We start from the raw sequence: 41,299 nt of genomic DNA, 5'->3' as shown, positions 1-41,299 counted from the left end.
GCCACCACCGCCGTGACCACCGGCGACCAGACCTTCCGAGTGGACTGGGAGCCGCTGGCACTGGAGCCCGGCGCGCCGACACCAGACGCCGTCCGGGTCACGACGGCCGAGGACGTCCACACAGTTCCCGCAGGCTACGACGGCCTGCTCCTGCTAGACCTCGCCGACGACCCGGAAACCATCGCGGGCGGCGCGGTCCAGGGCATCGCCGACGCGGCGCGCGTGCGGGCCTCGGTCGGCCGCGTTCTGGACGTGGTCCAGGCGTGGTTGGCCGAGCCGTCCTGGTCCGAGTCGCGCCTGCTCGTGGTGACGAGGTTCGCCGCGGCCGTCGAGCAGGACGCCGAACCGTTGGACGCGGCCGGCTCGGCGGTGTGCGGCCTGCTGCGGTCGGCGCAGGCGGAGCATCCGGGCCGGATCGTGCTCGTGGATACGGATCAGTCCCCTGCTTCGCAAGCGTTGGTCGCGGCGGCCTGCGCGCTGGACGAGCCGCACGTCGCCCTGCGCGACGGAGTGTGCTTCGTCCGCCGCCTGGTTCGGGCCGGTTCGGCCGCGACGCTGGTGCCTCCGGCACAGGCCTCGGCGTGGCGATTGGCCGCCGGCGCCGAACGAACGCTGGCGGGCTTGGAGTTCCGCTCGGCACCGGAGGCCGAGGCCGAACTGGCGGCCGGGCAGATTCGGATCGCGGTGCGTGCCGCGGGTCTGAACTTCCGCGACGTGATGATCGGGCTCGGTATGTATCCGGACCCTGATGCCGAACTCGGCACCGAGGGCGCCGGCGTCGTCACGGAGATCGGCGCGGATATCAGTGGTCTGAAGGTCGGCGACCGGGTCTTCGGGATCTTCCCCGGGGCCGCCGGGCCGGTCGCGGTGGCGGATCGCCGCCTGGTCGCGCGCATGCCCGGCACCTGGACGTTCGAGGAAGCCGCCTCCGTCCCGACCGTCTTCCTCACCGCCTACCACGCCGTGCACGATGTCGCCGGGTTGCAAGCCGGCGAACGGATCCTGGTCCACGCGGCGGCCGGCGGCGTCGGCATGGCCGCCGTCCAGCTCGCCCGGCATCGGGGAGCCGAGGTGTTCGCCACGGCGAGCCCCGGCAAGTGGGACAGCGTCGGTGAACTCGGCGTCCCGGGCGATCGCATGGCCCACTCGCGCACCCTGGACTTCGAGGACCAGTTCCGCACGGCGACCGGCGGCGAGGGTGTGGACGTCGTCCTGAACGCGCTGGCCGGCGACTTCATCGACGCCTCCCTCCGGCTGCTGCCGCGCGGCGGCCGGTTCGTGGAGCTGGGCCGTACCGACGTCCGCGACGCCGCGCAGATCGCCGCGGAGCATCCGGGCGTCGCCTACGACGCGTTCGTGCTCGCGCAGGTCGACAACGGCCGCGTCCAGGAGATGCTGACCGAGCTGATCGAGCTCTTCGAGCAGGGCGCGCTCCAGCTGTCGCCGGTGACGGTCTGGGACGTGCGCCGCGCGCCGGCCGCCTTCCGCTCGATGAGTCAGGGCAGGCACATCGGCAAGAACGTGTTCGTCCTGCCCCGCACCCTGGACCCCGGCGGCACAGCACTGGTCACCGGCGGCACCGGCACGCTCGGCCGCATGGTCGCGCGCCGCCTCGTCGAGCGGCACGGTGTACGCACCCTGATTCTGGCCAGTCGCAACGGCCCGAGCGCTCCCGGTGCGTCCGAGTTCGAGGCGGAGCTGGCCGAACTCGGCGCGCGAGCGCATACCGTGGCCTGCGACCTCGCCGACCGCGCCGCGGTCCGCGAACTGTTCGCGACCGTGCCGGCCGACGCACCGCTGACCGCGGTCGTCCACACCGCCGGCGTGCTCGACGACGGCGTGATCACAGCCCTGGACGCCGGGCGGCTGGACGCGGTGTTCCGGCCGAAGGTGGACGCGGCGCTCAACCTTCAGGAGCTGACTCAGGACCTTGATCTGGCCGCGTTCGTCCTGTTCTCCTCGGCCGCCGGCACCTTCGAATCGCCAGGCCAGGGCAACTACGCCGCGGCCAACGCCTTCCTGGACGCCCTGGCCCGGAACCGCCGCGCCCGCGGCCTGCCCGCGACCTCCCTCGGCTGGGGACTGTGGGCCCAGGCGACAAGCCTGAGCGGACACCTCACGGAGGCCGACCAGAAGCGGATGGCGCGCGGCGGCATGGCTGCGCTGTCGGTCGCCGAGGGCATGGATCTGTTCGATGCCGCGCTCGGAGCGCTCGACCCCGCACTGGTCCTGTTCAAGCCCGCCTTCGCCGGATTGCAGGGCGCGCGGGATCCGGGATCAGTGCCGGCGCTGCTGCGCGGCCTGGTCTCCGCCGGCCGGCGTTCCGCGCATGACGCGGGCACCGGAGGCGACGCCCTGGCCAAGCGCCTGGCCCGCGCCGACGCAGTCGAACGCGACCAGATCCTGCTCGGGCTCGTCCGGCACGAGGTGACCACCATCCTCGGCTACCGCGAGGACGACCAGGCCGAGCCGGACCGGGCGCTGAGCGAGCTCGGCTTCGACTCCCTCACCTCCGTGGAGCTCCGCAACCGGCTGTCCGCCCTCACCGGGCTGCGGTTGCCCGCCACGCTGATCTTCAACTATCCGACGCCGGCCGCGCTGACCGGCTACCTGCGCGAACAGCTGGGTGGAACGCAGCCGGAGCAGGAAGCCGAGTCCGACTCGCGGCGCGAAGGCGAGCTTCGACGTGTTCTGACATCCCTGCCCATGGCCCGCTTCCGCGAGGCCGGAGTGCTCGACGTGCTGCTGGCACTGGCCCGATCCGAATCCGGCGGCTCCGACGCGGCGGCCGCGACGGAACCCGGCAGAGCGTCGTCGGCGCGCGAACAGATGGATCTCATCGACACCCTGAGCGCCGACGACCTCGTCCAGCGCGCGCTGGGCGCCGCAGGCCGATCGTGACGAGGCCGGGGACCAGCCACCGACCAGCCACCCGCAAGCCGAGCCGAGGGAGGAACCGGACACCATGAACGCCCAGAGTGCGGAGCTGGTCGCAGCCCTGCGTGCTTCGCTCAAGGAGAACGCCCGGCTCCAGGATGAGTACGACCGCGTCGTCGCCGCGGGCTCCGAGCCGATCGCGATCGTGGGGATGGCGTGCCGGTTCCCCGGCGGTGTCACCTCGCCGGAGGAGCTGTGGGACCTGGTCGCTTCCGGCGGCGACGGGATCACGGAGTTCCCGGTGAACCGTGGCTGGGATCTGGAGAACCTTTACCACCCCGATCCTGACCACCCGGGGACCAGTTACGTCCGCGAGGGCGGGTTCCTGCATGACGCGGACTTGTTCGACGCTGGCTTCTTCGGTGTCTCGCCGCGTGAGGCGTTGGCGATGGATCCGCAGCAGCGGCTGATGTTGGAGGTGTCCTGGGAGGCGTTGGAGCGCGCGGGCATCGACCCGGCCACCCTGCGCGGCGAATCGGTCGGCGTCTTCGCCGGGGATATCTACCACGACTACGCCGTCGGCCGCTCGCAGGACAAGGGATCTGACCAGGACGACGTCGAGGGCTACGTGATGACCGGTGGTGCGGGCAGCGTCCTGTCCGGCCGGGTGTCGTACTTCTTGGGGTTGGAAGGCCCGGCGGTCACGGTCGACACCGCCTGCTCGTCCTCGCTCGTCACCCTTCACCTGGCGGCCCAGTCCCTGCGCAGCGGGGAATCGACGCTGGCGCTGGCCGGCGGCGTCAGCGTGATGAGCACCTCCGACGTCTTCGTCGACTTCTCCCGCCAGCGCGGTCTGGCCCGCGACGGCCGGTGCAAGGCTTTCGCGGCGTCGGCCGACGGCACGAGCTGGGCCGAGGGCGCCGGGATCCTGCTGTTGGAGCGGTGGTCCGACGCAGTGCGCAACGAGCGCCGGATCTGGGGTCTGCTCCGCGGTTCGGCGGTGAACCAGGACGGCGCGTCGAACGGCCTGACGGCGCCGAACGGTCCGTCGCAGCAGCGCGTGATCCGGGCCGCGCTGGCCGGCGCGGGGTTGGAGGCGGGCGACGTGGACGTCGTCGAGGCGCACGGCACCGGGACCTCGCTCGGCGACCCGATCGAGGCCGAGGCGCTGCTGGCCACCTACGGGCAGCGCCGGCCCGGCGCCGAGCCGTTGTGGCTGGGGTCGGTGAAGTCGAACATCGGGCACACCCAGGCCGCCGCCGGGGTGGCCGGGGTGATCAAGATGGTCATGGCGATGCGGCACGGCGTCCTGCCCCGGACCCTGCACGTCGCGGAACCCAGCGCCCACGTCGACTGGACGGCCGGCGCCGTGGAGTTGCTGACGCGCGTCCGGCCCTGGCCGGCGCTGGACCGGCCGCGCCGGGCGGGGGTGTCGGGGTTCGGGGTCGGCGGCACCAACGCCCACGTGATCCTGGAGCAGGCGCCCGAGCAGGACGCTGACGAAGCCCGGGAGCCGCAGGTCGGGAACGGGGCGCCGGCGGGCCCCGGAGTGTTCCGGGGCATGGTGCCGTTGGTGCTCTCGGCCCGGGGCCGGGCCGGACTGGCGGGTCAGGCGCGCGCGTTGGGCTCGTTTCTGGAGCACGGCCCTGATGGCGGCATTGGCGATGACCCAGGCGCTGCCACCGACCCCGGCGCCGATCTCCCCGCCGTCGCCGCCGCGCTGGTCCGGACCCGCGGCACGCTCCCCGAATCGGCCGTGGTGGTCGCGGCCGACCGGGACGAGGCGCGGGCCGGACTCGCCGCGCTGGCCGACCAGGAACCAGCCGCCGGGGTCGTGACCGGGACCGGCGGCGCTGTGCAGGGCCGGACGGTGTTCGTCTTCCCGGGTCAGGGCGCGCAGTGGGCTGGGATGGCGGCTGATCTGCTGGAAGCCGTGCCGGTGTTCGCCGCTCGCATCCAGGAGTGTGCGCAGGCGCTGGATCCGTTGACCGGTTGGTCGCTGGTGGACGTGCTGCGGCAGGCCCCCGGCGCTCCGTCGCTGGACGCGGTCGATGTCGTGCAGCCCGTCTCGTTCGCGGTCATGGTCTCCCTGGCGGCGGTCTGGCAGGCGGTCGGCGTGATTCCGGACGCGGTCGTGGGACATTCGCAGGGCGAGATCGCCGCCGCCTGCGTCGCCGGCGGGCTGACGCTGCCGGATGCGGCCGCCGTCGTCGTGCGGCGCAGCCGGGTGATCGCCGCGCGCCTGTCCGGCCGCGGCGCGATGGTGTCCGTCGCGGCCTCCGCCGAGCGCGTCGCCGAGCTGGTCGGCCGACACCCGGGACGCCTTGACCTGGCGGCCGTGAACGGCCCCGCGGCGACCGTGGCGGCGGGGGACCCCGACGCAGTGCACGAACTCATGGCCGCCTGCGAGGAATCCGGGATCCGCGCGCGGGAGATCCCCGTGGACTACGCCTCGCATTCCGCGCACGTCGGAGAAATCGAGGCCGAGCTTCGCCAGGTGCTGGCGGGCATCTCGCCCCGGACCGGGACGACGCCCTTCATCTCGACGGTCACCGGCGAGCTGCTGGACACCGCAGGGCTCGACGGCGGGTACTGGTATCGGAATCTGCGCCGGACGGTGCGTTTCGAGCCGGTGATCCGGGCGCTCGCCGACTCCGGCCACCGCGTCTTCGTCGAGATCAGCCCGCATCCCGTGCTGGTGCCGGCGATTGAACAGACGCTGGAGGACGCGGCCGCTCCGACGGTCGTCACCGGCACGCTGCGCCGCGACGAGAACGGTCCGCGCCGGTTCCTGGAAGCCCTCGCCACGGTGCACGTTCGCGGCGTGCCCGTCGATTGGAAGGCGGTCGTCGGCGGCGCCGCGGCCCGACCGGTGGACCTGCCGACCTATGCGTTCCAGCGCACCCGCTACTGGCTGGAGAAGTCTCGCGGCGCGGGCGACCCGGCCGGTCTGGGACTGGCCGCCGCGGGCCATCCGCTGCTCGGGGCGGTCGTGGAGGTCCCCGGATCCACAGGCGTCCTGTTCACGGCGCGGCTGTCGGCGCACGGCCAGCCCTGGCTCGCCGACCACGTGGTGGGCGGCGTGGTCCTGGTCCCGGGCACGGCCTTCGTCGAGCTCGCTGTGCGGGTCGGGGACGAGGTGGGCTGCGCGCGGCTGGCCGAGCTGGTGATCGAGGCCCCGCTGGCGATGCCCGAGGCCGGCGGCGTCCAGCTGCGCGCCGAGGCGGGGGAGGCCGACGAGGACGGCGGCCGGACGCTCCTGATCCATGCGCGGCGCGAGGACACCGGACCCGGTGCGCCCTGGACCCGGCACGCCACCGGACGGCTGGTGCCGGACACCGCCGCAGCCAACCACGCGGACCATAACGACCACGCCGACCACGCCGACCACGCCGACCACGCCGACCAAGGCCTGACCCGGTGGCCGCCGCCGGGAGCCGTGGCGGTCGAAGACGCCGCCTCCACGGTCTACGAAGGGCTGAACGGCACCGGATACGGCTACGGGCCGGCGTTCCGCGGGCTGTGCGCGATGTGGACACGCGGCGACGAGGTCTTCGCCGAAGTGGCCCTGCCGTCGGCGGCGGGATCGGCCGACGGCTACGTGCTGCACCCCGCGCTCCTGGACGCCTGCCTGCACACCGGCCTGCTGCGCGACGCCGACGAGCACCGCGTCGTGCTGCCCTTCGCGTGGAACGACGTGCGGGTGCACGCCGCCGGCGCCACCGCGCTGCGGGTACACGTAGTCCCCGCTGGACCGGACACCGTCGCGCTGCACCTCGCGGACGCCACCGGCGCACCGGTCGCGTCGATCGGCGCGCTTGTCGCCCGGCCGCTGGACACCGCAGCCGTGGCCACGGCTAGAGACGGCGGCCAGGACAGCGCCCGGGACCAGATGTTCACCGTGGTCTGGGACCGGCTGCCGGTGCGGCCGCACGACGATCAGGAGCCTGACATCCCGGTCGTCGGCTCGGCAGCGGACGTCCAGGCGCTGGCCGACAGCGGCGCCGCTCTGCTGCGGCTGGATGTTCCCGCCGGCGATGACGTCCTGGCCGACGCTGCGGGGCTGCGGGCGGTGGTCAGTCGCGTTCTGGACGTGGTCCAGGCGTGGCTGGCGGAGCCGTCCTTGTCCGAGTCGCGGCTAGCCGTGGTGACGCGGTCGGCGGTGGCCGTGGAGCGTGACGCCGACCTGCTCGACGCGGCCGGCTCGGCGGTCTGCGGCCTGCTGCGGTCGGCGCAGGCGGAGCATCCGGGCCGGATCGTGCTGGTCGACGTGGACCAGGCCTCTGGCTCGAAGGCTTTGCTGGCGGCCGCGTGCGCGTTGGATGAGCCGCAGGTGGCGTTGCGCGAAGGGGCGTGCTTCGTCCGGCGTCTGGTGCGGGCCGACTCGGCGCGGCTGCCGCTCCCCGCCGACGGCGCCGCGTGGCGATTGGCGGCCGGTACGGATGGGACGCTTACCGCTTTGACTGTGGTTCCGGCGCCGGAGGCAGAGGCTGAGCTGGCACCGGGGCAGGTACGCATCGCGGTGCGTGCCGCCGGCCTGAACTTCCGCGACGTGATGATCGGGCTGGGGCTGTATCCGGACCCTGACGCGGAGCTGGGGACCGAGGGCGCCGGCGTCGTGACCGAGGTCGGCGCGGATGTCAGTGGTCTGTCGGCGGGGGATCGGGTCTTCGGGATCTTCCCGGGTGCCGCCGGGCCGATAGCGGTCGCCGATCACCGGATGGTCGCGCGCCTGCCCGCCGGGTGGACATATCAGCAAGCTGCTTCGGTCCCGACCGTGTTCCTCACCGCCTACCACGCGCTGCGTGATCTGGCCGGGTTGCAGGCGGGGGATCGGGTCCTGATCCACGCCGCAGCCGGGGGCGTCGGCATGGCCGCAGTCCAGCTCGCCCGGCATTGGGGGGCCGAGGTGTTCGCCACGGCGAGCCCCGGCAAGCGGGACACGGTGGGCCGATCCGGCGTCCCCGCCGACCACATAGCGAACTCCCGCACGCTCGGCTTTGCGGAGCAGTTCCGTGCCGCCACCGGCGGCGACGGTGTCGACGTCGTGCTGAACTCGCTGGCCGGGGACTTCGTGAACGAGTCCTTGGGGTTGTTGCCGCGCGGCGGCCGGTTCGTGGAGTTGGGCCGTACCGATGTCCGTGACGCCGCGCAGATCGCTGAGGCGTATCCAGGTGTCGGCTACCAGGCGTTCGTGCTCGCGCAGGTCGACGGCGATCGCATCCGGCAGATGCTGACCGAGCTGGTCGAGCTCTTCGAGCAGGGCGTGCTGCACGTGCCGCCGGTGACGGTCTGGGACGTGCGCCACGCACCGGCCGCCTTCCGTCACATGAGTCAGGGCAGGCACATCGGCAAGAACGTGTTCGTCCTGCCCCGAGCCCTGGACCCGGACGGCACGGTGCTGGTGACCGGTGGCACGGGCACGCTCGGCCGCATGGTCGCGCGCCGCCTCGTCGAGCGGCACGGAGTACGCACCCTGATCCTCGCCGGTCGGCGCGGGCCGGACTCGGAGGACGTCGCGCGGACCGTGGCGGAGCTCACCGCGCTCGGCGCCCGGGTCGACCTGGTGGCCTGCGATGTCGCCGACCGGACGGCGCTGGCCGGACTGCTCGCGGCGATCCCGCCGGACGCGCCGCTCACCGGCGTCGTCCACGCCGCGGGGGTGCTGGCCGACGACACGATCTCGGCGCTCGTCCCGGAGCGGCTGGACGCGGTGTTCCGGCCCAAGGCCGACGCGGCGCTGAATCTGCACGAGCTGACCCGGGAGCTCGATCTGGCGGCGTTCGTGCTCTTCTCGTCAGCCTCGGGCGTCTTCGAGTCGCCGGGTCAGGGCGGCTACGCCGCGGCCAACGCCTTCGTGGACGCGCTGGCCCGACACCGGCACGCCCGCGGCCTGCCCGCGATCTCGCTGGCCTGGGGACTGTGGGCGCAGGCCACTGCCATGACCGGGGGCATGAGCCAGGCCGACCAGCACCGGATCGCCCGCGGCGGCATGGCCGCACTGTCGGTCACGGAGGGGCTGGCGCTGTTCGACGCCGCGCTCGGGGCGGCGGAGTCCGTGCTCGTGCCGGTGAAGCTGGACCTCGGCGCGATGCGGGCCGCCCAGGCCGGCGGCCGGCCGGTGCCCGCGGTGCTGCGCCGGCTGGTCGCCGGACGGCGCTCGGCCAAGGGCGCCGACCAGGATCCGGACACGCTGGTGAAGCGGCTGGCGCGGCTGTCCCGGGCGCAGCGCGGACTGGCGCTGCTGGAACTCCTCCAGCACGAGATCGCCGCCATCCTCGTCCTGCCGCCCGAGGACCGGGCCGAACCCGACCGGGCCCTGAGCGAGATCGGGTTCGACTCCCTGACCTCGGTGGAGCTGCGCAACCGGCTCGGCGCGCTGACCGGGCTGCGGCTGCCGGCCACGCTCGTCTTCGACCAGCCCACGCCGCTGCGGCTGGCTGCGTACCTGGACGCCGAGCTCGGGCTGCCGGCCGACGACGCCGGGCGGCTGATCGGCGACCTGGACGATCTGGACGCCGCCTTCGACGGGCTCGACGCGGGCGATCCGGCCCGCCGCCGGGTCCTGGCCCGCCTGGAGGCGCTGGCCGTGCGTTGGCGGCAGGCCACCGGGGCCGGGCCGGCGGAGATCGATCTGGACGTGGCGACCGACCAGGAGATGTTCGAGCTCATCGACAGCGAGTTCAGGTCGGCATGAGCGCATCCGGGAGGGCAGGGGAAGTGACGAACGAGGAGCAGCTCCGGGAGTACCTCAAGCGCGTGCTCGCCGACGCGCGCAGGTTGAAGGACCGGGTCCGGGAGCTGGAGGAATCCGGCCGGGAGCCGGTCGCGATCGTCGGGATGGCCTGCCGGCTGCCCGGGGGCGTGGCCACGCCGGAGGACCTGTGGCGGCTCGTCGCCGACGAGACCGACGCGATCTCGGACTTCCCCGACGACCGCGGCTGGGACCTCGACGCGCTCCACGACCCGGACCCCGACCACCCGGGGACCAGCTACGCGCGGGAGGGCGGGTTCCTGCACGACGCAGCCTCCTTCGACGCCGGGTTCTTCGGGATCCCGCCGTTGGAGGCGCTGGCGATGGACCCGCAGCAGCGGCTGCTGCTGGAGACCGGCTGGGAGGCGCTGGAGCGGGCCGGGATCGACCCGGCCACGCTGCGCGGCGCCGACGTCGGGGTGTTCGCCGGCACGGCCGGCGCCGACTACCACGCCGATCCGGAGCAGCTGCCCGAGGGTCTGGAGGGGCACCTGATGACCGGGGTCTCGCTCAGTGTGCTGTCGGGGCGCCTGTCGTACTTCCTCGGGCTGGAGGGGCCCTCGGTCACCCTGGACACCGCGTGCTCGTCGTCCCTGGTGGCGATCCACCTGGCCGTCCGGTCCCTGCGCTCCGGCGAGTCCGCGCTGGCGCTGGCCGCCGGAGTCACGGTGATGGCCACGCCGTTCACCCTCGTCGGATCCGCGCGGCAGCGGGCCCTGTCCCCGGACGCCCGGTGCAAGGCGTTCGCCGGCGCCGCCGACGGCACCGGACTGGCCGAAGGCGCCGGGGTGCTGGTGCTGGAGCGGCTCTCGGACGCGGTCCGCAACGGCCGCCGGATCCTGGGCCTGGTCCGCGGCTCGGCGGTGAACTCCGACGGCGCGTCCAACGGCCTGACCGCACCCAACGGACTGGCCCAGCAGCGGGTGATCCGCGCCGCACTGGCCGACGCCGGCCTCGGCGCGGCCGACGTGGACCTGGTCGAGGCGCACGGCACCGGGACCGCGCTCGGCGACCCGATCGAGGCGCAGGCCGTGCTGGCCACCTACGGCAAGGGCCGGCCGGCCGGGCGCCCGGTGGGGCTGGGATCGCTGAAGTCGAACATCGGTCACGCCCAGGCCGCCGCCGGGGTGGCCGGCGTCATCAAGACACTGATGGCGATGCGGCACGGGGTCCTGCCGCGGACCCTGCACGTGGACGAGCCGACGCCGTATGTGGACTGGGCCGACGGGCAGGTGGAGGTGCTGACCGAGGCCCGGCCCTGGCCCGCGGTGGGGCGTTCGCGCAGGGCGGCGGTCTCCGGGTTCGGAGTGAGTGGGACCAACGCTCATGTCATTGTCGAGCAGGCGCCGGAGTCGGAGCCGGAGCCAGAGCTGGAGCAGGATCCGGGCCCTGCCACCGCGCCTGCCGCACCTACCACACCCACTGCCCTTGCCGCGCTCGCCGGGTCTTCCGCCTCTGCTGGGCTCGCCGCGCCTACTGCGCTGGCCGCGTCTGCCGCTGCCGCTGCCACTGCACTCGCCGCGCTTGCCGGGTCCGCCGTGCCTACTGTGCCCCCTGCACTGCTGGCCACACCAGTGGTGCCACTCCTCCTCTCGGCCCGCGGCTCGTCCGCCGCGCTGGCCGCCCAGGCCGACCGGCTCCATGCGTTCCTCACCGGCGAGCCCGGCGTCGCGCCGGCAGATGTGGCCCGCGACCTCGTCCGCTCCAGGAGCCTGCTGCCCGAGCGCGCCGTCGTCCTGGCCGCAGACCGCGAGCAGGCTCTGGCCGGGCTCGCGGCGCTCGGCGCGGGCGAGGAATCGCCGGCGGTGGTCACCGCCTCCGGCAGCCCGGCCAAGGGTCGGACGGTGTTCGTCTTCCCGGGTCAGGGCGCGCAGTGGGCCGGGATGGCGGCTGATCTGCTGGAGGCGGCGCCGGTGTTCGCTGCTCGCATCGAGGAGTGTGCGCAGGCGCTGGACCCGCTGACCGGTTGGTCGCTGGTAAACGTGCTGCGGCAGGCCCCGGGCGCTCCGTCGCTGGACCCCATCGACGTCGTCCAGCCGGTCTCCTTCGCCGTCATGGTCTCCCTGGCCGCGGTGTGGCAGGCCGCCGGCGTCGTCCCGGACGCGGTCGTCGGCCATTCCCAGGGCGAGATCGCGGCGGCGTGCGTGTCCGGCGGGCTGACGCTGCAGGACGCCGCCACGCTCGTGGTGATGCGCAGCCGCGCCATCGCCGGCATGCCCGGCAAGGGGGCGATGGCCTCCCTGCTGCACAGCGCCGCCGACACCGCGGAGCTGATCGCGCGCTGGCCCGGCCGGCTCGACGTCGCGGCCTTGAACGGCCCGGCTTCGACCGTCGTCAGCGGCGAGCCCGAGGCGGTCGAGGAGCTGATCGCCGCGTGCCAGGCCGCCGGGATCCGGGCTCGCGCCCTGCCGCTGAACACCGCCGCCGGCCACTCCGTGCAGATGGAGGCCGTGGAGGGCGAACTGCGCGCCTCGCTCGCCGGGCTGAAGCCGCGCACCGGCGAGATCCCGTTCTCCTCGACCGTCACCGGCGAGGAGTTCGACACGGCCGGACTCGACGCGGGCTACTGGTACCGCAACGTCCGCGGCACCGTCCGGTTCGACCCGGCGATCCGGGCTCTGGCGGCGGCCGGCCACGCGGTCTTCGTGGAGATCAGCACCCATCCGGTCCTGGTCCCCGCGATCGAGCAGACGCTGGAGCACCTGGCCACGCCGTCGGTCTCGCGGGTCGTCGCCGGCACGCTGCGCCGCGACGAGGACGGGCCCCGCTGCTTCCTGCAGGCGCTCGCCGCGCTGCACGTGTCCGGGGTCGGCGTCGACTGGACCGCGGTGCTCGGCCGGCGGACCGGCCCGGCGGTCGAGCTGCCCACCTACGCCTTCCAGCGTCGGCGGTACTGGCTCGGCCAGGCTTGGGGCGCGAGCGGCGGCACCGTGCCGAGTCAGGGTACTGATCAGGGTGCTGATCCGTTCGCCACCGACGAAGGCGACGGTGGACCGGCACCGGCCCGCCGCCTGTTCGCCCTGCCGCCGGCCGAACGCGACCACGGCCTGCTGACCCTGGTCCGGACCTCGGCCGCGGCCGTCCTGGGCTACGAGTCCGTCGAGGAACTGCCGCCGAGCCGCGCCTTCAGCGAGGCCGGGTTCACCTCGCTCGGCGCGGTGCAGCTGCGCAACCGGCTGTCGGCTCTGTGCGGCCTGCCGCTTCCCAGCACCCTGATCTACGACCACCCCACGCCGTCGGCGCTCATGGAACACCTCCGCGAGGAACTCCTCGCCGCCGACGGGGCCGAGGACCCGCTGCTCACCGAGCTCCAGCGGTTCGAGGAATCCGTCGTCGCCCTGGCCGGTGCGTCCACCGACCACACACCGCTCGTGACCCGGCTGCGCGCGCTGGCGGCCGGCCTGGAAGCGGCTACCGCGACCGGCACCGAAACCGGCACCGAAACCGGCACCGATACCGACGCTGACAGTGACGTAGACGTCGGCGCAGACGTCGCGACCCAGCTCGAAGCCGCCTCGGTGGACGACGTGTTCGCGTTCATCGACGCCGAATTCGGGCAGGCCTAGCCGCCGCCCCGGACCCCTGCCCCAGTTCCGCCCGGATGGAGAAGAGCAAGGTGGAAAGCGAAAGCGAGGGCAAGCTCGTCAGGTATCTCAAGCGGGTGACGGCGGATCTGCACCAGACCCGCCGCCGGCTCGCCGAGCTGACCGAGGCCGCGGCCGAGCCGGTCGCGATCGTCGGCGTGGCCTGCCGCTTCCCGGGCGGCGCGCGGTCCCCGGAGGAGCTGTGGGACGTGGTCGCCGGCGGGATCGACGTCATCGGCGAGTTCCCGCGCGACCGCGGCTGGGACCTGGACTCCCTGTTCGACGACGACCCGGGCCGCTCCGGCACGAGCTACCTGCGCCAGGGCGGGTTCCTCGCCGACGTGGCGGGCTTCGACGCGGGGTTCTTCGGCATCTCCCCGCGCGAGGCGCTGGCGATGGATCCGCAGCAGCGGGTGATGCTGGAGGTGTCCTGGGAGGCGCTGGAGCGCGCGGGCATCGACCCGGCCGTGCTGCGCGGGGAGCCGGTCGGCGTCTTCACCGGCGCCGTCGGCACCGACTACCGCACCGACATCGACACCATCCCCGAGGGCGTCGACAGCTACCTGATGACCGGCGGCCTCGGCGGCGTCCTGTCCGGGCGCGTCGCCTACGTGCTGGGCCTGGAGGGACCGGCGATCTCGGTCGACACGACGTGCTCGTCGTCCCTGGTCGCGCTGCATCTGGCGGTCCGCTCGCTGCGGTCCGGGGAATCCAGCCTGGCGCTGGCCGGCGGCGTGACGGTGATGGCCACGGCGGACGCCTTCGTCGGCTTCTCCCGCCAGCGCGGCCTCGCCGCCGACGGCCGGTGCAAGTCGTTCGCGGCGTCGGCCGACGGTACCGGCTGGTCCGAGGGCGCCGGCGTGCTGGTCCTGGAACGGTTGTCGGACGCGGTCCGCAACGGACGCCGCATCTGGGCCGTGGTCCGTGGTTCGGCGATCAACCAGGACGGCGCGTCCAACGGCCTCACCGCACCGAGCGGCCCCTCCCAACAGCGCGTGATCCGCGCGGCGTTGGCTGACGCGGGCCTGGACCCGGCGGACGTCGACGCGGTCGACGCGCACGGGACCGGCACCAGGTTGGGCGATCCGATCGAGGCGCAGGCGTTGTTGGCGACGTACGGACGTAAGCGCGGTGACGCCGAGCCGTTGTGGCTCGGGTCGGTGAAGTCGAACCTCGGGCACGCACAGGCCGCGGCGGGGGTCGCCGGGGTGATCAAGATGGTCATGGCCCTCCGGCATGGCGTGCTCCCCAGGACGCTGCACGTGGACGAGCCGACGCCGCAGGTGGACTGGGCGTCCGGGGCGGTGGAGCTGCTGACCCAGGCGCGGCCGTGGCCGGAGGCGGACCGTCCGCGGCGGGCCGGGGTATCAGGGTTCGGAGCCAGTGGGACGAACGCGCACGTGATATTGGAGCAGGCTCCTGATTCGGTGCCTGCGCGCGAGCCGGAGCCGGAGCCAACGCCAGCGCCAGCGCCGGAGCTGGCGCCTGCTGGTCTGCCGGTGTCTGCACGCGAGCCGGTGCCTGCTGGTCTGCCGGTCTCGGTCTCGGTCTCGGTGCCGGTGCCGGTGCTGGTGTCGGGGCGAGGCCGGGCTGGTTTGGCAGGACAGGCGGAGGTGCTGGCGGCGTTTATGGCCGAGCACACCGAGCTTCCGTTGGCGCAGATCGCTTCGGCGTTGATACGCGATCGGGGTGCGCTGCCCGACCGTGCGGTCGTGCTGGCCGCAGACCGCGACGACGCGACGGCCGTGTTGGCGGCGTTGGCTCGCGGTGAGTCGCGGTCCGGAGCGATCACCGGCCGCGCCATCGACGGCGGCAGGTCGGCGGTGTTGTTCTCCGGTCAGGGGAGTCAACGTCTGGGGATGGCGCGGGGCTTGTATGAGCGGTTTGCGATGTTCCGCGAATCGTTCGATGCGGTGTGTGCGGCGCTGGACGCGGAGCTCGTCGGTCATGTGGATCGACCGGTCGCAGAGGCCGTATTCGGCACGGATCCTGAGGTCTTGAACCAGACGGTGTTTGCCCAGGCAGCGCTGTTCGCGGTCGAGGTGGCGCTGTTCCGTCTGGTTGAGGGATGGGGTGTGCGGCCGGAGTTCGTCGGCGGCCATTCTCTGGGTGAGCTGACCGCTGCCCACATCGCCGGCGTGCTGTCTCTACAGGATGCTGCGGCGCTTGTGGCGGCGCGTGGTCGGCTGATGCAGGCGCTGCCTCCGGGCGGGGTGATGGTGTCGGTGGCCGCCGGCTTTGATCCGGTGTCGCCGTTGCTCGTTCCCGGTGTGGACGTGGCCGCGGTCAACGGCCCGGCCTCGGTGGTGCTGTCCGGGCTGCGGGAGCCGGTGTCGTCCGTGGCCGCGGTGCTGGCCGAACGCGGAGTGAAGACGCGGCCCTTGATCGTCTCGCACGCGTTCCACTCGGCCCTGATGGAGCCGATGCTGGCCGAGTTCGAGGCGGTCGCGCGCCGCTTGGAATATCACCGGCCGCAGATCGGCCTGGTCTCGGCGGTGACCGGCGAGATCGCCGAGCCAGCTCTGGTCTGCGATCCGGAGTACTGGGTGCGCCACGTGCGCCAGCCGGTGTTGTTCGCCGATGCGGTCCGTGCTCTGGCCGGCGCAGGCGTGTCGACGTTCCTTGAGCTGGGTCCGGAAATGGTTCTGGCAGCGATGGGTGAGGACTGCCTGGACGGTTTGCCGGTGCCGCCGGGGGCCTTCGTGCCGTCGTTGCGGTCCGGTCAGGACGACCTCGTCACGATGCTGACCGCGCTCGGTGCGCTGCATGTGCGGGGCGTCGCAGTGGACTGGCTCGCCCTGCTGGCCACCGACTCCGCCGGCCCGGCCGCCGGCGCCATCGATCTCCCCACCTACGCCTTCCAACACCAGCCCTACTGGCTCCCCGCTCCCCGTAGCTCCGCCGACCCCCGCGCCCTCGGCCTGGCCGGGGTGGGCCATCCGCTGCTGGGCGCCCTGATCGAGGACCCCGGATCCGACCGCACCGTCTTCAGCGCGAGCCTGTCCCTGGCGACCCACCCCTGGCTCGCCGACCACGCCGCCGGCGGCGCCGTCCTGCTGCCGGGGACCGTCTTCGTGGAGCTGGCCGCCCACGCGGGAGCCGTGACCGGCAGCCCGGAACTCGGCGAGCTGCTCATCGAGAAGCCGCTCGTCGTGCCCCGGCGGGGGAGCGTCCACCTGGCCGTCGTGGTCGGGGCGCCGGACCCGGCCGGCCGCCGGCCGGTCGCCGTCCACTCCCGGGACGGCGACCTGGACCTCGGCGCGCCGTGGACCCGCCACGCCTCCGGCCACCTCGCCGTGGATCCCGGGGTGCCGGACTTCGACCTCACGGTCTGGCCGCCCGTCGACGCGGTCGCGGTGCCCGAGGCGGCCGAGGTCGCGTACGGCGACCTCGCCGACGCCGGGTACGGCTACGGCCCGGCCTTCCGCGGGCTGCGTGCGGTCTGGACCCGCGGCGAGGAGATCTTCGCCGAGGTCGAACTCCCCGACGCGGCCGGATCCGGCGACGGGTTCGTGGTGCATCCCGCGCTGCTGGACGCCTGCTTCCACGCCGGGGTCTTCCGCCGGGACCACACCGGGCCGCGTCTGGTCCTGCCCTTCGCCTGGAACGACGTGCGGGTGTACGCGACCGGCGCGCGCGAGCTCCGCGTGCGGCTGACACCGCAGGGCCCTGACACGGTGGCCGTCCGGCTGGCCGACACCGCCGGGGCGCCGGTGGCCGCCATCGGCTCGGTCGTGGCCCGTCCGGTGGACCCCGGTGTGTGGGCCGGGCGCGAGGACGGGCACGAGGACGAGAGCTGGACCCGGGACGCGCTGTTCGGCCTCGAATGGACGCCGTTCTCCGTGCCGTCCGCGGTCCCCGGCACCTTGCCGGTCCCGGACGTCGCGGACCTCACGGCCGTGGAAGGGAGAGTGGAAGAGGACTTCCACACGCTCGCGGACCGTGCTCTGGAACTGGTGCAGGACTGGCTCGCCCGCGTCGAGCCGCCGGACCGGCAGCTGGTCGTGCTCACCCCGCCGACGACGGAGCTGGGAGCCGCCGCCGTGTGGGGTCTGGTGCGCACGGCGCAGGTGGAACACCCGGGCCGCTTCGTCCTGGTCGCCGCCGACGATCCTGCTGCGGCCCGCGGACTGCTCGCAGCGGTGGCGGCCTCGGGCGAGACGCAGGTGGAGCTTCGGGACGGCGAGGTGCTGGTGCCCCGGCTCGTACGGGCTCTGCCAGCCGGAATCTCCGAAGCCCGCACCGCTGGGCCTGCCAAGCCCGCTGATCCCCGCCCCCTCGACCCCGCCGGCACGGTCCTGATCACCGGCGGTACCGGCGCCCTGGGCCGCCTCGTCGCCCGCCACCTCGTCGAGCGGCACGCGATCCGCTCCCTGATCCTGCTCAGCCGCCGCGGCCCGCAGGCGCCGGGGGCCCACGCCCTGGCGGCGGAGCTGACCGGCCTCGGCGCCCGGGTCCGCGTCGTGGCCGGCGACGCCGCCGACCGCGCGGCGCTGGCAGACCTGCTCGCGTCGGTGCCCGCCGATGCCCCGCTGACCGCGGTCGTCCACACCGCGGGCGTCATCGACGACGGCGTCGTCACCGCCCTGACCCCCGACCGCCTGCGCACCGTCCTGCACGCCAAGGCCGACGCGGCGCTGGCCCTGGACGAGGTGACCCTCGGCCTGGACCTGGCAGCCTTCGTCCTGTTCTCCTCGGCGGCCGGCACGCTGGGCAACGCCGGGCAGGCCAACTACTCGGCGGCCAACGCCGTCCTGGACGCACTGGCCGCCCGCCGCCGCCGCGCCGGGTCGCCGGCCACCTCGCTGGCCTGGGGCGGCTGGGCCGAGCCCGGCGGCATGACGGCCCACCTCACCGAGGCCGACCTGCGCCGGGCCGGGCGCGGCGGCGGCAGCCCGGTGACCGCCGCGGAGGGCCTGGAGCTGTTCGATCTGGGGCTGCGCGCGCCGGATCCCGTCCTGATCCCCGTGAAGCTGGACCTCGCCGCCCTGGCGAGTATCGCGGAGACACCGGACGCGCTGCCTCCGCTGCTGCGCGGTCTGGTCCGGGTGCCGCGCCGCGCGGCCCGCAAGGCCGGCCCTGACCTGCGCGGCCGGCTCTCCGCCCGCGCGCCGGGCGAACGGCTGGAACTGCTGCTCGACGTGGTGCGCGCCGAGACCGCGGGCGTCCTCGGCCACCCCACCGCGGCCCGAGTGGACCCGGACCTGGCGCTGAGCGAAGCCGGATTCGACTCGCTGACCTCGGTCGAGCTCCGCAACCGGCTGTCGGCGCTGACCGGGCTGCGGCTGCCGGTCACCGCCATCTTCGACCACCCCACCCCCGCGGCGCTGGCCCGGCTGCTGCTGGCCGAACTGTTCCCCACCCCCGCGGCCGGTTTCCAGGACCGCGAGGAGGAACTTCGCAGGGTGTTGGCCACGACGCCGATGGCGCGGCTGGCCGACCTCGGCGTCCTGGACCGGCTGCTCGGCCTGCTGCCCGACCGGGGAACGCCGCCGGGCGGGGGCGCGGCGGGCGACGCCGAAGCCGACGCCGACAAGGCGGCGCTGATCGCGGAAATGGACGTCGACGATCTCGTCGCACGAGCGATGAGACAGGTCGGCACGCAACCGGAGACCGGGACGAGGAGCCAGGCATGACCAGTTCGGAAAGCAGGGTCGTCGAGGCTTTGCGCGCGTCGCTCATCGAGAACGAGCGGCTGGAGCAGGAGAACCGCGGCATCCGCAGGCGGTGGACCGAACCTGTCGCGATCGTCGGGGTGGCGTGCCGGTTCCCCGGCGGGGTGACCACCCCCGAGGGGCTGTGGGATCTGGTCGCCTCCGGCAGCGACGGGATCACGGAGTTCCCGGTGAACCGCGGCTGGGACGTGGAAAACCTCTACCATCCCGATCCGGAGCATCCCGGGACCAGTTACGTCCGCGAGGGCGGGTTCCTGCACGACGCGGACCTGTTCGACGCAGGCTTCTTCGGTGTCTCGCCGCGTGAGGCGTTGGCGATGGATCCGCAGCAGCGCCTGATGCTGGAGGTGTCCTGGGAGGCGCTGGAACGCGCGGGCATCGACCCGGCCACCCTGCGCGGCGAATCGGTCGGCGTCTTCGCAGGCAACATGTATCAGGACTATGCCGTCGGCTACATGGACGGCCAGGCGTCCGACCACGACAGCGTCGAAGGCCACCTGATGACCGGCGGCGCGGGCAGCATCGTCTCCGGCCGGGTCGCCTACTTCCTGGGGCTGGAAGGTCCGGCGGTGACGCTGGACACGGCCTGTTCGTCGTCGCTGGTCGCGGTCCACCTGGCCGCGCAGTCGCTGCGTTCCGGCGAGTGCACGCTGGCCTTGGCCGGCGGTGTGACGGTGATGGCGAAGTCCGCGGCGTTCGTGTGGTTCTCGCGGCAGCGGGGGCTGGCGCTGGACGGCCGGTGCAAGTCGTTCTCGTCGTCGGCGGACGGCACCGGCTGGTCGGAGGGCGCCGGCGTCCTATTGTTGGAGCGGTTGTCGGACGCGGTGCGCAATGGACGCCGCATCTGGGGCCTGGTCCGCGGTTCGGCGGTGAATCAGGACGGCGCGTCGAACGGCCTCACCGCTCCCAGCGGTCCCTCGCAGCAGCGGGTGATCCGGGCCGCGCTGGCGAACGCCGGTCTGGGCGCGGTCGACGTGGACGCCGTCGAGGCGCACGGCACCGGCACGATGCTGGGCGACCCCATCGAGGCGCAGGCGCTGCTGGCGACCTACGGCCAGGACCGCGACGGCGCCGAGCCGCTGTGGTTGGGGTCGGTGAAGTCCAATCTGGGCCACACGCAGGCCGCGGCGGGTGTGGCCGGGCTGATCAAGATGGTCATGGCCATCCGGCACGGGGTGCTGCCCAAGACGCTGCACGTGGACGAGCCGACACCGCAGGTGGACTGGGAGTCCGGCGCGGTGGAGCTGCTGACCGAGGCCCGGCCCTGGCCGGAGGTCGACCGGGCGCGCCGAGCCGCCGTCTCAGGGTTCGGAGTCAGCGGCACGAACGCACACGTGATCCTGGAACAGGCCCCTGAGTACATGCCCGCGACGCCACCGGAGCAGGGCTCCCCGGCCTCCGCCTCGTCGGCGCGCGTCTCGGTCCCGGTCCCGGTACCGCTGTTGCTTTCGGGACGAGGCCGCAGGGGACTCCAGGGCCAGGCCGACGCGCTGGCGGCCTTCCTGAACCAGCACCCTGAGACACCGCTGGGAGCGGTCGCCTCCGCCCTGGTGCGGGATCGGGGCACGCTGCCCGAACGCGCGGTCGTCGTCGCCGCGGACCGTGACGAGGCGGCGGCCGGACTACAGGCTCTGGGAAGCCGGGAGTGGACGCCCGGCTCGGTCCCGCCGGTTCGCGGCCGCACGGTCTTCGTCTTCCCCGGACACGGCACCCAGTGGGCCGGTATGGCGGCCGACCTCCTGGAAGCCTCGCCGGTCTTCGCCGCGCGGATGGCCGAGTGCGCGCGGGCCCTGGACCCGCTGACCGGATGGTCGGTGCTCGAGGTCGTGCGCCGCGCCGCCGGGGCGCCCGGGCTGGAGAACGTGGACGTCCTGCAGCCGACGTCGTTCGCCGTCATGGTGTCCCTGGCCGCGCTGTGGCAGCGCGCCGGCGTGGTCCCGGACGCGGTCGTCGGCCACTCCCAGGGCGAGCTGGCCGCCGCCTGCGTCGCCGGCGCGCTGTCGCTGCAGGACGCGGCCACCGTCGTCGTGCTGCGCAGCCGCGCCATCCGCGAACGCCTGTCCGGGCACGGCGCGATGGCCACGGTGACCGCCGACGCGGACCGGGTCGCCGAACTGCTCGCCGATCTGCCGGGCCGGCTCGACCTGGCCGCGGTGAACGGCCCGGCCGCCACCGTGGTGTCCGGCGACCCCGAAGCCGTGCTGGAACTGGTCGCGGCGGGCAAGCGGGCCGGAATCCGGGCCGGCGAGCTCGGGGTCGACTACGGCTCGCACTCCTGGCACGTCGCAGCCGTCGAACAGGAGCTGAACCGGGCGCTGGACGGCATCATCCCGCGCCCCGCCGCCATCGCGTTCCACTCGACGGTCACCGGCGGCCGGCTCGACGGCACCGAGCTCGACGCCGGGTACTGGTACCGCAATCTGCGCCAGACGGTGCTGTTCGACCCGGTGGTCCGGGACCTGGCCGCCGACGGACACGCGGCGTTCGTCGAAGTCAGCCCGCATCCGGTGCTGCTGCCCGGCATCGAGGGGGCGCTGGAGGACCACCCGGATCCGGTCGTGGTGACCGGCACGCTGCGCAGGGAGGAGAGCGGACCGCGGCGGTTCCTGGACGCGCTCGCCGCGCTCCACGTGCGCGGAGTGCGCGTGGACTGGGACGCGGTCCTGGCCGGCGACGTTCTCAGCCGGCCCGCGGACGCCGACCGGCACCAGCCGATCGACCAGATCGACCAGCCGATCCACCAGCCGATCGACCTGCCGACCTACGCCTTCCAGCGCCGGCGCTACTGGCTGGACACCAGCGCGGGCTTCGCCGACGCCACCAGCCTGGGGCTCGCCCCGGTCGCGCACCCGATCCTGGGCACGATGACCGAGATCCCCGGCTCCGGATCGGTCCTGTTCTCCTCGCGTGTCTCGCTGTCGACCCAGCCCTGGCTGCGGGACCACGCCGCGGCCGGCGCGGTGCTGCTGCCCGGGGCGGCGTTCGTCGAGCTCGCACTGCGGGCCGGTGACGAAGTGGGCTGCGAACTGCTGGCCGAGCTGCTCGTCGAGGCGCCGCTGGCGCTGCCGGCGCGCGGCGGTGTGCAGCTGCGGCTGGAAGTGGCCGAGGCCGGCGCGGACGGACACCGTCTGTTCGCCGTCCACTCCCGGCCGGAGGACGCGGGCCCGGCGTCGGCCTGGACGCGCCACGCCTCCGGGCGGCTGGCCCCCGAGCACGGCACCGCGGACTTCGACCTGACCCAGTGGCCGCCGCGCGGCGCCGAGCCGATCGAGGACGCCTCCGACGTCGCGTACACCGCGCTGGCCGGCGGCGGCTACGGCTACGGTCCGGCCTTCCGCGGACTGCGGGCCGCCTGGCGCCGCGGCGACGAGGTCTTCGCCGAGGTCGCGCTGCCCGAGGCGGCCGGCAAGGCGGCCGGATACGGGCTGCACCCGGCGCTGCTCGACGCCTGCCTGCACGCCGGAGCCTTCCGCCCCGGCGACCCCGCGAAGGAGCTGGCGCTGCCGTTCGCCTGGAGCGATGTGCGGTTGTTCGCCGCCGGCGCGGACAGTGTGCGGATACGCCTGGTGCCGATCGGCACCGACACCATCGCCCTGCAACTGGCCGACTCGGTGGGCACGCCGGTCGCCTCGGTCGAGGCGCTGGTCGCCCGGCCGGTGGCGCCCGAGGCCCTGCGGGCCGGCCTCGGCGCGGCCGCCGAGCAGCTGTTCCGGGTGGACTGGCCGACGACCACCGTCAAGGCCCGCGGCGCGCGGCTGAGCGCCGTCTCCGTCGGCACCGCCGCCGAGGTCGTGGCGCTGGGCGGCACCGACGCGGACTACCTGCTGCTGGACGTCGCCGGCGGCGACCGCCCGGACGCCGACGAGGCGCGGGAGGTCGTCGGACAGGTGCTGGAGATCCTCCAGGCCTGGCTGGCCGACCCGACGTTGCAGGACACGAAGTTGCTCGCGATCACCCACCTGGCGGTCGCGGCGACCGACCAGGACGAGATCGCGGACCTGCCGGCGGCCGCGTGCTGGGGTCTGTTGCGCTCGGCGCAGGCGGAGAACCCGGGCCGGGTCGTGGTGATCGACACCGACGACACCGAGGAGTCCGCCCTCGTCCTGCCGGACGTCCTGGCCTCCGGGGACGCCCAGGCGGCCCTGCGCGGCGGGACGGTCCACGTGCCCCGGCTGGCCCGGACCCCGCCGCCGCGCGGCCACGGCGCGAAGCTGGACCCGGCCGGGACCGTGCTGATCACCGGCGGCACCGGCGCCCTGGGCCGGATGGTGGCCCGCCACCTGGTGCGCGAGCACGGCATCAGCTCTCTGCTGCTGGCCGGCCGCCGCGGGCCGGACGCACCGCAGGCCGCTGCGATCGCCGAAGAGCTCACCGGGCTCGGCGCCCGAGTGCGGATCGCCGCCTGCGACGTCGCCGACCGCGCGGCCGTCGCCGGACTCGTGGCCTCGGTGCCGGCCGACGCGCCGCTGACCGCGGTGATCCACACCGCCGGCGTGCTGGACGACGGCGTCCTCACCGCGCTCACCCCCGAGCGCGTCGACACCGTCTTCCGCCCCAAGGCCGACGGCGCGATCCACCTCCACGAGCTGACCGCGGACCTCGACCTCGCCGCGTTCGTGATGTTCTCCTCGGCGGCCGGCACCCTCGGCAACCCCGGCCAGGGCAACTACGCGGCCGCGAACGCCTACCTCGACGCGCTGGCCCGGTACCGGCAGGCCCACGGCCTGCCCGCCACCTCCCTGGCCTGGGGCTGGTGGGGTCAGACCTCGGAGATCGTCGAGCACCTCGACGAGATCGACCTGCGGCGCATCGACAGCGTCGGCATCCTGGCCTTCACCGAGTCCGAGGGCATGGAGCTGTTCGACGCCGCGCTGCGCGCGCCGGACGCCGTCCTGGCCCCGGCGAAGTTCGACTTCGCCACCATGCGCGCCCGGACCGGCGCCGACCACGTCCCGCCGCTGCTGCGGGGCCTGCTGCGGATGGGCCGCCCGGCGGTCGGCGAGGGCACCGCGGCCGGGGCCAACCGGCTGGCCGCCGACCTGGCCGCGGCGACCGCCGAACAGCGCGGCGACATCGTGCTGGACCTGGTCCGGCGGGAGGCCGCGGCGGTCCTGGGATTCGCCTCGGTCGACGACTTCGGGCCGCAGACCGTCCTGTTCGACGCCGGCTTCGACTCGCTCACCTCGGTCGAGCTGCGCAACCGGCTGGCCGGGCTGACCGGGCTGCGGCTGCCGGCCGGCTTCGCCTTCGAGTTCCCCACCATCGCGATGCTCGCCGAGGAACTGCTCAAGCGTCTGGACGCCGGCGGCTGAGGCGCGCACGCCCACCATCACCGACCCGGGAACCCAAGGAGGACGGACTTGTACGACACCGACAGCTATCTCAAGCACATCGGCTTCTCCGGAACGCCGAGCGCCGATCTGGCCACCCTGCAGGACATCCATCGCAGACACCAGATCCGGTTCCACTACGACAACGGCGACATCGCCGGCGTGGACTTCGTGGAGTTCGACAGGGACGCGGTCTTCGACAAGATCATCGTCCAGGGCCGCGGCGGTATCTGCACGGACCTGAACCTGCTGTTCCGCCAGCTGCTGCTGGACCTCGGATACCGGATCCGGCTGCTGTCGGCGAGCATGCTCCTGCCCGGCGGCGTGTGGGGGCCGGACGTGGAGCACATGGTCATCGTCGTCACCGTCGACGGCCAGGACTGGCTCGCCGACGTCGGCAACGGCGGCATCTCCATCGTCGACCCGCTGCCGCTGGCCGGCCCGCCGCAGACCCAGCAGGGCATCGAGTTCCGCGTCGTCCCGCAGGGCGGGTTCCACCTGTTCCAGTACAAGACCCGCAACAAGCCCTGGCGCAGCGCGTACCGGTTCACCCTGGAGCCGCGCGACCCCGCCGACTGGCGGGTGCTCGCCGACATGATCGACAAGGACGAGCGCTTCGTCCGGCGCCGGCGGCGCGGCACCGAGCACGGCCAGGTCGTGCAGATCGCCAACATCCTGCTGGCGGTGGAGGACGGGGTCGAGCGCAACCGCCCCATCCGCAGCACCGAAGAGCTCGAACAGGTCACCGACGACTACTTCCAGCCCGCCGCCGCGGAGTAAGGAGGACCGCCATGACGATGGACGAAGCAGTCCTGGCCGGCGCCTCGCCCGAGGAACTGGCCCACACCCCGCTGCCGGAGGAGTTCCCGGCCGCGCACCTGCGGATCCAGGACGAGACGCTGTTCGCCGGCGTCGACGGCGACCGCGACGTGCGCAAGACCCTGCACGTCGGGCCGGTGCCGATGCCGGCGCTGGCGCCGGACGAGGTGCTGATCGCCGTCCTGGCCAGCTCCATCAACTACAACACGGTCTGGTCCGCGACCTTCGAGCCGATGTCGACGTTCGGCTTCCTGAAGGCCTACGGCCGCCAGGGCGGCTGGGCCGCGCGCCACGACCAGCCCTTCCACGTCCTGGGCTCGGACGCGGCCGGGGTCGTGGTCCGGGCCGGCGACGCCGTCCGGCGCTGGCACGTCGGCGACCACGTCATGGTCAGCGCCGCCTGCGTGGAGGACCAGGAGGCCTCGGCCCAGGCCGACGCGATGCTCAGCGAGAACCAGCTGGCCTGGGGGTTCGAGACCAACTACGGCGGCCTGGCCTACTACACCGTGGCCCGGGCCAGCCAGCTCATCCCCAAGCCGGCGCACCTCACCTGGGAGGAGGCCGCCTCCGTGCCGGCCTGCGCCGGGACCGCCTACCGCATGCTGGTCAGCGACCGCGGCGCCCGCATGAAGCAGGGCGACGTGGTACTGATCTGGGGCGCCGCCGGCGGGCTCGGCGCCTACGCGGTGCAGCTGGTCAAGAACGGCGGCGGGGTCGCGGTCGGCGTGGTCGGCTCCGAGCGCAAGGCCGACGCGGCCCGCGCCCTGGGCTGCGATCTGGTGGTCAACCGCGCCGAGATCGGCCTGGGCGACGGCGACGGCGACGGCGAGGACCCGGCCGAGGCGGTCGCCGCCGGCAAGCGGCTGGGCCGGCTGATCCGCCAGGCCGTCGGCGAGGACCCGCACATCGCCTTCGACCACGTCGGACGCGCCACGTTCGGGATCTCGGTGTTCGTCGTCCGCCGCGGCGGATCGGTGGTGACGTGCGGGTCGAGCACCGGCTACCAGCACCGGTTCGACAACCGCTACCTGTGGATGCGGCTCAAACGGATCATCGGCAGCCACGTGGCGAACCTGCAGGAACAGGTGGACTGCGCCCGGCTGTTCGGCCAGGGCGGCGTGGTCCCGGCGCTGACGTCGCTGTATCCGCTCGCGGAGGTCGGGGAGGCGACCCGGCTGGTCCAGCTCAACCAGCACATCGGCAAGGTCGGCGTGCTCTGCATGGCCGACCGGCCCGGTCTGGGGGTCACCGATCCGGACCGGCGCGCCCGGATCGGCGAGGACCGGCTCACAGTTCTGCGCGGCTACGCGCCCGACGCGGTCAGCGCGGGGTGAGCGCCGTGACGGACGGCCACAACGCCCCGGCTACCGTGCTCGGCACCGGCTCCTACCTGCCCGAGCGGATCGTGACCAACAAGGAGATCGAAGCCTGCGTCCCGGACGCCTCGGCGGAGTGGATCGAACGCCGCACCGGCATCCTGGAACGCCGCTACGCCGCCCCCGAGCAGGCCGCCTCCGACCTGGCGGTGCACGCCGCGCGCGGCGCGCTGGCGGACAGCGGCCTGGACGCCGGCGACCTGGACCACATCATCGTCGCCACCACCACCGGGGACGCCCCGATCCCGGCCACGGCCGCGCTGGTCCAGCGGGCCCTCGGCGCGCGCCGGGCGGCGTGTTTCGACATCAACGCGGCCTGCACCGGGTTCATCACGGGCCTGTCCGTCGCGCGCGGCTGCGTGGCGCTGGACCCGGCGGCGAAGGTGCTGGTGATCGGCGCCGACGTCTGGTCCCGGTTCGTCGACTTCGGCGACCGTGCCACCAGCGTGCTGTTCGGCGACGGTGCCGGAGCCGTGGTCGTCGGGGGCATCGGTGCCGGCTCCGGCCCTGCCCTCGCCGACGGTGATGTCGATGCCGACCGTGCCGATGCCGAGCGTGCCGATGCCGAGCGCGGTGGCATCGGGGCTCCCCGCGGTCTACTCGGTGTAGAGCTGGCCAGCCACGGGGACGTCCACGAACTGATCGGCCTGCCCGCCGGCGGCAGCCGTCGGCCGCCGTCGGCCCAGACCCTCGCCGAGGGCGGCCACACGCTGCGGATGCAGGGCCGCGCGGTCCGGGGGTTCGTCCTGGACAACGTCCCGGACCTGCTCGCCGGGCTGCTGAACCGGTGCGGCCACAAGCCCTGCGACGTCGACCACTTCGTCCCGCACCAGGCCAACGGCGTGCTGGTCGCGGAGCTCGCCGAGGCCGGCGGCCTGGCGGGCGCGCAGACCCACCTGTCGTTGCGCCACAGCGGCAACATCGGCGCCGCCTCGGTGCCGGTCGCGCTGGACCAGGCCAACCGTTCCGGGGCCGTGCGGGACGGGGACCTGGTGCTGTTGGCCGGGTTCGGCGCCGGCATGTCAGCCGGAGCTGCGCTGCTGCGGTGGACCGTCACGGCGGGAGGTCCGCGATGACCGTCTCCACGCTCGCGCCGTACCGGGTCGGCGTGGTCGGCTGCGGCACCATGGGCGGCGGGATCGCCGAAGCGTGTCTGCGTTCCGCGCTGGACGTCAGGGTCCTGGTCTCGGCGGCTTCCCGGGTCGACGCGGCGCGGCAGCGCCTGACCGGGGCGCTGGACCGCGCGGTGGCCAAGGGCCGGCTGGCCCCGGCCGACCGCGACGCGGCGCTGGGCCGGCTGACGGTCACCGCCGACGTCGGCGAGCTGGCCGACCGGGAGCTGGTCGTGGAGGCGGTGGTGGAGGACCTCGACGTGAAGCGGCGCGTGTTCAAGGCCCTGGACGGAGCGGTCGCCGACCCCGGCGCCGTGCTGGCGTCCACCACCTCCAGCCTGCTGGTGGCCGACCTCGCCGCGGCCACCGGCCGGCCCGGATGCGTGGTCGGGACGCACTTCTTCAATCCGGTGCCGGTCATGGCGCTGGTCGAGGTGGTCACCGTCGAGGGGACCGGCGAGCGGGCCGCGGCCACGGTCGAGGCCTTCGTCACCGCGGGGCTGGGCAAGCAGGTCGTGCGGGCCCGGGACCGGTGCGGGTTCGTCGTCAACGCCCTGCTGGTGCCCTACCTCATGGCGGCGGCGCGCATGTACGAGGACGGAGTCGCCTCGGTGGAGGACATCGACCGGGGGATGACCCTGGGCTGCGGGCACCCCATGGGACCGCTGGCCCTGATGGACCTGATCGGTATCGATACCATCGCCACGGTCGCGCAGAGCATGGCCGACAACGGCGGCCCGGTCGCCGAGGTGCCCGCGCTGCTGACCCGCATGGCCCGGGACGGCCGGCTCGGCCGCAAGACCGGGCACGGCTTCCACCGGTACGACCCGCCGCCCGGAGCACCGCGAGGAGCAGCATGACGGAGCCCGATGCGTACACCTCGCCCCGGTTCCAGCGGTACAAGCCGGCCCCCGAGGCGGGGATCCGCCTGGTCTGCCTGCCGCACGCCGGCGGCGCGGCACCCTTCTATCTGGAGTTCGCCAGGACCCTGCACCCGGACGTGGACGTGCTCGCGGTCCAGTACCCGGGCCGCCAGGAGCTGTGGCGGGAGCCGGTGATCGAGTCCCTGACCGAGCTGGCCGACCGGGTCGCCGCCGAGCTGGTCCCGTGGTGCGACCGGCCGGTGGCGCTGTTCGGGCACAGCCTGGGCGCCCTGCTCGGCTATGAGGTCGCCCGGCGCCTGGCCGACGCCGGCCGTCCCGCCGCGGCGCTGTTCGCCTCCGGTCGCCGCGCGCCGTCCGTCCGGCGGCCGGAGATCGCGCATCTGCTGAACGATCGAGACCTGGTCCGGGAGCTCGCGGCGCTCGGCGGCACCGATCCCCGGGTCCTGGAGGACGAGGAGGTCCTCAGGCTCACCCTGCCGGTGGTCCGGGCCGACTACCGGGCCGTGGACTCCTACCGGTACGAACCGGGGCCGCCGCTGGACTGCCCGGTGACCGTGCTCACCGGGCGCGACGACCCGCAGGTGCGGCCGCAGGAGGCCGAGGCGTGGCGGGGGCACGCGGGCGGGGAGTTCGAGGTGGTGACGTTCTCCGGCGGCCACTTCTTCCTCGTGGAGCACAGCCGGGCGGTGACGGAGCTGGTCGCCGCGCGGCTCGCCGCGTTGTCCGGCGCGGACCGGTGACGGACCCGGCCGCCGCTCACGAAGGCCGATCACAGGACGAATCGCAGGACCTTGTGATGGGGTGGCCGGCCGGGATGCCGCCTCCGGTCCTGCCCGAGGAATGCTCCCTGCTGCGGTCCCGCACGGCGGCGGTCGCCCGGGGGGAGGCCGTCCTATTACAAGGCGGCGGCCGGGCCGGGCTTCCGTTGGGCCGTACCGAGGAGGCGCTGCGGAGGTGGATACGGACGCTGTTGGAGATGGAGCTGCCGCTCGCCTACGCCACCGGGCTGCCAGTGGTGAAGGTGGGCTGGACCGTCGGCGGGCGCTCCGGGGACCGGGGTCTGTCTTCGCGTGCCGCATCCGAGGTCTACGCCGCCGCGGTCGTCGCGCTCAATCTTCTCCGGGCGCTGGCCATGGACGCGCCGGATCCGCGGACTCTCTCCCCGGTCGTGGACGGCTCCGACCGTGGATTGCTCGCCGCCGTCAGTCGAGGCCTGACCCTGTCGGACGCGTACGGACTCGGCCGCCGGCCGGCATCGGCGCGCCGTGAGATCTTCGTCGGCAGCCAGACCGGCCCCGCCGACTATGAACGAGCGCTGACAATCACGGCAGCCGAACCGGGCACGGCCTGGGCCGCCAGCGGTCATCTGCAGTGGCTGCACCCCGGTCCGGACGCCGCCACCGACATCACCCGGCTTGCTGCCGTCAGCAACGGCCTGGCCGTCCGCATCGGTGCGCAGACGCGCCCGGACACTGTCCTGGAACTCGTGGACGCCCTCGACCCCCGACGGGAGCCGGGACGCCTGACACTCGTGGTCGGCATGGGCGCCGACGGTGTCCGCGACTCGCTCTCGGTCCTGATCGACAAGGTGCGCGCCGAAGGTGCCACGGTCTGCTGGCTCGCCGATCCGCTCTGCGGCGGCGCCACACCGCAGGCGGCCCTGGCCGGGGTGCGGGCGTTCGTCGAGATCCATCGCGCCCTGGGCAGCCACCCGGGCGGCGTCCATGTGGAACCGGCCCGGCCGGGCCCGGCCGGCACTCGCTTCCTGCTCGACCTCGCGTGCGAGTTCGCGCAGGCCTGCTGACTCCCCGGCCGACAGGCAGGCGGGCCCGGATCCGGCACCGGCGCCATTGCCGATGCCGTAGCCGCAGCCATTACCGTTGCCGTTGCCACCGCCGAACCGTTGCTGTCAGTGCCCGTGCACCGCCGGCAACGGCCGCCGTCACGACGTCGAAGCCTCCGGCATCGCGGCGCGCAGCGGCCCATCGGGCAACCCGGCCCGTCCGGTGATCCCGAGCTTGCGGAACACCCGCGTCAGGTGCTGTTCCACCGTGCTCGGCGTGATCAGCAGCCGTTCGGCGATCTCCTGGTTGGTCAGGCCCTGCCCGGCCAGCGCCGCGACGTGCCGCTCCCGCGCGGTCAGCGAGACCAGCCGGTCGTCGCCGTGCTCGGGATCCCGTTTGGCGCCGTGCCCGCGGCGTCCGGCACCGCCCCGGACGCGGCGGTCCGGGGCCGCGGGGGTCGGCCCGGCCGGGCTGGACCCGTCCAAGCCGTCCAAGCCGTCCATGCCCTCCAAGCCGTCCGTGGCCGAGCCGTCCGGTGTGGCGCCCTCGCGTTCGGTCCCGGCCCGCGAGCCGGCCTCCCGCGCCGGCGGACCGGACTCGGCGGCCAGCGCCTCGGACTCGGCCCGGTGCGCCCGGACGTGGTCGTCGACGTCCAAGTAGGCGTCGCGGAGCGCGAACAGCGTCCGCGCGTGCTCGAACCGGTCGCCGCACTCCTGCATCGCCGCCGCGGCCCCGGTGAGCAGATGGGGACGTTCGGCCGGTGCGGAGGCGTCCGCCAGGACGCGCAGCGCCAGTCCGCGCGCCCGCGAGCTCTGCGGCGTGATCCGGCTCAGCTCCTCCCGCGCCAGGAGCCGCGCCTGCTCCTGGTTTCCCAGGCCCAGCCATCCCTGCGCGGCGCCGGCCCGCCACGGCACCGGCCCGGTGCCCCGGCCCGCCCAGCGCCGGGTGAGCCCGGCGCACAGCAGGAAGTCGGCCAGCGCCGGCCGCGGATCCCCGGCGGCCAGCCGGTACTGCCCGCGCGCGTAGAGGTAGTGCAAGCCGTATCGGCTGTGCAGCATGGCTTCGGGCACCGGCCGCGCCAGGTGGCGCGCGGCTTCGTGGAGTCGGCCCAGGGCGACCTCGGCCAGCACCAGGGTGCTGATCGGCAGTCCGATCGCCACGCCCCAGCCGGCCGGCGGGATCGCGGCGAGCGCCTCGGCCGCCCCCGCGGCGGCCGTCGCCGGCTGTCCCCGCCGCAGCGCGACCTCGGCCTGGACGGCGGTGAACACGGCGGTCCAGGCCGGGGTGTCCCGGCGTCGGGCCTCGGACAGCAGGTGCGCGCACCAGTCGGCCGCGGCGTCCAGCTCGTCGCTGTAGACCAGGCGCAGCACGGTGAGCAGCGCCGACTCCCCGCTCCAGAGCGAGTCGTGGTCGGGCCGGGCGGCGTACAGGAACCCCTCGGCGCGCCCGGCCGGTCGGCCGCCGCCCTCCTGGACCAGGACGTCCGCCAGCTCCGCCGCCGAGGACCAGGGGTCCGGGCGTTGTGCGGACTGCCGCGGCGTGCTGCGCGCGGCGGCGGCCGCGGCGCCGTCGAGCCACGCCGGATACATGCTCTCCATCCAGGCCCTGACAGCCCGCAGGACGCCGGCCTCGGCCGGCGGTGTCTCCTCCGGGCGCCCGCGCCGCTCCAGGATCTCGCGCAACGTGTCCAGCTCGCCGTACCAGGCCAGCATCCAGCACAGGTCGGCCAGGTCGCCGGGCTGCAGGTGCCCGGCCGCCAGGTCCGACTCCAGCGGGGGCAGCGTCACGGCGGCCTTGGCGGGCCGTGCCTGCCATTTCAGACGGCTGATCTGGGCCCGTAACGCGGCTTGGCGCACCGGGTCGTCCTGGGCCCGCAGCGCGTGCTGCAGGAAAGCCAGCGCCTGGCCCGGCTGGCCGCCGGCCAGCGCCTCCCGGGCGGCTCTGGCCAGGGTCTCCCGGGCCCACGGCAGATCGGCCAGCGTGGTCTCGACCAGCTGCGCCGCCAGCACCGCGGCCGGCGCCCCCTGCTCGTGCAACCGGACGGCGGCCCTCCGCCGCAGCACCGTCCGATCCTGCCGCGGGAGGTCGGCGAGCACTTCGGCGGCGACACAGGGGTCGCTGAACGCCGTTCCCTGCAGGATCCCGAGTTCGCCCAGCGTGTGCATGGCGTCCTCGGCGAGGTCCAGGTCCATCCCGGCCACCGCCGCGATCGCCCGGGGGGAGGCGTCGGACCCGAGGACGGCCAGCGCCCGGGACACCGCGAGCAGCCCCGGCTCGCCGCGAAGCAGGACACTGAGTACCGCGAAGCCGTACTGCGAGGGATGCTCCTGCATCCCCGCGCTGTGCAGGTGGATCAGGTGCCGCAGGATCAGCGGGTTGCCGCCGGACAGGTCCGCGTAGCGGGTCCCGTGCCAGTCGGCCTCGGCCTCGCCGAGCCGGCCGGACACCATCGAGCGCACGCCGTCGCGGCCCAGCGGCGCCAGATCGATCTGATGGACCGGGACGTGTTCCAACAGCTCCGAGCGCAGCCGCGACCCGACGGGCCGCCGGCCCGGCCGCTCGGTCATGACCACCGTCGGACCGGAGTTCTGCAACCGCGAGAAGATCCAGCCCAGACATCGCGAGGAGGCCACGTCGAGGTGGTGCAGGTTGTCGATCCCGAGCACCAGCGGCACTTGGGCGCACAGGTCCACCAGGACCCCGAGAATGGTCCGGAGATCCGCGGCGATCGGATCGGGGATCACGTTCTGGTCGGGCCCCGCGGTGCCTTCGCAGGCCGCCATGTTGGAGAACAGGATGTCCATCGCGTCGCGGAGCGCCTTGGGCACCTGCGCGGTCTGGAACAGCTGGGACAGGGTGCTGAACTGCACCGTTCGCTCCTGGTGCGACGCGGAGGCGTTGAGCACCAGCGCGCCGGACTGCCGTACGGATTCCAGGAAACCGTGCAGTACACTGGTTTTCCCGCCGCCGAGGGGCGCTTGGATCAGCGCGAAGCGACTGCTTCCGTGCAGCGACTCGTCGTAGAGCCGATCGAGGGTGGCGAAGACGTCTTCCCGCTCGATCAGACTCGGTATCAGGATGCTTCCGCGCTCTGCCGGGGCCGTCTCGGCCGCGCGTCGCGGTGGGGTTTCGTGGGTTCGGATTTGATGCTGCGATTGGTTCATCGGCGCCCCCGTGCAGTGTGCGCGCATAACGAAACAGGACTCTACCTCAGCCCCGGCCGTTCGGTAAGAGTCTGCCGCCGCGCCATCAAATCAGTGTTCGAAATACGTCGGCATCATTCATCATGCGGCGAATGGACCAGCTCGTCGCATGTAAAGACACTGTCTAGGGGTTCGGGGCCGGGCCGGTCGGCATATCAATACCCGAAGACCCGCCGATGCCCCGCCGACGTAGATCAGAAACCTGTTCCGTGACGCTTGTCAAAACTTCGGCAGCGTGTATCTTGAGCCAAAGCGGGGTGGGCCGACAGGCCCCCGCGAATCGGCGCCGCATCACGGGGTGCGATGTCTCCACTACTCACTCGCATGCGGCCCGACGACCATGGGGATTCTGCGTTGAACCAACCTTCCGACAACGTCCGACTGACTGTGGTCGGCGCGGGGGTGATGGGTGTGAGCATCGCCGCGCTCGCCGTCTCCCGCGGACTGCACGTGACTGTGACCGACAACGAACCGGCCAAGGCGGACGCCGCGGCGGCCAAGGTCGCCCAGGAGCTCCGCCTGGCCAAACTCGTCCGTGCCATCCCGGACGACGCGGTCGCCGGCTCGCTCCGGGTGCGCTCGTCCGTGCCCGAGGACGTGGCCTGCGACGCCGTGATCGAGGCCGTGGTCGAGACCAAGGATGTGAAGACCAAGGTTCTTGCGGAGATCTGCGAGGCCGTCGGTCCCGGCGTTCCCATCATCACCAACACGTCTTCCATTCCGGTTGACGAGTTGGCGGCCGAGGTCCGGTATCCGGAGTCGCTGCTCGGCGTGCACTTCATGAATCCCGCGTATCTGATCGCGACGGTCGAGGTGATTCACGGCGCGCGTACTTCGGAGCAGGTAAAGGCTGGCGCCGGTGCCGTACTGGAAGCCCTGGGCCGCAAGGGCGTGCTCGTCGGCGACGGCCCCGGCTTTGTGACCAGCCGGGTGTCGCACCGCATGATCAATGACGCGATCAAGGTGGTGGAGGAGGGCCGGGCATCGGTGGAGGACGTGGACCTGCTGATGCAGGACTGTCTCGGCCATCGGACCGGGCCGCTGCGTACCGCCGATCTGATCGGTTTGGACAACCTCGCCGATTCCTTGACGGTGCTGCATGAGCGGACCGGTGACGAAAGCTTCCGCCCGGCCGATTTGTTGCTGGCCAAGGTCGCGGCCGGTGAGCACGGACGTAAGTCCGGTCGCGGTTTCTACAGTTACTAGGGGGCTGGACATATGGCAGCTCAGATAGAGATGGACGCGAACCTCGCCGAGTATGTGACCCGGATGTCGTTGCGTGATGACGAGATCCTGGCGGATTTGCGTGCTGAGACCGCGCGTTTCCCGGTGGCTCACGCGATGTTGGTGATGCCGGAGGAGGCCCAGTTCATCGCGTTGTTGGCGACCACTGTGCGGGCTGAATCAGTCCTCGAAATCGGGACGTTCACCGGTTACACGACGCTGTGTCTGGCCCGGGTCGTGGGTCCGGGCGGCCGGGTGGTGACGTGCGACATCAGTGAGCCGTGGACGCGGATCGCGAGCCGGTATTGGGCGCGGGCTGGCGTCGATGACCGGATCGACCTGCGGATCGGTGACGCCGTGGAGACACTGGCCACCATCGTCGAGACCGACGGCCCGGAGTGCTTCGACCTGGTCTTCGTCGACGCGGACAAGGAACGGTCAGTCCACTACTACGAGCAGGCGGTCGCCTTAACCAGGCCGGGCGGTCTGATCGTCCTGGACAACACGCTGTTCTTCGGCCGGGTGGTCGACCCGGCAGCCCAGGATGCCGCCACCGTCGCCATCAGGGAACTGAATCAGGTTGTCCGGGCCGACACCCGCGTCGAGGCCTCGATGCTGTCCATCGGCGACGGTGTGACGATCGCCAGGAAGCGTGACCGCTGAGCCCGGCGAGATTCTTCGTATTCTGATCCACCACAGGGGAGTGCACCATGGCGAACACGGCCGATCCGACGCGGTTCTCGGAGGAATCGGTGGGCGGGAAGCTGACCGCCTTCCTGGAGGCCAGGACGCGAAGAGTCTGGGAGCCGACCGCGGACCTGTTCGAGTCGGGGGCTGTCACGTCGTTGTTCGCCATGGAGTTGGTCGTCCACATCGAGCAGACCTTCGGCGTCACCATCGAGGGCGACGATCTGCAACTGGACAACTTCCGGACCATCGCCGCGATGAGCGAGATGGTGTCCCGGCTGAAGTCGGCCGCACCGACCGATGGCTGAGGCGGTCGAGGAGATCCTGACCAAAGCGGTCGGCGGCGACGCCGGCGCGTGGGATCTCGCCGGGGAGATTCCCCTGGACCTGCTGCACACGTTGGGCGCGCAGGGGATTCTGTGTGCGGAGGTCGCCTCGGAGTGGGGCGGCCTCGGATTGACCGGTACCGAGAACGGCCGGATGACGGCGCACGCCGGAAGCCTGTGCAGCTCGTTGCGGAGCGTGATGACTTCGCAGGGCATGGCTGCCTGGACCATCCAGCGGTTCGGCGACCAGTCTCAGCGCGCTGCGTATCTGCCGCGGCTCACGGGTGGCGAGATCGCAGCGGTCTGCTTCAGTGAGCCGCAGGCCGGCAGTGATCTGTCGGCCATCTCCACCGAGATCACCGAGGTCATCGAGGTCACCGAGCAGGGCGACGAACTGGTCCTCACCGGTGAGAAGGTCTGGGCGACCGCAGCGGCCTACGCGGACCTGCTCGTGGTCATCGCCAAGTTCGGACAGAGCGCCGCGGCCGTCGTCGTGCCGGCTTCGGCTGAGGGCGTCACCGTAACGCGAATACCCGCCACCACCGGATGCCGAGCCGCCGGACACTCCGATGTCCGCCTGGATTCGGTCCGTCTTCCCCGGCAGGCGCTGCTGGCCGGTTCCCGGCTGCCGGTGACGATGCTGGTGACGATGGCGCTGACCTACGGCCGGCTGTCGGTGGCCTGGGGCAGCGTCGGCATGCTGCGCGCGTGCCTGGCTAGCTGTGGTGAGCACGTCCAGAACCGGCAGCAGTTCGGCCAGCCGCTCATCGAGCACCAGCTGGTGGCGCGGCACCTGGCCGAGCTGTACGTCGCCGAACAGACCGCGACCCTGACCTGTGAGCAGGCGAGCCGGAGCTGGACGGAGAAGGCGCCGTCGATGGTTGCCGATGCCGTGCTGGCCAAGTACGTCGCCTCGGGCAACGCCGCGCGCGGCGCGGCCACGGCCATGCAGGTCATGGCTTCGGTCGCAGCCCGGGACGGACACGTCGTGGCGCGGGCGTACCGGGACGCGAAGCTGATGGAGATCATCGAGGGGACCTCGGAGATCTCCCAGCTCATCCTCGCCCGCCGAGCCCTGGAGGGAACCCTGTGACCATCGGTATCGGCGCCATCAGGTGTCTGCTTCCCGGCGACCGCGTGGAGGTCGCCGAGCTGCCGGAGATGCTGCGGCTGACGGATACGGAGAAAGAGTTCGTGGCGCGCAGCGGTGTGCGCACCGTGGGTGTTTTCGACGGCAAGTCCCCGGCCGAACTCGCGGCGCAGGCGTGTCGGGAGTTGCTGATCGACGCGCCGACCGAACCAGATCTGATGATCCTGATCGGCCCTCGGGCCCCGGATGTACTGATCGGTTCGGATGCGGGTCGGGTGCAGGCCGAGAGCAACCTCGCCAGCACCTTCCCGTTCACCCTGGACGGCCTGGGCTGCGCCGGCTCCTCTGCGGCGTGGGCGCTGGCCCGGGATCTGCTGATCGCCGATCCGGCCCGAAACAGCATCCTGATTACTTACGCGAGCCGTCCCACTGGCGTGGATCGGATCCGGGTTCCGGTCACGGTGATCGGGGACGGCGCCTTCGCCATGACCATGGTCCGCGGCGGCCGGCCGGTACTCAGAGCGCATCGCATGGAGGCCGACGGTAGGTTCCACGACCTGTTCCGCGTGGACTACAAGCAGACGCCGTTCGAGCAGTGGCGTGAGGAGTGCCGGGACAACGACGTCTACAGCTTCCAGTTGGCGATGGAAAGCCGGGTCCGGCTGTCGCGGCTGGTGGACCAGGTGTTGGCCGATGCCAGCGTCACCAAGGCAGACGTCGCGACGACGCTGATGCAGAACGTGACCGCCAGCGCCTACACCTTCTACGAGAAGGTTCTGGGTTTGCCGATCCATCCCGTATGCGCCGCTCACCTAGCCGACGGCGGCCACCTGGGCGCGATGGACGTGGTCCTGAACCTCGACCAATTGCTGCGCACCGGCGATGTGGGGCCCGGCGACCTGGTCCTGGTCCTGAGCAACAGCCCAGTCGCCGCATGGACCGTCACCTTGTGGGAGGTGTAATAACCGTGACAACCAAAATCATCAAATGCCTGGTCTGGGACTTAGACAACACCCTGTGGCAGGGAACCCTCCTGGAGGACGGCGACGTCCAACTCGCCGACGAGATCCGCCGCACCGTCGTCGGACTGGACCAGCGCGGGATCCTGCAGTCCATAGCCAGCCGCAACGACCCGGACCACGCCTGGAACACCCTGGAGAAGCTTGGCCTGTCCGAATACTTCATCCTCCCGCGTATCGGCTGGGGCCGGAAGTCGGATTCGATCACCGAGATCATCGCAGGGCTCGGATTCGCCGAGCACGCCATCGCCTTCATCGACGACCAGCCCTTCGAACGCGCCGAGGTGGCCCACTTCCACCCCGAGGTCCACTGCTACGGCGCCGACCAAGCCCCCACACTCCTGGACCTGCCCGAGTTCAGTCCCCCGGTGGTGACCGCCGACTCCCGCCAGCGTCGCAGCATGTACCAGGCCCGCTTCCAACGCGACGCCGAACAGGCCTCGTATCAGGGCCCGGACGAGGAGTTCCTGCGAAGCCTGGAGATGGTCATGACCATCGCCCGCGCCACCGAGTCAGACCTGGACCGCGTGGAGGAGCTGACGCTTCGAACCAGCCAGATGAACGCGACAGGGATCCACTACTCCGCCGAAACCCTCCAGTCGTTCATCGCAGACCCAGACCATGAGGTCCTGGTCGTCACCCTCACCGACAAGTTCGGCCCACACGGTGCCATCGGCGTGATCCTCCTCGAAAGACGCCCCCAGGCCCTGCGCATCAGGCTGCTGGCAACCTCCTGCCGCGTCGTCGCCTACGGCGTCGGCGCCGCCCTGCTCCGCTGGCTCACCGACCAGGCCCACCACACCGGCGTCCACCTCAACGCCGACTTCCGCACCACAGCCCGCAACCGCATGATGGAAATCGCCTACCGCTTCGCCGGCCTCAAAACCGAACAATGCGCCTGCCTGACCGGCACAGAAACCACGCAGGCCCCAGCGGACGCCGAGGAAATCACCCACCTGCACCTGGTGCCGACCGCCCAACCCCAGACCTCGACCATGCGCATCGACGCGGTGGATCTGGCCTTGCGGTAGCCGCGTCCCACTCGCTCCACCACGACCTCAGGCGGACACCCCACTGGTACCCCGGTACCAGCCCCGCCCCCGACCGCACCTAGCGTCATAAGTGCAGGTCGCGGCGGGTTCGTTCGCGACGGATACGGGACGCGAATGGAGTGCGGCTGTGATTGAAGGGCGTGGGTTGACCAAGCGGTACGGGGACAAGACGGTCGTCGACCGCCTGTCCTTCACCGTGCGGCCCGGTGAGGTGACCGGCTTCCTCGGGCCCAACGGCGCCGGGAAGTCCACGACGATGCGCATGATCGTCGGCCTGGACGCGCCGTCCAAGGGCTCGGCGCGCCGCGGCCAGCGGCTTCCTGCTCACACGGCGTCCTCGCGCCGTCCGACGCCGCCGCGGCCCAGGACCCCCGCCTGAAGGACCTCAGCGAGCGCGAACGCGAGGTCCTGGTCGCCGTCGGCAACGGCTGGACCAACGCCGAGATCGCCGAGCGCTTCGTCCTGTCCGAGTCGACCGTCAAGAAGCACGTCGGCCACATCCTCGCCAAAGTCGGCGCGCGCGACCGCATCCAGGCCGTGATCCTCGCCTACGACACCGGGCTCGTCCGCACCAAGCGAACCTCGGCTGGATCCTTGCGGCGGTGGCGTTCTGCCTGATCATGGGACGGATCCGGGGCGGCCCGTTCCGCTGACTGAGCCACGTCGGGCAGGGCACCCCCGTGCGTGAGAAGCTTCAGACGTGGCTACCCGCATGAAGATCGCGATCCTCGACGACTACCAGGGCGTGGCGCTGAGCCTGGCCGACTGGGCGAGCCTGGACGCCGACACCACCGTGTTCGGCGAGCCCTTCGCCGACGCCGACCAGGCCGTCCGCGCCCTGGCCGGCTACGACGTGATCGTCGCGATGCGCGAGCGCACCCGCTTCCCGGCCGAGGTCCTGGAGCGGCTGGGCGACCTGCGCCTGCTGGTCAGCACCGGGCCGCGCAACGCCGCCATCGACCTGGCCGCGGCCCGGCGCCTGGGCGTCACCGTCTGCGGGACCGGCTACTCCGCGACGCCGACCATCGAGCTCACCTGGGCCCTGATCCTGGCCGCCGCCCGCAACCTGCCCGAGGAGGCGGCCTCGCTGCGCGCCGGCGGCTGGCAGCAGGGCCTCGGCACCGGCCTGCACGGCAAGACCCTCGGCCTGCTGGGCCTCGGCCGCATCGGCTCCGAGGTGGCGCGCATCGGCCAGGCCTTCGGCATGACGACGATCGCCTGGAGCCAGAACCTCACCGCCGAGAAGGCCGCGGAGCACGGCGTCCGGGCCGTCTCGAAGGACGAACTGTTCGCGGCCAGCGACGTCCTGACCATCCACATCGTCCTCAGCGAGCGCAGCAGAGGCCTGGTCGGCGCCCCCGAACTCGCCGCGATGAAGAACACTGCGATCCTGGTCAACACCTCCCGCGGCCCGATCATCGACGAGGCCGCCCTGATCGAGGCCCTGCGCACCGACCAGATCGGCAAAGCCGCGATCGACGTCTACGACATCGAGCCACTCCCGGCCGACCACCCGCTCAGGACACTGCCGAACGCACTCGCCACCCCGCACATCGGCTACGTGTCCCGCGACCTCTACGAGACGTTCTACGGAGACGCCGTGGCGGACATCATCGCGTTCCGCGACGGCAGCCCGGTACGAGTGATGGGCTGAAAGCCGCCAGCCGCCGCCTCTTCCGCGATGCTCCTCAGCTCTTCAGCCGCGCCGCCAACCGCCTCGCGTTCATATAAGCGATCGCCTCAATAGAGATCATCGGATTGACCCCCGACGCCGTCGGAAAACACGAAGCGTCCGCCACCACGACGTTCGGCACCTCCCACGTCGCGCCGTCGGGGTTGGTCGCGCTGGTCTTTCGGTCGCCGCCCATCCGCGCCGTGCCCATGATGTGCAGCGCGGCGATCGCGCAGCGCCCCGGCTGGTAGCCGGCGGCGCGGCAGGCCGCGGCGAACTCCTCGTGCGTGCCACGCCGACCCGGCTCGTATGCCGCCTCGGCCTGGTGCGCCGAGTAGACGCGGCGCGCGCCGGCCGCCTCCAGGATCCTCGCCGCGCCCTCGACCCCGGCCTGCAGGTGCGCCGCGTCGAAGTCCGAGAGCCGGTAGTGCGGCACGGCCGTGCCGTCGCGCGCGACCGTGACGCTCCCGCTGTCGCGGTCCCGCGTGATGACGCCGACCGCCGTCGTATGTCCGAGCTCTTTCATAGCCGCCAGATGCGCGGCGCCCCCGCGCCAGTTCATGAATCCCTGAACAGCGGCCGGATTGCCGGGCCCGGTCTCGTAGATGACCCCGTGCCCCCGACCGTCCAGGTCGCTGTGCTCCCGCGAGTAGCGCGTCTGCATCCCGCCCTCCCAAGGTCGGATCTCCTCCTCGAACACGCCCCACACCGCCGTGGCCGGATGCAGCCGCAGATACCGTCCGATCGTCGGGTCCGTGAGCCCGGAGCGTCGAAGCAACGCAGGGGTCTGAATCGCGCCCGCAGCCACCACCACCGCCCGCGCCCGCACGT

At 72.8% G+C, this 41,299-nt stretch carries 20 protein-coding genes and 2 pseudogenes; 20 read left to right on the top strand and 2 right to left on the bottom strand.

Annotation, left to right across the window (positions count from 1 at the left end; genetic code table 11):
• From GWK61_RS22065 to GWK61_RS22015, 11 genes are all read left to right on the top strand, one after another.
• On the top strand, nucleotides 1-2,901 hold a 2,901-nt coding region (locus GWK61_RS22065), incomplete at its 5' end, for an SDR family NAD(P)-dependent oxidoreductase (RefSeq protein WP_194910942.1).
• Nucleotides 2,902-2,986: 85 nt separating this feature from the next.
• Complete coding sequence (locus tag GWK61_RS22060; protein ID WP_438939778.1) at nucleotides 2,987-9,574, top strand: type I polyketide synthase; 6,588 nt, start codon at nucleotides 2,987-2,989, stop codon at nucleotides 9,572-9,574.
• Nucleotides 9,571-13,197 (top strand): type I polyketide synthase, encoded by a 3,627-nt coding sequence (locus GWK61_RS22055; RefSeq protein WP_194910940.1) that lies wholly within the window; start codon nucleotides 9,571-9,573, stop codon nucleotides 13,195-13,197. Before GWK61_RS22060 ends, GWK61_RS22055 begins: the two co-directional genes overlap by 4 nt.
• A 50-nt stretch (nucleotides 13,198-13,247) precedes the next feature.
• A complete protein-coding gene (locus tag GWK61_RS22050; RefSeq protein ID WP_323747692.1) occupies nucleotides 13,248-18,851 on the top strand; it encodes an SDR family NAD(P)-dependent oxidoreductase in 5,604 nt (1,867 codons plus the stop codon).
• Nucleotides 18,848-24,202 carry a type I polyketide synthase gene (locus tag GWK61_RS22045; protein ID WP_194910938.1) on the top strand — a complete coding sequence of 1,785 codons (5,355 nt, stop codon included), beginning with the start codon at nucleotides 18,848-18,850 and terminating at the stop codon, nucleotides 24,200-24,202. Before GWK61_RS22050 ends, GWK61_RS22045 begins: the two co-directional genes overlap by 4 nt.
• Nucleotides 24,203-24,250: 48 nt before the next feature.
• Complete coding sequence (locus GWK61_RS22040; protein ID WP_194910937.1) at nucleotides 24,251-25,000, top strand: arylamine N-acetyltransferase family protein; 750 nt, start codon at nucleotides 24,251-24,253, stop codon at nucleotides 24,998-25,000.
• Nucleotides 25,001-25,011: 11 nt separating this feature from the next.
• Complete coding sequence (gene ccrA / locus GWK61_RS22035; RefSeq protein WP_228562725.1) at nucleotides 25,012-26,373, top strand: crotonyl-CoA carboxylase/reductase; 1,362 nt, start codon at nucleotides 25,012-25,014, stop codon at nucleotides 26,371-26,373.
• A complete protein-coding gene (locus GWK61_RS22030) occupies nucleotides 26,370-27,491 on the top strand; it encodes a 3-oxoacyl-ACP synthase III family protein (protein WP_323747691.1) in 1,122 nt (373 codons plus the stop codon). Before ccrA ends, GWK61_RS22030 begins: the two co-directional genes overlap by 4 nt.
• The gene (locus GWK61_RS22025) at nucleotides 27,488-28,387 is read left to right on the top strand and encodes a 3-hydroxybutyryl-CoA dehydrogenase (protein WP_194910936.1); all 900 of its coding nucleotides are present in this window, start codon (nucleotides 27,488-27,490) and stop codon (nucleotides 28,385-28,387) included. Before GWK61_RS22030 ends, GWK61_RS22025 begins: the two co-directional genes overlap by 4 nt.
• Nucleotides 28,384-29,151: a thioesterase II family protein gene (locus tag GWK61_RS22020; RefSeq protein WP_194910935.1), complete on the top strand. Its 768-nt coding sequence runs from the start codon at nucleotides 28,384-28,386 to the stop codon at nucleotides 29,149-29,151. Before GWK61_RS22025 ends, GWK61_RS22020 begins: the two co-directional genes overlap by 4 nt.
• A gap of 56 nt (nucleotides 29,152-29,207) precedes the next feature.
• Nucleotides 29,208-30,215, top strand: a complete 1,008-nt coding sequence (locus tag GWK61_RS22015) for a 3-deoxy-7-phosphoheptulonate synthase (RefSeq protein ID WP_194910933.1) — start codon at nucleotides 29,208-29,210, stop codon at nucleotides 30,213-30,215.
• A gap of 138 nt (nucleotides 30,216-30,353) precedes the next feature.
• Here GWK61_RS22015 and GWK61_RS22010 read toward each other — a convergent pair whose 3' ends face one another.
• Nucleotides 30,354-33,359 (bottom strand): helix-turn-helix transcriptional regulator, encoded by a 3,006-nt coding sequence (locus tag GWK61_RS22010; RefSeq protein WP_194910932.1) that lies wholly within the window; start codon nucleotides 33,357-33,359, stop codon nucleotides 30,354-30,356.
• 363 nt (nucleotides 33,360-33,722) lie between these two features.
• Here GWK61_RS22010 and GWK61_RS22005 point away from each other — a divergent pair, with 363 nt between their 5' ends.
• The 9 genes and pseudogenes from GWK61_RS22005 to GWK61_RS21965 all read left to right on the top strand — a co-directional run bounded on the left by GWK61_RS22005 (nucleotide 33,723) and on the right by GWK61_RS21965 (nucleotide 40,450).
• Entirely contained in the window at nucleotides 33,723-34,604 is an 882-nt protein-coding gene (locus tag GWK61_RS22005) for a 3-hydroxyacyl-CoA dehydrogenase family protein (RefSeq protein ID WP_194910931.1), read from the top strand.
• Between the two features lie 12 nt (nucleotides 34,605-34,616).
• Complete coding sequence (locus GWK61_RS22000) at nucleotides 34,617-35,285, top strand: O-methyltransferase (protein ID WP_194910930.1); 669 nt, start codon at nucleotides 34,617-34,619, stop codon at nucleotides 35,283-35,285.
• Between the two features lie 47 nt (nucleotides 35,286-35,332).
• Complete coding sequence (locus GWK61_RS21995; protein ID WP_194910929.1) at nucleotides 35,333-35,617, top strand: acyl carrier protein; 285 nt, start codon at nucleotides 35,333-35,335, stop codon at nucleotides 35,615-35,617.
• On the top strand, nucleotides 35,610-36,728 hold the full coding sequence (locus GWK61_RS21990; RefSeq protein WP_194910928.1) for an acyl-CoA dehydrogenase family protein: 1,119 nt from the start codon (nucleotides 35,610-35,612) through the stop codon (nucleotides 36,726-36,728). Before GWK61_RS21995 ends, GWK61_RS21990 begins: the two co-directional genes overlap by 8 nt.
• Nucleotides 36,725-37,687 carry a 3-oxoacyl-[acyl-carrier-protein] synthase III C-terminal domain-containing protein gene (locus tag GWK61_RS59660; RefSeq protein ID WP_323747689.1) on the top strand — a complete coding sequence of 321 codons (963 nt, stop codon included), beginning with the start codon at nucleotides 36,725-36,727 and terminating at the stop codon, nucleotides 37,685-37,687. Before GWK61_RS21990 ends, GWK61_RS59660 begins: the two co-directional genes overlap by 4 nt.
• A complete protein-coding gene (locus GWK61_RS21980) occupies nucleotides 37,687-38,775 on the top strand; it encodes an HAD-IIIC family phosphatase (protein WP_438939777.1) in 1,089 nt (362 codons plus the stop codon). Before GWK61_RS59660 ends, GWK61_RS21980 begins: the two co-directional genes overlap by 1 nt.
• Before the next feature lie 148 nt (nucleotides 38,776-38,923).
• Nucleotides 38,924-39,130, top strand: a pseudogene (locus tag GWK61_RS21975) (ATP-binding cassette domain-containing protein); the annotation flags it as partial.
• Nucleotides 39,121-39,414: pseudogene (locus tag GWK61_RS21970) on the top strand (response regulator transcription factor); the annotation flags it as partial. The pseudogenes GWK61_RS21975 and GWK61_RS21970, both read left to right, overlap by 10 nt.
• A 94-nt stretch (nucleotides 39,415-39,508) precedes the next feature.
• Nucleotides 39,509-40,450 (top strand): D-2-hydroxyacid dehydrogenase family protein, encoded by a 942-nt coding sequence (locus tag GWK61_RS21965; RefSeq protein ID WP_194910943.1) that lies wholly within the window; start codon nucleotides 39,509-39,511, stop codon nucleotides 40,448-40,450.
• A 34-nt stretch (nucleotides 40,451-40,484) separates the two neighbouring features.
• Here the strand turns inward: GWK61_RS21965 and GWK61_RS21960 are convergent.
• The coding region (locus GWK61_RS21960) for a GMC family oxidoreductase (RefSeq protein WP_194910926.1) at nucleotides 40,485-41,299 on the bottom strand (815 nt) is incomplete at its 5' end.

The organism is Catenulispora rubra, from assembly GCF_015356825.1.
GTDB classification, from domain to species: Bacteria; Actinomycetota; Actinomycetes; order Streptomycetales; family Catenulisporaceae; genus Catenulispora; species Catenulispora rubra.
This window is presented reverse-complemented; position numbering and strand designations above follow the sequence as displayed.

Bases quoted from the DNA above. Each gene is read 5' to 3' on its own strand.
- GWK61_RS22055 (WP_194910940.1), top strand. From the start codon at position 9,571: ATGAGCGCATCCGGGAGGGCAGGGGAAGTGACGAACGAGGAGCAGCTC.
- GWK61_RS22045 (WP_194910938.1), top strand. From the start codon at position 18,848: ATGACCAGTTCGGAAAGCAGGGTCGTCGAGGCTTTGCGCGCGTCGCTC.
- ccrA (WP_228562725.1), top strand. From the start codon at position 25,012: ATGACGATGGACGAAGCAGTCCTGGCCGGCGCCTCGCCCGAGGAACTG.
- GWK61_RS22025 (WP_194910936.1), top strand. From the start codon at position 27,488: ATGACCGTCTCCACGCTCGCGCCGTACCGGGTCGGCGTGGTCGGCTGC.
- GWK61_RS22020 (WP_194910935.1), top strand. From the start codon at position 28,384: ATGACGGAGCCCGATGCGTACACCTCGCCCCGGTTCCAGCGGTACAAG.
- GWK61_RS22015 (WP_194910933.1), top strand. From the start codon at position 29,208: ATGGGGTGGCCGGCCGGGATGCCGCCTCCGGTCCTGCCCGAGGAATGC.
- GWK61_RS22010 (WP_194910932.1), bottom strand. From the start codon at position 33,359: ATGAACCAATCGCAGCATCAAATCCGAACCCACGAAACCCCACCGCGA.
- GWK61_RS22005 (WP_194910931.1), top strand. From the start codon at position 33,723: ATGCGGCCCGACGACCATGGGGATTCTGCGTTGAACCAACCTTCCGAC.
- GWK61_RS22000 (WP_194910930.1), top strand. From the start codon at position 34,617: ATGGCAGCTCAGATAGAGATGGACGCGAACCTCGCCGAGTATGTGACC.
- GWK61_RS21995 (WP_194910929.1), top strand. From the start codon at position 35,333: ATGGCGAACACGGCCGATCCGACGCGGTTCTCGGAGGAATCGGTGGGC.
- GWK61_RS21990 (WP_194910928.1), top strand. From the start codon at position 35,610: ATGGCTGAGGCGGTCGAGGAGATCCTGACCAAAGCGGTCGGCGGCGAC.
- GWK61_RS21965 (WP_194910943.1), top strand. From the start codon at position 39,509: ATGAAGATCGCGATCCTCGACGACTACCAGGGCGTGGCGCTGAGCCTG.